Annotated in this window: 57 protein-coding genes and 1 rRNA gene (1 of these 58 running past the window's edge); 28 read left to right on the forward strand and 30 right to left on the reverse strand. The window is 42.1% G+C overall.

Annotation, left to right across the window (positions count from 1 at the left end; translation table 11 throughout):
• The 5 genes from rrf to AC25JC_RS08950 all read left to right on the forward strand — a co-directional run.
• Positions 1 to 74, forward strand: a 5S ribosomal RNA gene (rrf, locus tag AC25JC_RS08930); the annotation flags it as partial.
• Positions 75 to 303: 229 nt separating this feature from the next.
• On the forward strand, positions 304 to 855 hold the full coding sequence (locus tag AC25JC_RS08935) for a DUF4256 domain-containing protein (RefSeq protein ID WP_486923886.1): 552 nt from the start codon (positions 304 to 306) through the stop codon (positions 853 to 855).
• A 407-nt stretch (positions 856 to 1,262) separates the two neighbouring features.
• Positions 1,263 to 2,612, forward strand: a complete 1,350-nt coding sequence (locus AC25JC_RS08940; protein WP_486923887.1) for an aromatic acid/H+ symport family MFS transporter — start codon at positions 1,263 to 1,265, stop codon at positions 2,610 to 2,612.
• A gap of 159 nt (positions 2,613 to 2,771) precedes the next feature.
• Positions 2,772 to 3,506, forward strand: coding sequence for a group I intron-associated PD-(D/E)XK endonuclease (locus AC25JC_RS08945; protein ID WP_180024683.1), 735 nt, complete (start codon positions 2,772 to 2,774; stop codon positions 3,504 to 3,506).
• A gap of 84 nt (positions 3,507 to 3,590) precedes the next feature.
• On the forward strand, positions 3,591 to 3,902 hold the full coding sequence (locus AC25JC_RS08950; RefSeq protein ID WP_486923888.1) for an ankyrin repeat domain-containing protein: 312 nt from the start codon (positions 3,591 to 3,593) through the stop codon (positions 3,900 to 3,902).
• A gap of 68 nt (positions 3,903 to 3,970) precedes the next feature.
• On the opposite strand, the gene AC25JC_RS08955 is transcribed toward AC25JC_RS08950, so the two are convergent.
• Entirely contained in the window at positions 3,971 to 4,570 is a 600-nt protein-coding gene (locus AC25JC_RS08955; RefSeq protein ID WP_486923889.1) for a type 1 glutamine amidotransferase domain-containing protein, read from the reverse strand.
• A 444-nt stretch (positions 4,571 to 5,014) separates the two neighbouring features.
• Between AC25JC_RS08955 and AC25JC_RS08960 the strand changes: the two genes are divergently transcribed.
• Positions 5,015 to 6,190, forward strand: a complete 1,176-nt coding sequence (locus AC25JC_RS08960; protein WP_486923890.1) for a PQQ-dependent sugar dehydrogenase — start codon at positions 5,015 to 5,017, stop codon at positions 6,188 to 6,190.
• Positions 6,191 to 6,282: 92 nt separating this feature from the next.
• Here the strand turns inward: AC25JC_RS08960 and AC25JC_RS08965 are convergent, their stop codons facing one another.
• Complete coding sequence (locus AC25JC_RS08965; RefSeq protein WP_486923891.1) at positions 6,283 to 7,323, reverse strand: TauD/TfdA family dioxygenase; 1,041 nt, start codon at positions 7,321 to 7,323, stop codon at positions 6,283 to 6,285.
• Between the two features lie 259 nt (positions 7,324 to 7,582).
• Here AC25JC_RS08965 and AC25JC_RS08970 point away from each other — a divergent pair, with 259 nt between their 5' ends.
• The 4 genes from AC25JC_RS08970 (at position 7,583) to AC25JC_RS08985 (ending at position 11,799) form a co-directional block, all read left to right on the forward strand.
• The gene (locus tag AC25JC_RS08970) at positions 7,583 to 7,759 is read left to right on the forward strand and encodes a hypothetical protein (protein WP_171263829.1); all 177 of its coding nucleotides are present in this window, start codon (positions 7,583 to 7,585) and stop codon (positions 7,757 to 7,759) included.
• Positions 7,760 to 7,893: 134 nt separating this feature from the next.
• Positions 7,894 to 8,190 carry a tautomerase family protein gene (locus tag AC25JC_RS08975; protein ID WP_486923941.1) on the forward strand — a complete coding sequence of 99 codons (297 nt, stop codon included), beginning with the start codon at positions 7,894 to 7,896 and terminating at the stop codon, positions 8,188 to 8,190.
• A 489-nt stretch (positions 8,191 to 8,679) separates the two neighbouring features.
• Entirely contained in the window at positions 8,680 to 9,969 is a 1,290-nt protein-coding gene (locus AC25JC_RS08980) for a glutamate carboxypeptidase (protein ID WP_486923892.1), read from the forward strand.
• Between the two features lie 537 nt (positions 9,970 to 10,506).
• Positions 10,507 to 11,799: a glutamate carboxypeptidase gene (locus AC25JC_RS08985; RefSeq protein ID WP_486923893.1), complete on the forward strand. Its 1,293-nt coding sequence runs from the start codon at positions 10,507 to 10,509 to the stop codon at positions 11,797 to 11,799.
• Positions 11,800 to 12,084: 285 nt separating this feature from the next.
• Here the strand turns inward: AC25JC_RS08985 and AC25JC_RS08990 are convergent, their stop codons facing one another.
• The 5 genes from AC25JC_RS08990 to ribF form a co-directional block, all read right to left on the reverse strand.
• Positions 12,085 to 12,627, reverse strand: coding sequence for an NADPH-dependent FMN reductase (locus AC25JC_RS08990; RefSeq protein ID WP_180024676.1), 543 nt, complete (start codon positions 12,625 to 12,627; stop codon positions 12,085 to 12,087).
• A 145-nt stretch (positions 12,628 to 12,772) separates the two neighbouring features.
• Positions 12,773 to 13,255, reverse strand: a complete 483-nt coding sequence (locus AC25JC_RS08995) for an FKBP-type peptidyl-prolyl cis-trans isomerase (protein ID WP_078190656.1) — start codon at positions 13,253 to 13,255, stop codon at positions 12,773 to 12,775.
• Positions 13,248 to 13,787 (reverse strand): signal peptidase II, encoded by a 540-nt coding sequence (gene lspA, locus AC25JC_RS09000; RefSeq protein ID WP_078190655.1) that lies wholly within the window; start codon positions 13,785 to 13,787, stop codon positions 13,248 to 13,250. The genes AC25JC_RS08995 and lspA overlap by 8 nt, the downstream gene beginning before the upstream one ends.
• A complete protein-coding gene (gene ileS, locus AC25JC_RS09005) occupies positions 13,780 to 16,626 on the reverse strand; it encodes an isoleucine--tRNA ligase (RefSeq protein ID WP_486923894.1) in 2,847 nt (948 codons plus the stop codon). Before ileS ends, lspA begins: the two co-directional genes overlap by 8 nt.
• 64 nt (positions 16,627 to 16,690) lie before the next feature.
• Positions 16,691 to 17,692, reverse strand: coding sequence for a riboflavin biosynthesis protein RibF (ribF, locus tag AC25JC_RS09010; RefSeq protein ID WP_249680327.1), 1,002 nt, complete (start codon positions 17,690 to 17,692; stop codon positions 16,691 to 16,693).
• A gap of 207 nt (positions 17,693 to 17,899) precedes the next feature.
• On the opposite strand from ribF, the gene AC25JC_RS09015 reads away from it, so the two are divergent.
• From AC25JC_RS09015 to AC25JC_RS09025, 3 genes are all read left to right on the forward strand, one after another.
• The gene (locus AC25JC_RS09015) at positions 17,900 to 19,048 is read left to right on the forward strand and encodes a TDT family transporter (RefSeq protein WP_486923895.1); all 1,149 of its coding nucleotides are present in this window, start codon (positions 17,900 to 17,902) and stop codon (positions 19,046 to 19,048) included.
• Between the two features lie 259 nt (positions 19,049 to 19,307).
• Complete coding sequence (locus tag AC25JC_RS09020; protein ID WP_078193281.1) at positions 19,308 to 20,384, forward strand: aromatic ring-hydroxylating oxygenase subunit alpha; 1,077 nt, start codon at positions 19,308 to 19,310, stop codon at positions 20,382 to 20,384.
• 118 nt (positions 20,385 to 20,502) lie between these two features.
• Positions 20,503 to 21,069: a 5'-methylthioadenosine/S-adenosylhomocysteine nucleosidase family protein gene (locus AC25JC_RS09025; protein WP_078190650.1), complete on the forward strand. Its 567-nt coding sequence runs from the start codon at positions 20,503 to 20,505 to the stop codon at positions 21,067 to 21,069.
• Positions 21,070 to 21,138: 69 nt separating this feature from the next.
• Here AC25JC_RS09025 and AC25JC_RS09030 read toward each other — a convergent pair whose 3' ends face one another.
• The 14 genes from AC25JC_RS09030 to ubiG all read right to left on the reverse strand — a co-directional run bounded on the left by AC25JC_RS09030 (position 21,139) and on the right by ubiG (position 33,292).
• Positions 21,139 to 21,759, reverse strand: coding sequence for a TetR/AcrR family transcriptional regulator (locus AC25JC_RS09030; RefSeq protein WP_078190649.1), 621 nt, complete (start codon positions 21,757 to 21,759; stop codon positions 21,139 to 21,141).
• Positions 21,760 to 22,106: 347 nt separating this feature from the next.
• Positions 22,107 to 22,913, reverse strand: a complete 807-nt coding sequence (locus AC25JC_RS09035) for an ABC transporter ATP-binding protein (RefSeq protein WP_486923896.1) — start codon at positions 22,911 to 22,913, stop codon at positions 22,107 to 22,109.
• Positions 22,914 to 22,923: 10 nt separating this feature from the next.
• Positions 22,924 to 23,739 (reverse strand): aliphatic sulfonate ABC transporter permease SsuC, encoded by an 816-nt coding sequence (ssuC, locus tag AC25JC_RS09040; protein ID WP_078190647.1) that lies wholly within the window; start codon positions 23,737 to 23,739, stop codon positions 22,924 to 22,926.
• Positions 23,739 to 24,914, reverse strand: a complete 1,176-nt coding sequence (gene ssuD / locus AC25JC_RS09045) for an FMNH2-dependent alkanesulfonate monooxygenase (RefSeq protein WP_486923897.1) — start codon at positions 24,912 to 24,914, stop codon at positions 23,739 to 23,741. Before ssuD ends, ssuC begins: the two co-directional genes overlap by 1 nt.
• 33 nt (positions 24,915 to 24,947) lie before the next feature.
• Positions 24,948 to 25,937 (reverse strand): aliphatic sulfonate ABC transporter substrate-binding protein, encoded by a 990-nt coding sequence (locus tag AC25JC_RS09050; RefSeq protein ID WP_486923898.1) that lies wholly within the window; start codon positions 25,935 to 25,937, stop codon positions 24,948 to 24,950.
• 26 nt (positions 25,938 to 25,963) lie between these two features.
• Positions 25,964 to 26,926 (reverse strand): sulfonate ABC transporter substrate-binding protein, encoded by a 963-nt coding sequence (locus AC25JC_RS09055; protein WP_180024668.1) that lies wholly within the window; start codon positions 26,924 to 26,926, stop codon positions 25,964 to 25,966.
• 338 nt (positions 26,927 to 27,264) lie between these two features.
• Complete coding sequence (argA, locus tag AC25JC_RS09060) at positions 27,265 to 28,617, reverse strand: amino-acid N-acetyltransferase (protein ID WP_486923899.1); 1,353 nt, start codon at positions 28,615 to 28,617, stop codon at positions 27,265 to 27,267.
• A 131-nt stretch (positions 28,618 to 28,748) separates the two neighbouring features.
• Entirely contained in the window at positions 28,749 to 29,159 is a 411-nt protein-coding gene (locus AC25JC_RS09065; protein ID WP_180116181.1) for an RcnB family protein, read from the reverse strand.
• A 241-nt stretch (positions 29,160 to 29,400) separates the two neighbouring features.
• Positions 29,401 to 29,811, reverse strand: a complete 411-nt coding sequence (locus AC25JC_RS09070; RefSeq protein WP_180022986.1) for an RcnB family protein — start codon at positions 29,809 to 29,811, stop codon at positions 29,401 to 29,403.
• Between the two features lie 310 nt (positions 29,812 to 30,121).
• Positions 30,122 to 30,277 carry a hypothetical protein gene (locus AC25JC_RS09075; RefSeq protein WP_486923900.1) on the reverse strand — a complete coding sequence of 52 codons (156 nt, stop codon included), beginning with the start codon at positions 30,275 to 30,277 and terminating at the stop codon, positions 30,122 to 30,124.
• 232 nt (positions 30,278 to 30,509) lie between these two features.
• The gene (locus AC25JC_RS09080) at positions 30,510 to 30,929 is read right to left on the reverse strand and encodes a hypothetical protein (protein WP_180121132.1); all 420 of its coding nucleotides are present in this window, start codon (positions 30,927 to 30,929) and stop codon (positions 30,510 to 30,512) included.
• 168 nt (positions 30,930 to 31,097) lie between these two features.
• Positions 31,098 to 31,847, reverse strand: coding sequence for a YciK family oxidoreductase (locus AC25JC_RS09085; RefSeq protein WP_078190639.1), 750 nt, complete (start codon positions 31,845 to 31,847; stop codon positions 31,098 to 31,100).
• A gap of 36 nt (positions 31,848 to 31,883) precedes the next feature.
• Entirely contained in the window at positions 31,884 to 32,582 is a 699-nt protein-coding gene (locus AC25JC_RS09090) for an HAD family hydrolase (RefSeq protein ID WP_078193272.1), read from the reverse strand.
• Positions 32,582 to 33,292: a bifunctional 2-polyprenyl-6-hydroxyphenol methylase/3-demethylubiquinol 3-O-methyltransferase UbiG gene (gene ubiG, locus AC25JC_RS09095; RefSeq protein ID WP_078190637.1), complete on the reverse strand. Its 711-nt coding sequence runs from the start codon at positions 33,290 to 33,292 to the stop codon at positions 32,582 to 32,584. The genes AC25JC_RS09090 and ubiG overlap by 1 nt, the downstream gene beginning before the upstream one ends.
• A 182-nt stretch (positions 33,293 to 33,474) precedes the next feature.
• Between ubiG and AC25JC_RS09100 the strand changes: the two genes are divergently transcribed.
• The gene (locus AC25JC_RS09100; protein WP_111885097.1) at positions 33,475 to 34,092 is read left to right on the forward strand and encodes a thiol:disulfide interchange protein DsbA/DsbL; all 618 of its coding nucleotides are present in this window, start codon (positions 33,475 to 33,477) and stop codon (positions 34,090 to 34,092) included.
• A 60-nt stretch (positions 34,093 to 34,152) separates the two neighbouring features.
• Here AC25JC_RS09100 and AC25JC_RS09105 read toward each other — a convergent pair whose 3' ends face one another.
• A complete protein-coding gene (locus AC25JC_RS09105) occupies positions 34,153 to 34,830 on the reverse strand; it encodes a TetR family transcriptional regulator (protein WP_486923901.1) in 678 nt (225 codons plus the stop codon).
• A 176-nt stretch (positions 34,831 to 35,006) separates the two neighbouring features.
• Between AC25JC_RS09105 and rph the strand changes: the two genes are divergently transcribed.
• Positions 35,007 to 35,723: a ribonuclease PH gene (rph, locus tag AC25JC_RS09110; protein ID WP_111885099.1), complete on the forward strand. Its 717-nt coding sequence runs from the start codon at positions 35,007 to 35,009 to the stop codon at positions 35,721 to 35,723.
• Between the two features lie 150 nt (positions 35,724 to 35,873).
• The gene (locus AC25JC_RS09115) at positions 35,874 to 36,119 is read left to right on the forward strand and encodes a hypothetical protein (protein ID WP_180116178.1); all 246 of its coding nucleotides are present in this window, start codon (positions 35,874 to 35,876) and stop codon (positions 36,117 to 36,119) included.
• A 72-nt stretch (positions 36,120 to 36,191) separates the two neighbouring features.
• Here the strand turns inward: AC25JC_RS09115 and nadC are convergent, their stop codons facing one another.
• Positions 36,192 to 37,037 (reverse strand): carboxylating nicotinate-nucleotide diphosphorylase, encoded by an 846-nt coding sequence (nadC, locus tag AC25JC_RS09120; RefSeq protein WP_180073339.1) that lies wholly within the window; start codon positions 37,035 to 37,037, stop codon positions 36,192 to 36,194.
• Between the two features lie 198 nt (positions 37,038 to 37,235).
• Here nadC and ampD point away from each other — a divergent pair, with 198 nt between their 5' ends.
• Both ampD and murJ read left to right on the forward strand, forming a co-directional pair.
• Positions 37,236 to 37,808, forward strand: a complete 573-nt coding sequence (ampD, locus tag AC25JC_RS09125; protein ID WP_180116176.1) for a 1,6-anhydro-N-acetylmuramyl-L-alanine amidase AmpD — start codon at positions 37,236 to 37,238, stop codon at positions 37,806 to 37,808.
• A gap of 86 nt (positions 37,809 to 37,894) precedes the next feature.
• Complete coding sequence (gene murJ / locus AC25JC_RS09130; RefSeq protein ID WP_180092649.1) at positions 37,895 to 39,436, forward strand: murein biosynthesis integral membrane protein MurJ; 1,542 nt, start codon at positions 37,895 to 37,897, stop codon at positions 39,434 to 39,436.
• A 163-nt stretch (positions 39,437 to 39,599) separates the two neighbouring features.
• Here murJ and AC25JC_RS09135 read toward each other — a convergent pair whose 3' ends face one another.
• Positions 39,600 to 39,758 (reverse strand): DUF1328 domain-containing protein, encoded by a 159-nt coding sequence (locus AC25JC_RS09135; RefSeq protein WP_005006601.1) that lies wholly within the window; start codon positions 39,756 to 39,758, stop codon positions 39,600 to 39,602.
• 167 nt (positions 39,759 to 39,925) lie between these two features.
• Between AC25JC_RS09135 and AC25JC_RS09140 the strand changes: the two genes are divergently transcribed.
• Positions 39,926 to 40,378 (forward strand): YcgN family cysteine cluster protein, encoded by a 453-nt coding sequence (locus AC25JC_RS09140; protein ID WP_180036044.1) that lies wholly within the window; start codon positions 39,926 to 39,928, stop codon positions 40,376 to 40,378.
• A 27-nt stretch (positions 40,379 to 40,405) separates the two neighbouring features.
• Here the strand turns inward: AC25JC_RS09140 and AC25JC_RS09145 are convergent, their stop codons facing one another.
• Complete coding sequence (locus AC25JC_RS09145; protein ID WP_486923902.1) at positions 40,406 to 40,882, reverse strand: 2-thiouracil desulfurase family protein; 477 nt, start codon at positions 40,880 to 40,882, stop codon at positions 40,406 to 40,408.
• Between the two features lie 20 nt (positions 40,883 to 40,902).
• The gene (locus tag AC25JC_RS09150) at positions 40,903 to 42,699 is read right to left on the reverse strand and encodes a sensor domain-containing protein (protein WP_486923903.1); all 1,797 of its coding nucleotides are present in this window, start codon (positions 42,697 to 42,699) and stop codon (positions 40,903 to 40,905) included.
• 252 nt (positions 42,700 to 42,951) lie between these two features.
• Here AC25JC_RS09150 and AC25JC_RS09155 point away from each other — a divergent pair, with 252 nt between their 5' ends.
• Complete coding sequence (locus AC25JC_RS09155; protein ID WP_111885104.1) at positions 42,952 to 44,223, forward strand: replication-associated recombination protein A; 1,272 nt, start codon at positions 42,952 to 42,954, stop codon at positions 44,221 to 44,223.
• Positions 44,224 to 44,559: 336 nt separating this feature from the next.
• Here the strand turns inward: AC25JC_RS09155 and purC are convergent, their stop codons facing one another.
• The 3 genes from purC to dapA are packed head-to-tail and all read right to left on the reverse strand — an operon-like array spanning position 44,560 to position 46,836.
• Positions 44,560 to 45,279: a phosphoribosylaminoimidazolesuccinocarboxamide synthase gene (gene purC / locus AC25JC_RS09160; protein WP_078190626.1), complete on the reverse strand. Its 720-nt coding sequence runs from the start codon at positions 45,277 to 45,279 to the stop codon at positions 44,560 to 44,562.
• Positions 45,280 to 45,315: 36 nt separating this feature from the next.
• Positions 45,316 to 45,921 (reverse strand): lipoprotein-34 precursor (NlpB), encoded by a 606-nt coding sequence (locus AC25JC_RS09165; RefSeq protein ID WP_078193263.1) that lies wholly within the window; start codon positions 45,919 to 45,921, stop codon positions 45,316 to 45,318.
• Between the two features lie 15 nt (positions 45,922 to 45,936).
• Positions 45,937 to 46,836: a 4-hydroxy-tetrahydrodipicolinate synthase gene (gene dapA / locus AC25JC_RS09170; protein ID WP_078193262.1), complete on the reverse strand. Its 900-nt coding sequence runs from the start codon at positions 46,834 to 46,836 to the stop codon at positions 45,937 to 45,939.
• Positions 46,837 to 47,559: 723 nt separating this feature from the next.
• On the opposite strand from dapA, the gene mhpT reads away from it, so the two are divergent.
• The 5 genes from mhpT (at position 47,560) to ppk1 (ending at position 53,337) form a co-directional block, all read left to right on the forward strand.
• Positions 47,560 to 48,771, forward strand: a complete 1,212-nt coding sequence (gene mhpT / locus AC25JC_RS09175; RefSeq protein ID WP_078193261.1) for a 3-(3-hydroxy-phenyl)propionate transporter MhpT — start codon at positions 47,560 to 47,562, stop codon at positions 48,769 to 48,771.
• A gap of 151 nt (positions 48,772 to 48,922) precedes the next feature.
• Positions 48,923 to 49,312, forward strand: coding sequence for a hypothetical protein (locus AC25JC_RS09180; RefSeq protein WP_180130532.1), 390 nt, complete (start codon positions 48,923 to 48,925; stop codon positions 49,310 to 49,312).
• Positions 49,313 to 49,382: 70 nt separating this feature from the next.
• A complete protein-coding gene (pncA, locus tag AC25JC_RS09185; protein WP_486923904.1) occupies positions 49,383 to 50,033 on the forward strand; it encodes a bifunctional nicotinamidase/pyrazinamidase in 651 nt (216 codons plus the stop codon).
• Positions 50,034 to 50,106: 73 nt separating this feature from the next.
• Entirely contained in the window at positions 50,107 to 51,072 is a 966-nt protein-coding gene (locus tag AC25JC_RS09190) for a bile acid:sodium symporter family protein (RefSeq protein WP_486923905.1), read from the forward strand.
• Positions 51,073 to 51,273: 201 nt separating this feature from the next.
• The gene (ppk1, locus tag AC25JC_RS09195) at positions 51,274 to 53,337 is read left to right on the forward strand and encodes a polyphosphate kinase 1 (RefSeq protein ID WP_486923906.1); all 2,064 of its coding nucleotides are present in this window, start codon (positions 51,274 to 51,276) and stop codon (positions 53,335 to 53,337) included.
• 50 nt (positions 53,338 to 53,387) lie between these two features.
• Here the strand turns inward: ppk1 and AC25JC_RS09200 are convergent, their stop codons facing one another.
• Positions 53,388 to 54,644 (reverse strand): hypothetical protein, encoded by a 1,257-nt coding sequence (locus AC25JC_RS09200; RefSeq protein WP_078190618.1) that lies wholly within the window; start codon positions 54,642 to 54,644, stop codon positions 53,388 to 53,390.
• Positions 54,645 to 54,721: 77 nt separating this feature from the next.
• Here AC25JC_RS09200 and serB point away from each other — a divergent pair, with 77 nt between their 5' ends.
• From serB to AC25JC_RS09215, 3 genes are all read left to right on the forward strand, one after another.
• Positions 54,722 to 55,942 (forward strand): phosphoserine phosphatase SerB, encoded by a 1,221-nt coding sequence (gene serB / locus AC25JC_RS09205; RefSeq protein ID WP_078193257.1) that lies wholly within the window; start codon positions 54,722 to 54,724, stop codon positions 55,940 to 55,942.
• A gap of 414 nt (positions 55,943 to 56,356) precedes the next feature.
• The gene (aciT, locus tag AC25JC_RS09210; protein ID WP_078193317.1) at positions 56,357 to 56,689 is read left to right on the forward strand and encodes an AciT family ciprofloxacin tolerance protein; all 333 of its coding nucleotides are present in this window, start codon (positions 56,357 to 56,359) and stop codon (positions 56,687 to 56,689) included.
• 156 nt (positions 56,690 to 56,845) lie between these two features.
• On the forward strand, position 56,846 holds a 1-nt sliver of the coding sequence (locus tag AC25JC_RS09215; protein WP_078190615.1) for an SCP2 sterol-binding domain-containing protein. It continues 479 nt past the right edge of the window; only 1 of the gene's 480 nt is visible here; its start codon straddles the right edge of the window (only 1 of its three bases is visible, at position 56,846); its stop codon lies beyond the right edge, outside the window.

Consider the following 56,846-nt stretch of genomic DNA (forward strand, 5'->3'; position numbering starts at 1 on the left):
GAACTCAGAAGTGAAACCTCTTAGCGCTGATGGTAGTGTGGGGTTACCCATGTGAGAGTAAGTCATCGCCAGCTCATTATTCGAAACACCCCCTGATATCTCAGGGGGTGTTTTTTTATGCGGGGAAAAAGGGAAAGTTATCAAAATAGAAAAATAATAAGAGAAGCAAATTCAAAAAATAGGAAAACGAGAGATATTTAAAAAGAAGAAAGCTAAACAGCGCAAAAAATTTACATCAAGGTAAGCCTATATTCTTTATAGTGAAGTTCAGTCTCCAATGTATAAAAAGAATAGGATGTACATATGCTCCAAAATCTCGATGAAGTCTCTATTTTAGAGATATTGCAGCAACGCTTTGAGGAAAACATGCAGCGTCATCCAGAATTGCTTTGGGATGATGTAAAAAAACAATTGATTGCACAGCCCTCAAAACTAAAAATTTTAATCCAAATGGAAAATACAGGCGGTGAGCCAGATATTGTGACGCTGAATCGGCAATCTCATGACCTGATATTTTATGATTGCAGCTTAGAGTCGCCAAAGCTTAGACGAAGCTTATGTTATGACCTTGATGCCTTGGAGAACCGGAAGGATCATCCTCCCAAAAATAACGTTATAGATATGGTGCGAGACATCGGTGCTCAGCTGCTGACAGAAGAGGACTATCGTGCGTTACAGCAAGTTTTTCATTTCGATTTAAAGACTTCGAGTTGGATCGTAACGCCAGCGGATATTCGGCAAAAGGGCGGGGCACTGTTTTGTGATCGACGTTATGATCATGTATTTAGCTATCATAATAGCGCGCAGTCATATTATGCGTCTCGTGGATTTCGCTGTAAGCTAGTGATTGCTTAATCTCAGTGCTATCAAGGTATTTAAAACAATCAAGAGCGTTAAAGTGAGCTTTTCTAAAGATGTAATTGCGTTTGTTTTTTAGACATTTAAAATTTTTCTAAACTAAAGATAGAAATAAATGATGGTGTGTCGTTCTGAAGTTTAATGAAAGAATAGAAGAATTAGACCTAAAAACTAGGATATTATGATTTAAAAAAATCAGTTAAATAATCATATATTGATAATGTTTAATAATTAAACTAAAACATGAAAAATAACACAATTAACATGCACTTATAAGCAATTCGATTTATTAAACATACGTCTAATATCCCTAGAAATTACTGTTCCGTATATTCCGTGGCTGTTGAATTTTACTTAAAAATTCAATGAATGTTATGGACAAGTACTCATGGGAGATGAGAACGATGACAACGGAAAAAATAGACATAAATTCTGTAGTCGATAAGGCTAAATTTACCCCGTTCCACTTCAATGTAGTGGCTTGGTGCTTATTGATTATTTTATTTGATGGCTACGATTTAGCGATTAATGGCGTGGTTTTACCATTATTGATGCAAGACTGGGGCTTAAGTGCAATGCAAGCGGGGATGCTTGCCAGTACTGCGCTCGCAGGGATGATGTTTGGTGCCATGTTCTTTGGTTCTTTAGCAGATAAGATTGGCCGTAAAAAAGTCATCATGATCTGTATCGTTTTATTTAGTGGTTTGACCTTTGCTGGTGGTTTTGCGTCGAATCCAACAGAATTTGGTATTTTGCGTTTCTTGGCTGGTTTAGGGATTGGCGGTGTAATGCCTAACCTTGTGGCTTTAACGTCGGAATACGCGCCGCAGAAGATGCGTAGTACACTAGTAACGACGATGTTTAGTGGTTATGCAGTCGGTGGTGTGATGGCGGCACTTTTAGGTTCATGGTTCACCCCTGATTTTGGTTGGCAAATCATGTTCTTTATTGCGGGTATTCCACTGTTCCTTTTACCTGTCATTTGGAAATTTTTACCAGAATCTTTGGCATTTATGGTGAAAGAAAACAAACAGGAAAAAGCCCGCAGTATCGTGAAACGCTTAGCGCCTGAAGTGAAAGTGACTGAAAACACATTGTTCACTTTACCGCAAGAAAATGTACCTGAAGCTGCTAACGTGGTGAGTTTGTTCCGCCGTGGTCGTGCCGTAAATACATTGCTGTTTTGGGTGGCGTTCTTTACGTGCCTATTGACCATGTATGCGCTAAGCAGCTGGTTACCAAAACTGATGATGGCAGCCGGTTATTCTATGGATAACAGCTTAATGTTCATGATGGTCATGAACGTGGGCGCAGTTGTGGGTATTGTGGGCGGTGGTATTTTGGCTGACCGTTTCCATTTAAAACCTGTGTTGATGGTTTTGGGTATGATGGGCGCGATTGTGATGAGCTTGATGGGCTTCCAGTCTAATCAGTTCTTGCTATACATCTTGGTGTTCTTGGCAGGTGCTGCATCTATTGGTTCGCAAATGCTGCTGTACAGCTATGTGGCGCAGTATTACCCACTTGCTGTACGTTCGACGGGTATTGGTTGGTCTTCTGCGATCGGTCGTATGGGCGCGATTGTAGGGCCGATCTTGATTGGTGGTTTGCTCGGTATGAACTTACCTGCGCATTTCAACTTTATGGCGGTAGGTTTACCTGTACTGATTACTGCGATCGCGGTTGCATTGATCACGCATGAAAATGACAGTGATAAAATTGATGTTAAAGAGGCATCTACAGCCAAAGCTTAAGTTGTGATTCTTTAAAAAGAAAAGCCTCCGTAAGGGGGCTTTTTTTTGGTTATTTAAAATGCTAATAAAATAATTATTTTATATTTTCTAATATTCTATATTTATAAGTTTTTAAAAAAGATATAAAAACTTAACTATGACTATTTTATGGGGGGAGAGATGGAGTTTATTGAGCAAATTAAAGAAGTAATGAAGGAATCGCGAAAAGAAATGCATGTTGATCAAATAGCAGAAGCAATCGTAGCGAAATATCCTCATACTCAGCAGCATCTAGATGTTTTATCTAAGAAAATCTCTTCGATACTTTCAAAGGATATTGACAAATATAAAACAAAATCAGAGTTCACAAAACCAAAAAATTCTAAAGGTGCTCCAAGACGGGGAATTTACAGATTAAAAATCAAAAAAGTTGTACCTGATATTGTTCCACCGCCACCTACTGTTAATGCACTGTATACGGGCAAGGCTGGTGAATTTGCAGTGATGGCTGAATTATTATTTTTTGGATTTAATACATCATATATGGCTGTTGATGATGGTATTGATCTTGTCGCAGCAAAAGATAATAAATACTTTCATATACAGGTTAAAACAGCCAATATATCTGAATCAAATAATCAGTATAGATTCACGATAAATCAGAGATCTTATGATTCAAAGGATGCATCATCTACTTTCTATATTTTTGTATTACGATCATGTAATGGTCCATCTTATGTAAATAATTATATTATTCTTCCAAATAGTGATATCAGTCGATTACTGGAATCTGGAACTATTACACAAGCGGCTAAATTATCCATTCGTATTGAACGCGATAAAAATGGAAAATATTTATTAAATTCAAAGGAAACTGTGAATTACGCTTTAAATAGATTTGATAAAATTCGTTAAATAAACTGATTTATATGACCAATTCTGCCATGGTCATTAATTGACAAGCGATATTTATAGAAATTACAAATAGGTATTATGATCATGCAATTTAATTCTATCTCCCCAATCCCTGAAGATGATGAAGAACTGCATCTGCCTGAACTGGTGTACTGGGCATCTTTAGGTGAACTCGCAGAAGTCGAAAAATCATTGGCAAATGGCACAGACGTAAACTCTGCCGATGACGAAGGCTATAGCGCACTGCATGCAGCCGCAGAAAATGGCTATTTAGACGTAGTGACGCTGTTGGTAGGCAAAGGTGCAAATGTACAGCATAAGACCCAATACACAGCATTAGAGCTTGCAGAAATGGCAGGCAATGATGATGTAGTGGCATACTTAAAAAATTTGTAAGCCATACATCTTATAAAGTAGATTCATAAAATACCCGCATGCAATATGCGGGTATTTTCATTTTAGAATTATTGTTGCTGTTGCTGTTGCTGTTGCTGTTGCTGTTGCTGTTGCTGTTGCTGTTGCTGTTGCTCAAGCTCCTGCTGAATCGCTTGATTAAACGCAGGCAAGTCATCTGGACAACGAGAAGTAATGAGCACCCAACCGCCCGTATTACAGCGGTGCACCTGCTCATCGACCCAATGTGCACCCGCATTTTCCAAATCCAAACGAATACTTTTATAAGACGTCAGAGTTTTATCACGAATTCGTTCAGCATTAATCAGCGCCCAAGGACCATGACAAATTGCAGCAATAGGTTTTTGATGGTCAGCAAAGTTTTGAATAAGTCGCAGTGCATCTTCATCGATCCGTAGATGATCTGCATTGACAGTTCCGCCTGGAATTACTAACACATCATAGTCTTCAGCATTTACGTTGCTCAATTGGGCATTGGGTTGAACTTCAGCTTCGACCTTTTTGTCGGCTTTTACTGTTTGGACAACCGCATGTTTAATAGCGGCATGAATGGCTTCAATTCCCTTTTCATTTAAATAATTTAATGGTTGGATCAGCTCGTCATGTTCAACACCGACATTTGACGTTATCACTAAAGCTTTTAAAGTCATGATTGACTCCTTGCAATGAGGATTGTCTACCACGCTAGCAACTTGACGGATTTGGGTATGTAATAATTTCGCAGGAAACTGTAAGAAGTTTTGACAGAGATGTTATGCGAAAGTTCTAGATTAGAGCGAACTTTTAAAAATCAGCTAGAAAAAGAAAACCCCAACATCCTGTTGGGGTTTTCTTCGTATTTCGTATTTTAGATACAACTCCATGTCATATCTCACGTCCTGATGCAGAAACTTATTCTTATTGTTTTGGTGTTTCGGAAACTTCCTGTTTCCTGATAACTGTAGATTAGGCCTGTTTGAATAAATTGAATAGCAGCAATTTTCTGCATGCCATGTAAGCCAAAACGTACAAAATTATTCTGTTACCTTTCCAAAGAAAAATCATCTGATTAATTGATTAGAATCAAATGATTATAAAAGGGAAGGGAACAGTAAATGAAACAATGCTTACAATATTTTCGAACGCCTAGCCTCATCGTTGGCATCCTGATGACAGCCGCATGCCATGCGGAAAACACCACAACTACAGCACAAGATCAAACACCAAGCCAAGCTCAAAAAACGGCACAAATCCAGCAAGAACAGCGCTTTAAAATACAAAAAATCGCTCAATTTAATGAGCCTTGGGCCATTCAGTCGCTCACAGATGGACGCTTATTGCTGACAGAAAGAAAAGGTCAACTGATCATCTTTTATCCGCAAAACCAGCAAAAAATACAGGTGAAAAACCTTCCTAAAGTTGCCTATGGTGGACAAGGTGGATTAGGTGATATTGCACTTGATCCACAATTTGAAAAAAATCATCAGATATATCTGAGCTATGCAGAAGCAGGACAGGGCGGTTATGGCGCTGTCATCGAAAAAGCCACATTAAACCTCAATGAAGCTGCACCAAGTTTAAAACAGCGAAAAATCATTTGGAGGCAAATTCCAAAAGTAGAAGGTCAAGGCCATTATTCACACCGAATGCAGTTTGGTACAGATGGAAAATTATGGGTGAGTTCGGGCGAACGTCAGAAGTTTGATCCTGCACAAGATCTGCAGTCAAATTTGGGTAAAGTACTGCGCGTAAATAGTGATGGAACACCTGCTATAGATAATCCATTTCAGACCCAAGGCGAAGTTGCCAAGCAAGTGTGGAGCTTCGGGCACCGTAACCCTTTAGGCATGGCATTTGATGCAAAACAGCAGCTTTGGGTGGCTGAGATGGGCCCGAAAGGCGGTGATGAGTTAAATCTTGTGCAGCGTGGGAAAAACTATGGCTATCCGCATGTGTCGAATGGCGATCATTATGATGATCAGCCGATTCCTGATCATCATACTCGGCCTGAATTTGAAGCGCCTGCCATCAGTTGGACACCGGTGATTTCACCGTCAAGTTTGATGTTTTACCAAGGGCAAAAGTTCCCGTTGTGGAAAAATAAAGCGCTGATTGGTGGCTTATCTTCAGAAGCGATTGTGATTGTTGATACAGAGCTTAAACCTGTCCAAGAAATACAACGAATTGCCATGCCACAGCGTATTCGAGGACTCATTGAAGCCAAAGACGGCAGTATTTGGGGCATTGAAGATGGAGAAAAGGCATGGTTATTCAAAATTGAGCCGAAATAGTGGCTAAAAAATAAACAAAAAATTCAAAAAATAAAAAAAAGCCCCTACGGGGCTTCTCACATACAGGCCTACACGAATTTTAAATCTGTTAGCTAAGCCGCATAGTGCTCATCGGCATTAAATGCATTGGCTTGAATTTGAATCAATTTACGATTTCCCTGTTCTCCATTCATCCGCCAATGCGCAATTTTAATATTATCGACGATCGCAACATCACCTTTATGCCACTGTAAAAGCAGGGCATCTTTATACATCGCATCAAAAAATTGCTGCTTTTCGGCATCGTTCCATTCAATTTGTTGACCTTCTGGCGTGTAAATTTCCCATATTAGTTGCATGCCGTCAGCCGTTGAATCGATTTCAATCTCCCCGCGATTTTCAAAGCAATTTTTGGCCGCCTGATGGGCAAATGAATTGGTATTATTGGCAAAAGCCCACGGCTGAATCACATGCTTTTTCGTATCGGGGTGATGAATCACCAGTGGCGAACGCTGCAAGGTCAGTTTGGCTTTTTTATCTTGTCGAATCTCTAAACTAAACGGGCTCTTTTTCAGCAATAATCGGTCAAATAGTCCCACCTCACGTGCCGAAACATAAGAAAAATGGTTCCATGCGCCGAGATATTTTTCCTGTAAATGTTTCGGAAAATTCTCCCAAATTTGCTCTAAGTTATTGAACCCAGTTTCTGCCAAATACGTCGAAGGTTCCTGACAGAATAAGGCGATATAACGCGAGCGTTCTGAGCGCACGCCACCTTCAACATGCGGGCCTTGTACCGAGTTTTCGACTGGACCCAATTGCACTGTGTTGCGGTCGATATAACGACGGTAGTCACCTGCGCCGAGCAATTTCTCGCTGTATTTTCGCATCCAAGATGCAACCCAGCTGGGCATATTGGGGTTAAATGCATTCCATGGGGTAAACTGGAAATATTGTTCAATCAGTTGGTTAAATTGTTCGGGTTGCTCGATGTTAAAACCACGAAACAGTAAGATGCCATTTTCATGGATTTGTTGTAAAAGCTCTTGTCGATGCGCGCCAATATATTGTGCAAGATCTTGCGGGCTATTGTGTTCTGGAGCGGCATGAAAAATGCGGGTAAAACTATTCAGTTGTTGCTGTTGCAATTGCATAGGTCATTCTCTAATTTTTTAATTCAATTTTTATTGTTGTCGCCTAATCCCTAAGCGCTGACAGTTCGAGCTGCTGAACTCGCAGCCGTTATTCTGTCTAAATTCTCTGCCGATTATAAGTACAGTTTTACTGTTGCGATGTAAGTATTGTTGATAAATTGCGATTTTTCGACGAATAGAGTGCGATCGTTGAATGAATGACGACATGAAAAAAGCCCTCGACATCCTATCGAGGGCTTTTTAGATTCATTCTAAAGATATGACTCCTGTCATACCGATCAGCGTTCCTGCTGCATGTGCATTATTTATTTTTATTGCAAGACATCCTGTCTCTGTATGTTCTTACTATAGGCGCGTTGCTGTTGAGGCTACAGGCGTAAATACTGCAAGTGCTGTAGGTAAATGCCTACAGCAGAACGTCGCTAAATCCTGCTAGTGTAGTGATCTAAATAACAACAATGAGTTTCGCGCATGCCTGCAACACAAATCGATATACGGATGCAATACAGCATAGAACAAGAACAACAGCTGATAAATACTGTTTTTGACGCCTTACAATAGAGTTTTCAACTGCTTCGATATGACCGCAATATACGTTTGCAAGTGCATGCGCCACATCGGTTTCAGGTATGTGATCATTTGACGCAGCCTGAGCGCTTTACACATATCACCATTGATTGTTTTGCGGGACGAACCGTAGCAACCAAGTGTAAGTTATATCAAATGCTCGTGCAGAATTTGGTGGAATTTGGCATTCCGGCCGACCATATCATCATTACCTTATGTGAAAGCCCCCAAGAAAACTGGGGGATTCGAGGTGGTCAAGCCGCTTGTGATGTTGATTTAGGTTTTCAGGTGGATGTTTAGTCTGTGCAAATACATGGATTGTTGCTTTCACGGAGCCTAAACGAAAAAAGCCCCGACATCATGTCGGGGCTTTTTCGGATTCATTCTAGCGGTATAACTCCTGTCCTACCGTAAGCTTCCTGCTCATTGTCTTATCATTGTTGTTTTATGTTCAGTGACATCCTGTCGCTGTATGACCTTAATATAAAAGTAATCCAATAACGTGAATAGTGTCTATTATCTGCATCTAATGTAAGCCAAAACGTACAACACCTAAATTATCATTCTGTCCGTCGCGTCAATGTATTGCACAGCATCTAGGCTCTAGACCACTAGATCTATGCATCCAAATTGATCTAAACCGCTTTTAAAACAGCAGGAAGCTAGTTTTGAAGTGACAAAAAGCTTTATCAGCGGTGTTACATATTTTTGCGATTAATTGGTTGAATGGTGAACTAATTTATCAGACATTAAAAATTCATAATGAAAAATATACAGGGAATAAGATCGATGCTAAGAATACTTACACAACAACGGACGACATCAAAACTTCAGCTCGCATTAGGCTGCGTCATTGCGCTTAGTGCTTCAGCAAGTTGGGCAGCATCTCCACAAGAGATTAAGCAAATTGCGGAAAGTCAAAAGCAAAGTTATTTAGAGACCTTGAAAACCTTGGTCAATATTGAATCCGGCAGTAAAGATATTGAGGGTTTGAATCAAATTGCTAAGGTGGTCGCAGAGCAATTAAAAGCCACAGGGGCTGAGGTGAACGTGATTCAGCCCAAAGACATCATGAAACTCGATGGTGCGCCAGATCAGACAGGGCCGATTGTAAAAGCGGTACTGAAAGGCAAAGGTAAAACGAACATTATGTTGTTGGCACATAATGATACGGTGTATCAAAAGGGCCAATTACAAGGTCAACCGTTTCGTATAGATGGTAATAAAGCCTATGGTTTAGGTATTTTGGACGACAAGCAAGGTGTTGCTGCAGTGATTCATGTCTTGGATATGCTGAAACAGCTGAAGTACCAAGATTACGGCACCATTACGGTGTTAATTAATTCAGATGAAGAAATCAGTTCACCCGGCTCGCGCCAATTGATTATGGATACAGCTCAAAATCAGGACGTTGTCCTCTCCTTTGAAACCGGTGGTTTAGAGGGAAGTTTGATGTTAGCCACTAGTGGGATTGGTGCGGCTTATTTAGATATTAAAGGGCGGGGTTCGCATGCGGGGGTAAAACCTGAAGCAGGGGTCAATGCCTTGACAGAACTGGCTTTTCAGATTCAACAATTAGAAAATCTATCCAATCCGAAAACGGGTTTAAAGCTGAATTGGACTGTTGCGACGGCTGGAAAAACCCGAAATGTGATTCCTGACCATGCGACAGCGCAGGCAGATGCTCGTTCCTTAAAACCACAAGATTTTGCTGAGTTGGAAAAAACCTTGAAGCAAAAAGTCAAAACCAAAAAATTGGCGGAAAGTCAGGTCGAGGTCAAATTTGAAGTCCGTCGACCACCTTTAGAAGCCAGTCCACAAGCCAAAAAATTGGCCGCGAGAGCCCAGCAGATTTACACAAACGAATTAAAGCTGCCGATGAAAGTTGAAACGACCGCTTGGGGTGGTGGTACTGATGCCGCTTTTGCTGGGGTTAGTTCGAGAGCCGCGATCATTGAGGGACTAGGCATGTCAGGTGATGGATTACATTCAGATAAAGCTGAATATATTTTGACAGATTCTATCGTACCGCGTTTGTACTTGGTGACGCGTTTAATTGTGGAGAGTTCTAAAAAGTAATCGTATCCGATTGGGTGAGATCTAATGAGCCATTGCCCTGAGTTTGGTTGTGGCTCATGTTAGAGCTATTCTTATGTAGCATTTGAAATGAAAAAAGCCCCGACATCCTGTCGGGGCTTTTTCGGATTCATTCTAGCGGTATAACTCCTGTCCTACCGTTAAGCTTCCTGCTCATTGTCTTATCATTGTTGTTTTATGTTCAGTGACATCCTGTCGCTGTATGACCTTAATATAAAAGTAATCCAATAACGTGAATAGTGTCTATTATCTGCATCTGATGTAAGCCAAAACGTACAACACCTAAATTATCATTCTGTCCGTCGCGTCAATGTATTGCACAGCATTAAGGCTATCGACCGATAGAACTATTGACCCAAATCGATCTAAACCTGTTTTAAAACAGCGGGAAGCTGGTTTTCATGAGATTAAAATCTTCATCAGCGGTGTTACATATTTTTGCGATTAATTTGTTGAATGGTGAACTAATTTATCAGACATTAAAAATTCATAATGAAAAATATACAGGGAATAAGATCGATGCTAAGAACACTTACACAACAACGGACGACATCAAAACTTCAGCTCGCATTAGGCTGCGTCATTGCGCTTAGTGCTTCAGCAAGTTGGGCAGCATCTCCACAAGAGATTATGCAAATTGCGGAAAGTCAAAAGCAAAGTTATTTAGAGACCTTGAAAACCTTGGTCAATATTGAATCCGGCAGTAAGGATCTTGAAGGCCTGAATCAAATGGCCAAAGTGGTGGCAGATCAGTTGAAGAATGTCGGTGCTGAAGTGAGTGTGATCGAAAGTACAGATATTTATCGCATGGACGATACACCTGAGAAAATGGGACCAATAGTTAAAGGGGTATTGAAAGGTCAAGGTAAAAGTAAAATCATGATGATCGCGCATATGGATACGGTTTATGAACGGGGAATGCTTAAAAACCAACCGTTTAAAATTGACGGTAATCAGGTCTATGGCTTAGGTATCATTGATGATAAACAAGGGGTAGCTGCAATTTTGCATGTTTTGAATACCCTTAAAAAATTGAATTATAAAGACTATGGCACGATCACTGTTTTGATGAATTCAGATGAGGAAATCAGCTCACCTGCCTCACGTAAGTTGATTACAGAAACAGCACAAGCTCAGGATGTGGTGTTGTCTTTTGAAGGGGGCGGTAAAGATGGTAACTTACGTCTGGCAACCAGTGGCATTGGCGCAGCCTATTTAGAAATTAAAGGAAAATCTTCACATGCCGGTGTGAAACCTGAGGCAGGGGTGAATGCACTCACTGAGCTCTCTCACCAAATCGCACAAATGCAAAATCTATCTGATCCTAACACTGGGTTAAAGCTGAATTGGACTGTGGCGGAAGCGGGTAAAACACGCAATGTCATTCCAGAACATGCTGCTGCACAGGCGGATGTCAGAGCACTACGTGTCCAAGACTTTGAGGCCGTGGAAAAAACGTTAAATGAGAAAATCAAAAATAAAAAGTTATCAGATAGCCAAGTCAGTGTGAAATTTGAAGTCCGCCGTCCACCGTTGGCTGTAAATGATGCCTCTAAAAAGTTGGCTGAAAAAGCGCAAGACATCTATAAAAATGAGTTAAACATTCCATTGACTGTTTCTTTGACTCCAACAGGAGGCGGTACTGATGCTGCTTTTGCTGGAGTAAAGTCGAAAGCTGCTGTAATTGAGGGAATGGGATTATCAGGAGATGGGGCTCACTCAAGCAATGCTGAATATATTTTAAAAGACAGTATTATTCCGCGTTTGTATTTGGCAACACGATTAATTGTGGATGTGTCGAAAGCAAGATAATATTCTATATCGCAATGATTAGAAGGAGCCTACCTAGGTGGGCTTCATTATGATTAAGCATACAGAACGAAATGAAAAAGCCCCAACGTCCTGTTGGGGCTTTTTCGTATATTGCTAAGATTCAACTCCTGTCAAATCAATCGCTTCCTGCATGTTCCATTCTTTTTATTCTAGAAACTTCCTGTCTCTGTATGGTTTAACTATAAATAAGGTGCTTCAATTAGCATAGTGGTCAAGGACGCCATCTGCTGTAAGCATTTTCTTACATCGAACGCATGACATGAGTTAAGCACTGACATACTGCACCAATTTATCAAACACAGATTTAAGAGCTTTGTTATCAAACTCATTACCTTCAAAGGTTTCAGCACGGTTACGTGCGAAAATATCGCGAATCTCAACCACAGCATTCGAGTCAATCAACCCTAACTGTGTTGCCACCTGACGAATCTGATCGATCGAACGTGAACCATTGGTGCCACCATAGCTAACGTATGCCGCAGGTTTTCCGGCCCATTCTTTACCGAGGTAATCCAATGCATTTTTGAGCGCAGGGCTGTAGCCGTGGTTATATTCAGGGCTAATGAAAATAAATGCGTCACCTTGTGCGATTTTATCTGCCCATGCTTGTTGTTTGGGTTGGTCATAAATTCCTGTTAATGGCGGATGTGCGCCTGCAAAAATTGGCAGATCCCATTCTTTTAAATCGACAATTTCAGTTTCTACGGTACTGTAGTCATAGCTTTCGATTTCTGAAAGTAGCCAGTTCGCAATCTTAATTGCCGTACGGCCTTCGCGGACACTGCCGACAATAATATGAAGTTTCATCGTATTTCCCGTCTTGTTTTAAAGTCTTGCATTAAATTAATATGAAAACGGTCCGTTGCATATACAGAAAATGTATCGAGTCGATTGATAGTTATAAAAATAGTGATAAAAAAAGCTCCCGAAGGAGCTTTTTATTTGCTGAAACTTAGATCAGTTTTACGCCTTGTTGACCGGCAGGGGTCACTTTGAAAATTTCAACTTCAAAGGTGATATTTTTACCAGCTAGAGGATGGTTGAAATCCACTTCGGTAATGTCTTCACCGACGGTTTTGATCACCCCATACAGACTTTGTTTGGCTTTATCTTCAAACTCAATCATATGGCCTTCAACAGGACGTTGCTCAAATTTGACAGTATCAAACTTTTGTACGTTTTCTGGGTTCCATGGACCAAAAGCATCTTCAGGAGGAAGGCTTACGGTACGGCGGTCACCTGCACGTAAACCGAATAAAGCTTTCTCAAAACCCGGTAATAAGCTGCCATCACCCATGACAAGGCTGACAGGTTCAGCACGGCTACGGGTATTGTCAATTTCTACGCCATTTTCAATAGCAACAGAAAAGTGAAGGTCTACTTTAGAGCCTTCTTCAATACGAGTTTCCTCGTTAGGATTGATAAAATCAGTCATTTTGCGCTTCCGCACGTTGAATTCGGTGTTTTTCTAAGAAAAACGTATCGATAAGAAGCAGAATCGTGCCTAAAGTAATGGCACTGTCTGCAATATTAAATGCAGGAAAGTGACTGTTGTTGTAATACACGTGAATGAAATCCACCACATAGCCTAAAGATACGCGGTCAATTAAGTTACCGATTGCGCCGCCTAAAATTAGGGCAATGGCAATCGGAAGGACTTTCACGTTTTTTGGCATACGCATGAGCCAAAATACAAAAATGACAGACACAAGTCCTGCGAGTGAAGTAAAGAAATAACGTTGCCATCCACCGGCATCGGACAAGAAACTAAAGGCAGCGCCATAGTTATGTAGTAATGTCCAATTTAAAAAGGGCATGACAGGTACAGGATCTGCGTAGTTCAGATGTGTACTTGCAATCCATTTGGTCCATTGATCCAAAATAATGGCAACAATGGATAAGCCCACCCACACTAAATTGTGTGGGTAGAATTGAAAGAAGCCCTTTTTTTCTTGTGGATTAGGCATATTTTCTCTCTTCGCCTTGACCTGTAGGAAGGTTAATAATACAACGAGAACAAAGACCTGGATGTTCATGATGTGTATTCACATCTGGCAGGACATGCCAGCAGCGTGCACATTTTTCACCATCAGCAGCAGAGACTTTGACATTTAAACCATCAAGGTCAGAGGCTTCACCTTGCGCTGCATCAAATTCATTGACAATCACTTGAGAAGTGATGAGGACAAAACGCAGTTCTTCACCGAATTTGTCTAAAACAGCTTTCAGCTCAGCATTGGCCCAAAGTTCAACTTTGGCAGACAAGTTTGAACCCACAGTTTTTGCAGTACGTGCAGCTTCAATAAACTTGTTCACTGCAGATTTGACAGTGATTAAGGTTTGCCATTCAGCTTCAGTCACCAGATTCGCTGTAGAGGCTACAGGAATGTCATACCACTCCGCAGTAAATACATATTTCTCAGATTGCTCTGGAATTAGCGGCCAAGCTTCTTGTGCGGTGAAACTCAAGATTGGAGACATCCAACGGACAAAGGCTTGAACCAAGTGATACAACGCAGTTTGTGCAGAATGACGCGCCGCAGAGTCGGCTTTGGTGGTGTACTGACGGTCTTTGATGATGTCGAGGTAGAAACCACCCAAGTCATTAATACAGAAGTTGGTCAATGCGCTGGTCACGATATGGAAGTTCATATCTTCATAGGCTTGCTGAATGGTTTTCTGTACTTCCGCAGCACGTTGCAAGATGTATTGATCAAGCGCGATCAATTGATCAACAGGCAAAGCATCCGTCGATGGTTTGAAGCCATTCAAGTTAGCCAACAAGAAACGCAATGTGTTACGGATACGGCGGTAACCATCTGATGCACGGCTAAAGATTTCTTTACCCGCAGTCATTTCATAACGGTAGTCTGCAGACGCGATCCAGAAACGTAGGCCATCTGCACCCATGTCTTTGATGATGTCTTGTGGAGTGATCACGTTACCGATCGACTTCGACATTTTGCGGCCTTTTTCGTCAACAACGAAGCCATGAGTCAATAAGCCTTTGTAAGGTGCGCGGTTATTAATCGCCATAGACGTCAACAATGAAGACTGGAACCAGCCACGATGTTGGTCAGAACCTTCAAGGTACAAGTCAGCAGGGTCTTGCAATTCTTCACGTTCACGCAATACTGCAAAGTGTGTTGTTCCAGAGTCAAACCAAACGTCTAGAGTGTCACGAACTGCATTGTATTGCTCTGCATCTGCACCGATAAACTCAGACGCATCACGGTTATACCAACCATCAATACCTTCTTGTTCAATCAGCTTCGCCACTTCTTCGATCAGCTCAGGCGTACGCGGGTGAAGTTCGTTGGTGTCTTTATGCACGAAGAATGGAATTGGCACGCCCCATGTACGTTGACGTGAGATACACCAATCTGGACGACCTTCAATCATCGACTGGATACGGTTTTTACCCCAATCCGGTACGAAGCTGATGTCATTTTCAATCGCGTTCAATGCACCTTGGCGTAAACCTTTTGCATCCATGCTGATGAACCATTGCGGTGTTGCACGGAAGATAATCGGTGTTTTATGGCGCCAGCAATGTGGATAGCTATGTTTGATCACCACATGTGCCCAAAGTTTGCCTGCTTCGGTTAAAGCAGCAATGATTTTTGGATTGGCTTTGTAGATGTGTTCGCCTGCAAAAATTGGCGCAGTTGGTAAATATACACCGTTGCCGCCGACAGGATTGTCAACTTTTAGGTTGTACTGTAAGCCAACTTTATAGTCGTCCACACCATGGCCTGGCGCGGTATGTACAGCACCTGTACCACTGCCGTCTGTGACATGCTCACCTAAGATTACTGGTACTTGGCGTTCAGCAATTAACGGATGTTGTAGTACTAGGTTTTCAAGTTTTGCACCAGCAAACTCAGCAATCACTTCAACTGCGTTAAAGCCATAACGCTGCGTTGCAGATTCAACCAATGATTTTGCAAGGATGAAGTTTTGCGCTGCTTTGTCTTCGCCAGTTGCTTTCACCAATTGGTATTCAAGCTCAGCATGTAGAGCAACCGCTTGGTTGGCAGGCATAGTCCAAGGCGTGGTTGTCCAGATTACGATATCTGTAGAATCGCTAACTGTAACACCTAGGCGTGCAGATAAATCAGCCAAATCAACAACGCTAAAACCAACGTCAATCGCATCTGATTTTTTGTCTTCGTATTCCACTTCAGCTTCAGCTAAGGCAGAACCACAGTCCAAACACCAGTTGACTGGTTTAAGACCCGGCTCAATATGGCCTGCTTTGGCAATTGCACCTAGTGAGCGCACGATGTCGGCTTCTTGTTTGAAGTTCATGGTGAGGTAAGGGTTATCCCAATCACCAAATACGCCCATACGCACGAAGTCTTTTTTCTGTAATTCGACTTGGGTGTAAGCATATTCACGGCACGCTTTACGGAAAGTTGATGCATCTACTTTTACGCCGACTTTACCGACTTTTTCTTCAACTTTCAGTTCGATTGGAAGACCATGACAGTCCCAACCTGGTACATACGGCGCGTCAAAACCGTCCATTACACGGCTTTTGATGATGATGTCTTTGAGGACTTTATTCACCGCATGGCCTAAGTGAATTTGGCCATTTGCGTATGGAGGGCCGTCATGAAGCACATATTTTTTCTTGCCAATACGCGATGCACGAATCTGCTGATAAATGTTGTCGGCATACCACTCTTCTAACCATTTCGCTTCACGTACTGCGAGATTTGCTTTCATCGCAAATTCAGTACCTGGGAGGTTTAGCGTGGCTTTATAATCCACTGCATTTTCAGGAGTTTGCTTATCGCTCATGCAAGTTGTCTTCCAAATTTATCAGCCCGTTGACTGACGCGTTTTACAATAAATAATCGGGGGTTTAAAAGGGGAAATGAGGGTGCTGACCTCGAAACTCAAGGAGCTTTTCGACGTCGTCATCAATTCCCGCTTTCAATGCTTCAAGCGAAGGGTAGTCCTTTTCGCCATGTAAAAAGTTCAAGAACGTCACCCGCATTAACAGGCCATACAGATTAGCAGAAACATCAGGAAAATGTACTTCTAATCGCCATTCAGGATGTTCCTGTTTAATCGCGGGACGCGTACCAACATGCCCTGCACCAAACAGGGCAGAGGGTGCATAACCTGCAACCCCTAATTTGTCAGTATTTTCGTTTTTTACTTTATCTGTTAAAGATTCGGTTTCACAAATGACATCGACTGCATAAATGCCATTTAAACAAGGTTTATGACGGTTTAAACGCACATTAATGGTAGGAAAATTAATCGTGCGACCGATTTGATCGCCATATTGCACACGACCTGTGATGCTATAAGGACGACCTAAAAGCTTTGCGGCATGGGCAAGGTCGCCTGCTTGTAATGTCTGACGAACCAGTGTTGAACTGACACGTTCGCCATCGACTTCGACATTTTGCAGGGCTGTAACTTGGAAGCCGTATTGGCGTAAAAATTCGCTATTGCCTTGACGGTTTTTGCCAAAGTGATGATCTTCGCCCAAAACTAAACTTTGTGTATTGAGTTTATTTTTTAAAATATCGGCAAATTCTTCAGCGCTGAGATTACGAAAGGCATTGTCAAATTTCGCCACCACAATATAGTCGACGCCCAGTTCAGTTAAATATTCGACTTTTTCACGTAGTGAACTGATTCGAGGTGGAGCGTCATAAGCTTTAAAGAATTCAAGTGGTTGTGGCTCAAAAATCATCACAGCTGTTTTTAAGTTTTGTTGCTGTGCTATGTCTTTGAGCTGGCTGACCATCGCTTGATGACCCAAATGTACGCCATCAAAATTGCCAATGGTCACGGCAGTTTTGGGGAGTTCTAAGTGGGGCGCTAAAGCATTTAGACGGAGCAGCTTCATGGGCGAATCAATTGTTGAAAATGTTTGAGGGTATATATTGCCATAATCTTCTGCGTTCGTCTTGTTGTTGTGTTTTTACTCAAGTTTTTTTATGCAGAGATGAACTTTTTATCAATAAAATAAATTATAAAAATAAATATTAATCAATTTTTCTTATTTAATGGTGTGCTTAAACTATAGACATTCCATTTTGATGAGCATCATGCGATGAAAATGCCATTTTATCAACTCCAGCATAAACAAGACTTGATTCGTCATTTCACCCCAAACTGGTTTACGGTGGTGATGGGCACAGGTGTGGTGGCCCTCATTTTACCATCTATAGCGTTGGCGCCGCAGTGGATGTGGTCCTTTGGAGCAGCGCTGTGGCAGATCAGTATCGTGTTGTTCATATTGTTTAGTGGGATGTATCTCAGCCGATGGATCTTATACCCACAAGAAGCCAAGCAGATTTTCCAGCATCCGGTGATGAGTTTATTTCTTGGGGCGATCCCCATGGCACTGGCAACCCTGATCAATGGCGCATTGAAATTTGGCACCACGCTGTACACTGAGTTTTTGGGCGTGAGCATCATCACATGGGCTGAATATTTATGGTATGTCGATGTGTTGATGGCAATTGCGATTGCATGGTGTGTTCCATTTCTGATGTTTAGTCGTCAGCAACATGCGCTGCAAGGCATGACTGCAGTATGGTTATTGCCGATAGTGGCTTGCGAGGTGGCTGCCAGTTCAGGCGGTTTATTGTTGGCGCATTTACCTGCACAGGCCCATGCTGTCCATATTTTGCTGGGGAGTTATTTGCTTTGGGGGATCTCAGTATTTCCAGCATTTGCCATCTTAAGCATCTTGTTGCTGCGTCTGGCTTTACATCAATTGCCAAGCAAGGAGATGGCAATCAGCAGTTGGTTGGCCTTAGGACCGATTGGGACAGGGGCTTTAGCGCTGTTACTTTTGGGAGAGCAAGCCCCACGTATTTTGACAGCAGTAGATTTGGCTGATTTGGGACAAGTATTACTTCAAGGTGGCGTGTTCGCAGCCCTTGTTCTACTCGGATTTGGTGTATGGTGGTTTGGAATCGCTATACTCATCACACTAAAACATTTACGAGATTTACCCTTTAATCTCGGGTGGTGGGCGATGACGTTTCCATTCGGCGTTTTTAATTTGGCGGTCATCAATTTGGCGAAACAAACGCAGTTACACGCTATTGAACAGTTCAGTACTTTTTTTGCAGTATTGCTCTTTACGCTTTGGATATTGGTAATGCTGAAAACCATACAAGGGTTTTATCGCGGCACCTTATTTTTTTCTCCGTGTTTAAAAGCGTATTGTGATGCTCTGCGCGCATCTTAATTGATGTCGGGTGAATGTAAATCCGTTGAAGAAAAATATAGCGCGTTGGCTTTGACGGATTTCAGCAAACAAATATAGAGCTTGTGCAAGCGTGTGATGCAGTTACGTTATTTTGCTATCCAAGCAAAACATTCATGTATAAAATTTGCGCGTATTTTCGAGAGATCAACAGGCTTCGAGATATAAACTTGCTTGTAGTGTAGGTGCTAGAGTAAGGATTATGGATTAAAACAAAAAAGATAAAAATAAGGATCGAATTATGTGTAATCAAACCAGTTTTTGGGATGATGCCAAAGGATTATTAGAAGAATGGTACGTCGCTTGTACCTCTAAAGAACTCAAAAAAGATCAGCCTTTTTCAGCCACCCTGTATGGTAAAAAAATTGTTCTGTTCCGACAAAAAGATGGAACAGCTGCTGCATTGCTCGATCAATGTGTACATCGTGGCGTGCCTTTGTCTCAGGGTAAAATGACTGATGGCTGCGTGACGTGTCCATATCATGGCTGGTCGTATCAGGGTGATGGCCATGTGGCGCATATTCCCAGTGTCAATGGGCAGTTTTTTCCAGAAAAACCGCATCCCTTTAAACAGCGTAGTTTTGATGTGTGTGAGCAAGATGGGGTGGTATGGATTTATCTCGGTGAAAAGCCAAAACAAGAACGCCCAGAAATATTTAAATTACCATTTTATGATCAAGCTGGTTGGGTCAGCTACTACATGGTCGGCAGTTATGATGGCGAGATGGGCGCTGTTGCACAGAATATTATGGATGTGACTCATACCATATTTGTGCATGAAGGCTGGTTTCGTTCAGAGTCGGGAAAAGCCGTGGATGCCACCATAGATGTGGGGCCGCGCAAAGTAGTCGTTGACTACCATGACCATGATGCAGATGTCGGCATGATGCCATGGCTGACCAATCCGCATGGTGCAGAACAAGTCCACCGCGACAGTTTTATCGCGCCGAATATTACCTTGGTGGAATACCATTGGGGAGAGCCATCGGGCATGGTGTTTAATAGTCTGATTAGCCCTGTGGGGCCGTATGAGTCAAGGGTTTATACCTGTGTTAGTTATAAATTTCCGATTCCAAAATTGCTGTCTAAGGCATTGATGCCGGCTGTGAATGCCTATACTTGGGTGGTCAACAAACAAGACATTAAAATTTTGTCAGCGCGAAGAGCGGGCATCGAGCATATGCCAATGACCCATTCACATAGTGTGAGAGGGGATATGGCACATATTGCCTTAGAGAAGATTTTAGATGCCTTACGTCACGACCAACAATTGGCACCATCTTTTATTGGCAAACGTCCGATGCAATTTCAAATTTGATAGCAGTTGAATCTGCTTGAGGAGTTTATTTTTCTGAGCAATGTGATTTTTGAAGCTGATTTTTTCTGCGCACGTGCAAATGTATGCTATATGAAGGCATCAATTTGAGGAGACCGCTATGCGTCAGCAAATCGCTTTAATTATGGCACTGCCGAGTGAATCTAAAGGCTTGTTTGAAGCCGCAGGCATTGAAGTACATTACAGTGGTATTGGTAAAGTCAATGCCGCATTTAAAGCCTTTGATGTGATTCAAAAAACCGGATGTCATACTTTGCTGAATTTGGGCACTGCGGGAAGTTCACATTTTGATGCACATGCTTTGGTTGAAGTAGCTCAATTTGTACAACGGGATATGGATGTATCGCCTTTGGGTTTTGATGTAGGGGTGACCCCGATGGATACCGATCATCCTGCTGAAATTCAGCCAGAGAGCATGTTTAGTCATTTACCTAAAGGAATTTGTGGTACAGGCGACAGCTTTGAAACTGGGCTGCCGAAAGTACCGTGTAATCTTGTCGATATGGAAGGCTACGCAATCGCTAAAGTATGTAAAAAACTGGGTGTTCGCTTTGTGTCGGTAAAATATATTACCGATGGTGCGAATGACACAGCACATCTGGATTGGGAAGAAAATTTATTATTCGGCGCAAAGAAATTATTGGAATTATATCAAACAGTAAAATAAGGCATTTAGCTAATTTCGGTCGGCGACCATAGAATGCTATGGTCGTATGCCAATTCGACCCAATTCAATTTACTTTTCTGGGCGTGGAATTACACCGTAAAGCATCATATGAACGGTATGTTGAATAATCCGTTGTTGCATACTGCGATTACGTAAGGTTTTTCCAGTGACCATTTCCATTTGGGTTGCAAAGTCAGCATAGTTTTGCGTGATTGCCCAAATGTTCAGAATTAAAAGTTCTGGATCAATATCTTTTGAAATTTTGCCTTGTTCTTGCCAGTTGCTAATGACTTTGGCTTTGCGTTTCACTAATTTTTTTAGTGGACCTTTTAAAATTTCAAGAATGTGTGGTGCGCCCTGAATGACTTCAAGTGCGAACAAACGTGAGGCTTTCGGTTGGGTACGAGATACTTCAATTTTCTGCAATAGATAATTGGTGATCGCTTCTTCAGGCTCAAGGTCTGCTTCCAACATTTGTAGCGGAGCAAGCCACTTTTGTAGAACCGTTGTCAGAACTTCAACATAAAGCGCTTCTTTATTTTCATAGTAATAGAAAATATTCGATTTATGCATTTCTGCAATCTGTGCGATCTCATCCAAGCTGGCGCCATTGAAGCCATACAGGGAAAAGACATCCAGTGCTGCATTAAGCAACTGGTGGCGTTTCTGGGTACTCTTTTTTTGTTCCATTAGCTCTTTTAAGAAAATGAAAAGGGAATATTGAATTGTACGGCAAATCAACAGATTTGTGCACAATCATCGTTTTTAATTTTATGAATTTTGGCAGTTTATTCTGTTCAACGGTCAAATAAATACGACGAATGCCATAATATTTCAAATAATCATTTTAGGGTGAAATTTAAATAAATCATTATTTTTAGTCATGAATTTATATGATTTATCGTAATTTTTGTGATGTATTTGTCAACAGGCGATAAATCTCCCCTCCATGCTAAATATGGTTTTGTTGCGATATTGTTCTTGAATAGGACAGGAAGTCACACGGTTTAAGTGATGATTTCCTGCACAAGTACAGCTTAAGTGGCCAACACTGCTTGTAAGACTTGTTGTTCAAGTTCAGTAAATTCAATGCCTTTTTTTCGTGGGCGGGTCAAATCGACACGAAATTCTTTGGCAATATGGCCTTTATCCAGCAAGATAATTCGGTCTGCTAACTGCACGGCTTCACTTACATCATGCGTGACCAAAATCGCGGTAAAACCTTGTTCAGTCCAGAGTTTTTCAATCAAATTCTGCATATCTAAACGTGTTAAGGCATCGAGCGCACCCAGTGGTTCATCTAGCAGCAAAATGCGTGGTTTATGTGACAAAGCACGTGCCAGTGCAGTACGTTGACGTTGCCCCCCTGATAGCTGTGTTGGCCAAAGCCCCGCTTTGTCTTTTAAACCAACTTTCTCGAGGAGTGCTGTGGCATTGGCATGTTGGTCTTTGCTTAAACCGAGTTGCACATTTTTCTCAATGCTACGCCAAGGCAGGAGGCGAGGGTCTTGGAACATCACACGAATATCATCACTGGTGATGCCTTCACGAATATGACGAGCAGACTTAAATTTAATTTCGCCATAACTCGGTTTTTCTAAGTCGGCGATGAGGCGAAGCAGGGTACTTTTACCACAGCCACTACGACCGACAATCGCCAAGAATTCACCGGGTTGAATATGCAGGTCAAGGTCTTCAAGGACTTTAACATCGCCATAAAATTTGTGTAGTTGTTCGATCAGGATCTCTGCGCCCAACACCGCATGGGGGTTGATATCCTCGACAGAAGAACGCTGAGGTTGGGTTGAGTCGTCTGCATGACGGCTTATACTTAAATCGGTCATCATATGCTCCTTATTTTTGGTAACCCGAGTGCCAACGGAGTAAATATTTTTCTAAGGCAACAGCCAGTACATCGGCTAATTTACCGAGTAGGGCATACAATAAAATCCCGACCAAGACGATGTCGGTTTGCAGGAACTCGCGTGCGTTCATGGTCATATAACCGATGCCGGCTTGTGCAGAAATGGTTTCTGCCACAATCAACAAAACCCAAACGAGACCGAGTGAAAAACGCAGACCAACCAAAATAGACGGCATCGCCCCCGGTAGAATGATTTCTTTATATAGTTGCCAGCCACTCAAACCGTAGCTTTTGCCCATTTCAATCAGTTGAGGGTCTACAGAACGAATACCATGATAGGTATTGATATAAATGGGAAAGAATACGCCAATAGCGACTAAAAAAAGCTTGGCCGATTCATCGATCCCAAACCATAAAATCACCAATGGAATCAGGGCAAGAGCAGGAATGTTACGGATCATTTGCAGCGTGGTATCGAGTAGCGTCGATGCTGTTTTGGATGAACCATTCAGCAGCCCTAAAAAAAGACCTAATCCACCCCCAACTAAAAGCCCAACCAAAGCACGACCCGCACTGATTTGAACATGCTTCCACAGTTCACCACTGATCAGTAAGTTCCAAAAGGCTACCACTACCGCACTTGGCGCAGGCAAAATACGACTTTCTAACAGCCCTGTAACAGAGGCAATTTGCCATACAATAATTAATGCAATAGGAAACAACCAAGGCAGCAAACGCTGCCCGAGTTGTGTTCCACGTGAAACCTTCGGTGCTTTGAAGGTTTCAACAGAAACAGTTTTGGACATTAGGCCGGCTCCTGAATCTTTCCAGCTTTTTTATTTTCATCTGGGGTGTAGTTGTTCGCGACGATCTCACCAAACGGGCCTGTTAAGTTAGGTTGAACCAATTTCTGACGCGTTTCCAATGGCAGTAGTGGGAACACCAATTCTGCGAAACGGATCGACTCTTCAAGGTGTGGGTAACCAGAGAAAATAAAGGTATTAATCCCGAGATCGGCATATTCTTGGATACGTGCGGCTACCGTTTCAGGATCACCAACGAGTGCCGTACCTGCACCACCACGAACCAATCCAACACCTGCCCATAAGTTTGGCGATACTTCTAATTTGCTACGGTCGCCATTGTGCAGTTCAGCCATACGGCGTTGACCAACAGAGTCCATGGTTTTGAACTTGGCTTGCGCCGCTGCAATGGTGGCATCGTCGACATATTGGATCAGCTCTTCTGCTGCTTTCCATGCCTCTTCATTGGTTTCGCGCACAATGACATGTAAACGAATGCCATAATTCAGTTCACGTCCTTTGGCTTTGGCTTTTTCACGCACCACTGCAATTTTTTCTTTTACCGCAGCAGGTGGCTCACCCCAAGTTAAATAGGTGTCAACTTGATCCGTTGCCAGTTCAACAGCTGCCTCTGAAGAACCGCCAAACCATAGTGGTGGATACGGTTTTTGTACCGGTGGATAAAGTAATTTTGCGTCGTCCACACTCAGGCGTTCGCCATGGAAGGCATAGTTTTCACCAGTATGTGAACGGGTTAAAATTTCACGCCAAATCGTGGTGTATTCTGCTGCAGTTTGGTAACGCGTCGCATGATCTTCATAGACACCATCACCCTTGAGTTCTTGCTCATCGCCGCCTGTGACTAAGTTGAGTAAGATTCGACCGCCAGATAAACGGTCAAAAGTTGCAGCCATACGTGCAGTCAGTGCAGGCGTTGTCACCCCTGGACGTAGCGCGACTAGAAATTTTAAATTTTTAGTGGCATCAATCAAGCTTGCAGCTGTAAGCCATGGATCTTCACATGAACGACCTGTTGGAATCAGAACGCCTTCATAGCCAAGATTATCCACCGCTACTGCAATTTGCTTCATGTAGGCATGATCGACTTGGCGTGCACCTTTACTTGTTCCTAAGTAGCGACTGTCACCGTGGGTAGGGATAAACCAGAAAATTTTCATGTTCAGTTCCTTGTATTTTTGATGGCTCGGGTATCAATGTGATGAAGGTGTCCAAACTTGCTTTTGGACTTGAATGTTGTTTGGAATCAGTTGGACTTGTTTAAATAAGTCCGCAATATTTTGCTGTGCTTGTATGACCTCGGGTGTCAGCGAGCGCACAGGAGATGGTTTAGATCGGCGTGAAAAGGCTTGCGCAGCAATATTCTTTTGTAGCCCTGTGCTGTTTTTATAAATCTCTAAAGCTACATTTTGGTTCTTCACAATCCACTGATCGGAAGCGTCTAAGGCCTTTAAAAATTTAGCTGGGGCATCAGGGTGCGCTTGAACGACTTTTGGATTTGCCACATAAAATGAATAGGTCTTTGGAAAATCATCAGATTGAATCAGCACTTTAGCCTGAGCATCCAACTCCGCTGCAGATAAAAACGGGTCCCAAATGGCCCATGCATCAATTGATTTTTTATCAAATGCGGCACGTGCATCTGCTAGTGGAATCCAAATTGGTTGGATATCGCTCCAAGTCAAACCGGCTTTTTCTAAAGTTTTGGCTAATAACTCATGCGCACTCGAGCCTTTTTGTACAGCAACGCGTTTGCCACGTAATTCTTGAATGGTTTTGATTGAGCTATCCGCTGGAATCACGACAGCAAGCGACTGTTCAGGCACCACTTCATAGCCAATATAATTCAGGTCTTTATTGGCAGCTTGGGCAAAAATAGGCGGGGTGTTGCCGACATAGCCATAATCCACCGCACCGACCGCAAGGGCTTCTAACATTTGTGGGCCAGCAGGGAATTCCTTCCACTCAATGTGAGCACCGGGAAATTGTTGTTCAAAGAGCTTTTGTTCACGGGCAACCAGTAAATTTAAGGCTGATTTTTGGAAACCGATAACCAAGGTTTTTACGGCTGTTTCAGCTGGTTTTTCACCATCCTGCTGTGCTGTTTCTTGTTTTTGGCAGGCACTGAGTCCAAGGGCCAAAGTGGCTAAAGTCAGTATGGAAAATGTTCTTAGAATACGCATGGCATCGCCCTTATGCTGTCGTCGGCTTATTTGATAATGGCCGACTCAATATTTAATTTATTTGGAATTAATTTTTCGTTATAAAACGCATCAGCGACTTGCTGCTGCTCTTGCGCCACTTGTGCAGTAATCGGCGTCACTTGATTGCCTAAGCGAGAAATTGATGTTTTAAGTACATCTAGACCTAAGCCGGTTTTGCCTTCGAGTAACTTGGCCGCTTCATCTTGATTTTTTGAGACCCATTGCGTGGTCAAATTCAACTCATTCACCACAGCTTGCAGGACTTTTGGATTTTCCTGAGCAAATTTGCGATCGGCCAAATAGAACTGGTAGTTCTTCACCAAGTTTTCGCCATTGGCAATGGTGCGAGCATTAAGTTGATGCTCAGCGGCAGAAAGGAACGGGTCCCAAATTACCCATGCATCGACTGCACCTTTTTCAAAGGCAGCTCGTGCATCGGCAGGCGGTAAATACACGACATTGATGTCGCTAAATTTAAGCTGATTGGCTTCCAACAACTTGAGCAACAGGTAATGCACGTTTGAGCCTTTGTTTAAGGCCACACGTTTACCTTTTAAGTCCTGAATACTGTGAATAGCCGAATCTTTTTGCACAATTAAAGCTTCAGCTTTTGGAACAGCAGGTTGGTTGGCAATGTAAACCAAATCGGTTTGAGCGGCTTGAGCAAAGATAGGCGGTGCTTCACCGACTTCACCAAATGACACGCTGCCTACATTGAGACCTTCTAGCAGCTGTGGGCCAGCAGGAAATTCCACCCATTTGATATTTACACCTTGGCTTTTTAAGGCTGTTTCTAAGGTTCCGCGTTCTTTTAAAATTGGCAATAAGCCATATTTTTGGAAACCAATATTTAAGGTGACATTTTCTTCAGCCTCTTTTTTGCCACAGCCCGACATCATCATGGCACCCACAACCGCTGTAGACAGTACAAGTGTTTTTGTCCAGAGTTTTGCTTTGTGAGTACGCATGTGTTGCTCCTATAAAGGTCTAAATGTGCAGAACTGTTGATTTATGAACACATAAGCTAAAGATTTTTCTTTTTCGAAAAAAATAAGAAAACTTAAATTTAAAATCAGGAAAAAAGATAAATAAAAATCAGCAAAACTTATGAGAAATTATGATTTTATAAAAACATATAATGTGTCGAAGTATTATTTTAAGTTATTGAAGTTATTTTATTTATTTGGGTTATTTAAATGGTAGATATGGTTATTCTATGGCTTGCAAAGTGATTTGAGGGGATAGCCAAGGGATTAGGCATAACCTTATGCAAAATAATGCTATTCAGCGCATAAAAAAAGCCACTTTAAAGTGACTTTTTACAAACCAATGAGTTTCTTTGGTAGTTATATAAGGCCTGACGGGCATTTGGTAAGTCATCGACGCTGACTTGTTCAAAACCTTGTTCAAGGAACCAATGCGCTGTCCGGGTGGTCAAAATAAACAATTGTTCAATACCTAAATCTCGCGCTTTTTCTTCTAAATAATGCAAAATTTGGCTACCACGATTTGATTTTCGATACCCCGGATGCACAGCCACACACGCGATTTCAGCAGAACGTTTTTCATCCCCTGTGACAGGAATCGGGTACAACGCAGCACAAGCCAAAATCGTACCGTCACGTTCAATCACTGCAAATTGTCCAATTTCATTTTCCAAACGCTCGCGTGAGCGATAAACCAAGATGCCTTCTTGTTCGAGAGGGCGTAAGAGATTGATTAAGCCACCCACATCTTGAATATCGGCAGTACGCACTTCTTCATAATGCGCATCCGTGATCATGGTGCCAGAACCGTCACGCGTGAACAGTTCTTCGATCAATGCGCCATCATAGGCATATGAAATAAGATGAACACGGTGTACGCCTTGTAAAGAAGCATCTTTAGCAACGCTTAAATGCAGGGCAATATCGGGATTAGAATCTTGATATTGCAAAATATGCTGATCAAGTTGATGAGGTGTAATTTCGCGTTGTAGCTGCCCATGTTCATTGTGCAAACCGTGTTGTTTGCCCAAGAAAATTAACTTATCCGCTTTTAAACTGATCGCAGTTTTGGTCGCAACTTCTTCAGCCAATAAATTAAACACTTCACCTGTAGTGGAATAACCTGTCGGCCCAAGCACCACAATGTTTTGGCTCTCTAAATGACGTTGAATCGCATCAATATCGACGGAACGAACTTCACCAGACAGTTGAAAATCGATACCGTCACGAATGCCATACGGTTTTGCCGTGACCAAATTACCTGAGACCACATCAATACGCGCGCCGTACATCGGTGAGTTGGCTAAACCCATAGATAGGAGGGCTTCAATTTGCAGACGAATGGAGCCAACAGCATTCATCACTGCAGGTAAGGATTCGCGAGTGGTAATGCGACGATGATGATGAAATGGTGTCTGGATGCCGCTGCTTTGTAAATTATGATTGATTTGCGGACGGGCACCATGCACCAAAATTAGATGAATACCAAGCGAGTGTAATAAGGCAATATCGTGAATAATGTGTTGAAAATTTTCATGTTGCAGCGCTTCACCATCAAACATGATGACAAAGGTTTTGTTGCGATGCGCATTAATATAGGGTGCAGAATGACGGAACCAATGCACATACTGTAAGGTTGTGCTGGAAGATGGTTCAGTGATATTCGTTTGCATGCCTATGCCTGTTTATTCGCTCTGGTATGGATGATTCTAAACAAAAACATATGACAGCGGAAAGCAAATATAAAAAAACACCTGAACAGTGTTCAGGTGTTGGGAAAGGGATTTAAGAGATCGTCGAATGATTAGCCATTCTTAATGCGAATGATGCGATCGGTACGATCATTGACTAGCACGTAGTCACCATTGATTTTGTACCATTGTTGATAACGACCGGTGTTCGGTAAGCGGCGCGCTTCACGATCACTCACTTTGTAGCGGCTTGAATCGAAATAACGAGGAAAGCTTTGACCAACACGCCAATCGCGGCTTGGATTTACACGACGAAAGTCATTACGGTCGTAGCGATTATTGTCATAACGGTTGTTATTATTCCAATTGCTCGGACGGTGATCTTTGTTCCAACGGTTGTCTTGATGTTGGTATGACGGATGGTAACGGCGGTCATCTTGACGATGGTCTGGCGCAGCAATGGCTGCTGTTGTTGCCATCAAAGCCGATACGGAAAGAACTAAACTCGATACGATTTTGTTCATGGGACACCTCTATACATTTCTAATCTGTTTTTTGATGATTCAAAATTAGCGAGAAAGTTCAGAGAAAGCGTGGGGGCAATATAGTTGAATTGTGAAATGTATGGAGGAAATTTGAAGGTGTGTAAATGATCTGAACGCTAGGCAGCATCAGCTTTTGCGGTTAAACATTAAAAAAACCTCATAAAAAAAGCCCAGAGTTGATCTGGGCTTTAAAATATGGCGAAATTAAATTCAAAACGGCTTACATACCTAAAATTTTCAGAATACTGTTACTATCTGAGTTGACCAATATGTAGTCATTATTGATTTTATACCATTGCTGATTACGCGATGGTTTAGGTAAGTTATGGTCTTTATAATCGACTTTATAACCATTACCACGATAATGCTGTGGCATCACATAGCCCGTTTGCCATTTATGTTGTTGCAAACGTTTGACTCCACGTTGTTCACGCATACGGCGTCGATCTTCAAGATCGTCATCGTCCTGATAACCACGGTAATCACGATCTTTTTTCATTTGACCATATGCATTGCCGCGTGGGCCATCAAAGCCACGTTCATCGTTCTTGAAGTGAGGCGCTGCAGACGTGATGCTGCTTGCTATTAAAGCACTGAAAGAAATAGCCAAAATTGGCAAAATCTTTTTCATGTTCAACCCTCATGAGTAATTTATCTTCAATATCACTACTGTACGCATTAAATGCAGAGAAACTGTGAAGAAAGATGAATATTTCTTTAAATAAAACGAAGAGATTGCGGATATTATGCGATAAATTTGGCGCCGAGAACAATCTTTCCATCTTGAAAGCGATGGTCCGATAATGCGTGCTTTTTATCCTTGCAATGCAGTCTTGATCAAATTTGAGGTCTATTGTAAGCACGATCAAAAACGCCCATCAAGTCTTGATGGGCAAATAGGGTAGAGATACTGGAATGAAAACGGTGGGTAACTTCGGGTTTTAGTACCACTGCTCGTTTAGGCATTGGAGTGAATAAATTGCTAGAGCCACAGATTCAGCTTGCTCGGCATCATCCATTGCAGAGATCAAATTTTCAGTCAGTTGTAAGTTTTCAATTGAACGAATGGTTTCAATTTTGCGTTTTTGATCAGCCATTTGGGTCTCCTTGCCGTCGGTCTATGTCATGGCAAGCAGTCTATGCTTTTATATTTAATTTGAAAAACCGAATATTATTATAAAAATAATTTAAAAATACGATCAACGGCAAATTGGGTAATGAAGCTGTCTATTGATCAAAGCTTATTGAATTTCAAATGCTAATCTAAGAGTTTAAAAAAAGGGCATCAAATGGCCCTTTTTAGTTCTAAATGTGTCACTTGGAACGTAATTAGTATGCGTATTTCAGGTCGGTATAATCCGTTAATGATTTTTGAATATGAGCTTGAATAAATTCATTAATATCTTCAGGTGTCATTGCTGCACCTTGTTTGGTAATCACATGCTCAAACGGTGCTTGATCTTGCGCAATGATGCGATAAACAAAGTTAGTGATCACTTGATAGCCTGCTTCTTGCTTTTGAATGCAAGTGACATAGAAATAGGCATGCTCAAAGTTTAAGTCAGTATGCGAAAAAATAAATTGTTCAAATAATTTTGCATTTTGACCGACATCTAAGCCCTTTAAATCGTCCACGATACTCGGGTCGAATTTCATGCCATATTTTGCTGAAATCGGTTGACCATCGACCAGTAGGTTAACCATGCCATCCTCAGTTGGAGTCACTGTAATATTGCTAAAGTCAGACATGTATCAATCCAATGTTTTTAAAGAATGCCCCAAGTATCGGCAAATTTGCTAAAAACTCAAGTCGACTTTCGCGTGGACACCGCGAAATCAGTCGGTTAATGATGTTTTGTAGGCATTCAATACATAGAAAAGGAAGCTCGCGCTTCCTTTTTTAAATTGGCTTTCAGCTTATTCATCTTGGGCATCTATGCTGGCACCGGTTAAATGCAAGCTGTCGTCACCCATTAAATATAAATATGCAGGCATGATGCTTTCAGGCGTAGGCAAAGTTTTTGGATCTTCGTCTGGATACGCCTTTGCACGCATGGCAGTACGTGTCGCACCGGGATTAATGCAGTTAAAACGAATATTGGGGTGTTCATTTTCTTTGGCGAACAATGTACTCACGGCTTCAATGGCAATTTTTGAGACCGAGTACGCGCCCCAACGTTCACGGGCTTCACGTCCCACACCCGAACTGGCAAAGACCACTGAGGCATGCTCAGATTTTTGCAGTAATGGCATTAGCTCTTGAGTCAGTACAAAAGGCGCACGAAGGTTCACCGCCATAACATCATCCCAAACATCCACAGGATAATGTTCTAGTTCAGTTCGCTCACCCAAAATCCCGGCATTATGCAAAATGCCGTCTAGGCGACCAAATTGCTTTTCTAAGGTGTCGACCAATAGCTCATAATCACGAGGAGAGGCACTAGACAGTTGTAGCGGTAAAATCGCCGGTTGGGGGGCACCCAATCCTTCAATTTCATCGTAAATCACTTCTAGTTTATTCAGTGTGCGTCCATGTAAAACCACGGTTGCGCCATGCAAGGCATAGCTGAGGGCAGCCGCACGGCCAATACCATCGCCCGCACCTGTAATCAGGATAATGCGATCTTTGAGCAGATCGGGGCGAGGTTGATATTCTGAATATTTCATCCGTACCTCCTCGTTTTATTGTGTTGTGTTCTATCGTTATAAAGTCGCTGTGTTTAGCGTTTTCGGTTTGATGACCAAATCATGAATGACTTCATGCAATTCAGCAACAGTCTTCACTATACAATCTGCATGCCAAGCTGTTAAGTCATCTTTGTGTTGTAAAGGTAAATAGCCATAAGCCGCAAGAATTGTGTACATCTGCGCATTACGACCGGCATCGATATCACGTGGATGATCACCGACATAGATACAGTCTTGAGCATCTAGATGAATGTGCTTGGCTGCTAAATACATCGGCTCTGGGTCTGGCTTGGTTTTACTGACATCGTCTGGGCAAACCAATACCGAGCAGCGTTCAGTTAAATTCAACGCTTTGAGCAACGCTTCACTGAGTGAACGCGGCTTATTGGTGACAATGCCCCACGGAATTTGATGTTGTTCTAACTCTGCGAGTAGTGGATACATGCCTTCAAATAGGTCTGTATCGACGGCTATATCAGCACCATACAGATCTAAAAAGCGTTGACGATGTGCCAGAAAGACAGGATCTTCAACGTCTAACTCTGGATAGACCAGTTTGACCATCGCACGCGCGCCTTCAGATACTTGTACACGAATATCTTCTGCACTGACCACCGCAATGCCTTTGTCACGGCACATGTCTTGAATAATACGAATAAAATCAGCCGCGGTATCAATCAGTGTACCGTCAAGATCAAAGAGTACAGCTTTCATTAGGCTTCTTTCACCGTATGAACCATGTAGTTCACATCCACATTGGGTGCGAGCCAATAGCGTTTGGTGATCGGGTTATAATGTAAACCTGTCATATCTTTGAGTTTTAACTCGGCTTGACGAATATCATGAGCTAATTCTGAAGGTTTAATAAACTTTGAATAATCATGAGTGCCTTTCGCCAACATACGTAAAACATATTCCGCACCAATAATCGCAAACAAATACGCTTTAGGATTACGGTTAATGGTCGAGAAGAATACATGACCACCCGGTTTTACCAGTTTTTGACACGCTAAAATAATTGATGCTGGATCAGGTACATGTTCGAGCATTTCCATACAGGTAACGACGTCATATTGACCTGCTTGTTCTTCTGCCAATTGCTCTACAGGCACTTGGCGATATTCAATATTTTGCACATTTTCTTGTTCGGCATGTAGGCGTGCAACATTTAATGGCGCTTCGCCCATGTCGATACCTAATACTTGCGCGCCACGACGTGCCATGCTTTCAGCTAAAATACCGCCGCCACAGCCTACATCTAATACTTTCTTGCCAGTGATGCCATTTGAATGCTCATCAATCCAGTTCAAACGCAGGGGATTAATCATGTGCAAAGGGCGGAACTCAGAATGCTGATCCCACCATATGGCTGCGAAAGCTTCAAATTTGGCAATTTCTTGTGGATCAACATTCAATTGCGACATCGGTTGCACCTCAATCAAGTCTTTATATTTTAGAAAAAAGTTTATGGGAGTTAGTGTAGCGCGTCCTGAAAAAAAAGCGATAAAAGCCTTAAAAAAGTTCACAGAATGAAAACGAAATCGACAGATTTGATTTATAGTGTTGCCATAAACTAATCATAATGATTTTGAGGACGATAAGTTCAATGAAAAAATTCCTTTTAGGCACGATTACAACAGCTATTTTGGCTTTTTCTGGCAGTGCGATGGCAGCGCAATTTGTCGCGGGGACTGATTACACAGTTATTCCAAAACCGATTAAAGTCGAACGTCCGGGTAAAATCGAAGTCCGTGAGTTCTTTTGGTATGGCTGCCCACATTGTTTTACATTAGAACCGCATATGCAAACGTGGTTAAAGCAATTGCCTAAAGATGTACGTTTTGTCCGTACACCTGCAGCAATGAATCCACTTTGGGAACAAGGCGCGCGTGCTTACTATGCATCGGAAGCACTGGGCGTTCGTCAAAAAGCACATTTACAATTGTTCCATGACATTCATGTGGGTCAAAAAAATATCTTAGAACAAGGCGCATTTGCGAAGTTCTACACCCGTTATGGTGTTCCTGAAGCGAAATTTAACAGCACATTTAAATCATTTGCTGTGTCTTCAAAAATTGCTCAAGCGAAAAGCTTAGCGGCTCAATATCAATTGAGTGGCGTGCCTGCGATTACCGTCAATGGTAAATACATCGTACAAGGTGAAGATGCACGTACTGTTGAAATCGTGAAATTCCTTGTTGATAAAGAACGCAAAGCGAAATAACAGATGTTTTGAAAAAGCCGCACTCGATGCGGCTTTTTTTATGACGGTACATTTTGCGTTTTAGGTCGATAAATTTTGCGGATCAGAGATTTGAGCCAAAGATCGATCCCAGTGCAAGATGCCACGAAATAAGAGCTGAACTTGGGTCTGAGCTTGGCGGCGAAATTGTTGTAGCGCATCCGTACGTTGTGGAAGCTCAACATGTCGATGTAAGTCAATCCACTGCATTGCCCAACTTAAGGCCAATTCAAACAAAATTTGTCCCAATACTTTGAGGTCTTGTTCGGATTGAATATGTTGAGTCGCTTCAACTTGAGCCAGTGCATGGGCCAAATCGGTACTGAGAAAATTAAACTCACGAGTAATGGCTTGTCTTAAGAATGCTGAACCACCCCAACGTTCAGCAATAAGAAACATCCATGCCTCAGGAAATTGCTCAACGGCATGAAATAAATAATCCAGACTTTGTCGTGTGCGTGCATCTGGTGCTTGAAAGCATTGCTGACTCAGTTGATTGAGGACATTGCGAAGGTGCAGGGCCATTTGGTCGACTAGTTCCAAACCGAGTTCGTCCATGTCTTGAAAATGGCGATAAAACGCAGCAGGAACCAAGCCGACATGACGGGAAATTTCGCGTAAGCTCAGACTGCTAAAAGAACGGCCTGTGGTACTCAATGCAAGCGCTGCATCAAGGATAGCTTTACGACTTTGTTGCTTACGTTCTTCCCGTATCGACATGCAATTCGTCCTGAATTTTGCGTGGCTTCAGTCTAACAAATTTCCTGATGTCGTACGATGGGCCTATCAAAACTTGGATGAATGGATTTTGTAAATGCGCACGAATGCGTCCCGAATCTGGCTGTACCTTCTGTTATAATGTACCGCAATCAATTTTGTCAGATTAAGGACTCATCATGCGTATCGACCAACGAGCATTAGATCAATTACGTGAAGTAAAAATTACCCGTAACTACACACGTTATGCGGAAGGTTCTGTATTGGTTGAATTTGGTCATACAAAAGTTCTTTGTACTGCAAGTGTAGACAACTCAGTGCCACGTTTCCTTAAAGGGAAAGGTCAAGGCTGGGTAACTGCGGAATACGGCATGCTTCCACGTTCTACACATACCCGTAGTGACCGTGAAGCAGCACGTGGTAAACAAAGTGGTCGTACACAAGAAATCCAACGTTTGATCGGTCGTAGCTTACGTGCCATGGTTGATTTGAAAAAATTGGGTGAAAATACAATTAGCATCGACTGTGATGTGATTCAAGCAGATGGCGGTACACGCACAGCATCAATCACAGGTGCAGCTGTTGCTTTGGTCGATGCGATGAATGTCTTGCTTGAAAATAAAAAAATCAAACAAGATCCGCTTAAAGGCTTAGTTGCAGCTGTTTCTGTAGGTATGTATCAAGATGAAGCATTACTTGATCTTTGCTATGAAGAAGATTCAAACTGCCAAACTGACTTAAATGTGGTCATGACACAAGCAGGTGAGTTCATTGAACTTCAAGGCACAGCTGAAGACAAACCATTTACGCGTGCACAGTGTAATGAAATGCTTGAATTGGCTGAAAAAGGCATTCAAGAGTTAATTAAGAAACAACAAGAAGCTTTGGGTTGGTAAGTTGTTTGATTCAGTTTAAACTGAATAAAGAACGCATCTTCGGATGCGTTTTTTTATGCGCTGAATATAGAAAATCCAACAAGAATCGGCTATTCAGTAGCGTGCCTTTGACTCAAATTAATAGAATCAGGATGCTTTGAAGGACTAAAAATGAAAAATTGGATGATGTATTGTTCTTTATTCACCGTATTTTTGATCAGTGGTTGTGATTTTTTGGGAAATCAGGTTCAAGAGCGAGAAGGTGGTCGTTTTTCTGAACAAAGTGAAAACTCAAAAGATCAGGACGATGATCAAGATGAGCGCGAGCAGCATGAAGACGATGCGGAGCATGAAAAGGACTCCGAGCATGAAGATGAAGCTCGACGAAGTTCAAAACAACAGCAAGATGATGATTAAGTCATGCTAGAGGTTAAGCAGAAAAAAGGGTGCGACAGCACCCTTTATTTATGTTTAGAGTAAGCCTAGAGCTTAGGCATTAAAGCGCATCGATAAATCAATCGCTGTGACATCTTTGGTAAGCACACCCATCGAAATATAATCGACCCCTGTCGTTGCCACTTCACGTAAATTTGCAATAGTGATATTGCCTGAGGCTTCAAGTTTGCAGCGACCATTCACATGTTTGACGGCATCAATCATTTGTTGCTGACTAAAGTTATCCAACATCACAATATCCGCACCTGCTTCCAACGCTTGGTTGAGTTCGTCCCAAGTTTCTACTTCCACTTCAACGGGTTTACCCGGAGCAATGGTATGCGCTTTAGCAATAGCTTGGCTAATGCCACCTGCTGCCATGATGTGATTTTCTTTAATTAAAAACGCATCAAATAAACCTAAGCGATGGTTTTGACCACCTCCGACAGCAACTGCATATTTTTGTGCAATACGTAGGCCTGGTAAGGTTTTACGGGTATCGAGTAAACGAGTATTCAAACCTTCAAGCTGCTGGACATAGGCAGCAGTTTTAGTCGCTACTGCAGATAATGTTTGTATAAAATTTAAGGCTGGACGCTCAACCGTGAGTAAACTACGCGCAGAACCTGCGAGTTTTAAAAAGGCTTCGCCTGCGGCAACACGGTCACCATCATGTTTCAACCAAGTGACTTGGACAGCGGCATCGTAAGCCTGAATGAGTGCATTAACCCAAGGCTGACCCGCCAAGATCATCTCTTCACGGCTGATAATCGTTGCAGTGGCTTGTTCATCTTCTGGAGTTAACAGGGCTGTAATATCGCCTTCGCCAATATCTTCTTGTAGTGCGTGTTGAATATTGATTTGGATTGATTGTTCAAGCAAAGATTGCGATATGCTCATAAGAAGTTCCGTATCTTTTTAACCCAGGAAAATGTGCGCGTTATATTAGCATTGTTCCTTAAAAATGAGCGATTTTTAACTCCTTTCACAGACTTGAATTGAGATTTCAATGTGAAAGTTTTAGCATTAAAACTTTCAAGTAGGGCTCGGCGTTTTGATCTGCAGCATTGCAGGCCGGCTTAGACACAGGATTTTTTTATGTCACAAGCAATAACATTTCAGGTGCAGGATGGGCAATTGCTAGGTGCGCGTCAAATTCCATCACCGAATTTTAACCAGCGTCCTGAAGATACCGAAATTCAGCTTGTCGTCATTCATAATATTAGTTTGCCACCTTCTCAGTTCGGCGGTGGTTATATCGAACAATTTTTCCAAAATCAGTTGGATTGGTCGAAACATCCTTATTTTCAAACTATTGAAGGGATGCAAGTATCGACACATTTATTGATCCTGCGCACAGGCGAAGTTCTACAGTTTGTCAATTTTAATGATCGAGCTTGGCATGCAGGTCGCTCAACCTATTTAGCACAAAAAGAATGTAATGATTATTCGATAGGCATCGAACTCGAAGGAAGTGATGATTTACCTTTTGAAGCTGCACAATATGCCGTGCTGACCGAGGTCGTGGCGTGTTTACAACAGGCTTATCCTAAAATTCAACAACATATCGCCGGACACTCAGATATTGCACCGGGACGTAAAACAGATCCAGGTCCATTTTTTGAGTGGAACGCTTTTCGTCAACAGCTGCATCATTTTAAAAACAAATAAACAATACATACTGCGTTTAATAAACCAATGAAATTCCTTGACGAGTTTCATTACAATAGGCGCACTTTCAAAAGTGAGAAATACCGATGGCGCTTTGGCGTTCGACAGTCATTGTCAGTGCAATGACTATGTTGTCCCGTGTATTGGGACTGGTACGGGATATTGTCCTGTTAAATGTATTTGGTGCAGGTAAAGACTTCGATACCTTCGTGGTTGCCTTTCGTATTCCTAACTTTTTTAGGCGCTTATTCGCAGAAGGGGCATTTTCACAAGCCTTTATTCCTGTATTGACTGAATATAAAACCAGTCGAACCCATGCCGAAGTCCAGATTCTGATTAGCCGTGTTTTTGGCTGTTTAGGTCTGGTGATGACTAGTTTGACGTTCATCGCGATGGTGGCGGCACCCGCGATTATTTATATCTATGCACCGGGTTTCCATGGTGATGCAGACAAGTTTGCGTTAGCTACCGATATGTTCCGCCTAACGATTCCTTACTTACTGTTTATGTCCCTAACGGCATTTGCCAGCAGTATTTTGAACAGTTATGGCTCATTCAGTACACCTGCGTTCGCTCCAGTGTTACTCAATGTCGCGATGATTGCCGGTGCGCTGTGGTTAACCCCTTATATGGCTGAGCCAATTATGGCTTTGGGTTGGTCTGTTGTCGCAGCAGGATTCTTGCAATTGGCGATTCAGATTCCAGAGCTGTGGCGTAAAAAATTACTGATTCCACCCAAAGTAGACTTCAAACACGAAGGTGTTGATCGGATCATGAAGTTGATGCTGCCAGCACTGTTTGGTGTCTCAGTGACGCAGATCAACCTACTGTTGAACACCATTTGGGCGTCTTTTATGCAAGATGGTTCAGTATCATGGCTATATAGTGCTGAACGTATGACCGAGCTACCTTTAGGTTTGATTGGGGTAGCTATTGGTACCGTGATTTTACCGTCATTGTCTGCACGCCATGCTGAACAAGATCAGGACAAATTCCGCCGTATGATTGATTGGGCAGCTAAGGTCATTATCTTGGTGGGTGTGCCTGCCAGTATTGCGCTTTTCATGCTCTCTACACCTATTATTCAGGCCTTATTTGAACGTGGTCAATTTAGCTTTGAAGATACACAGATGACCGCATTGGCATTGCAATGTATGAGTGCCGGTGTGATTTCATTCATGCTCATTAAAGTGTTTGCACCAGGGTTTTATGCGCAACAAGATACCAAAACTCCAGTACGTGTAGGTTTAATGGCGGTCGCAGCCAATGCCATTCTTAATGTGGTGTTTATTGGATTCTTTAAACTGATTGATTGGCATGCTGAGCATATGGCCTTGGCATTGGCATCCTCTGGTTCCGCATTAGTAAATGCAGGGATGCTGTATTTTTATTTACATAAGCGCAATATTTTCCGTTTTGGTGCGCATTGGAAAAAGTTGGTGATTCAGTTTGCGATAGCCAATGCTGTGATGATTGCTGCTCTGTGGTATGGCTTAACATGGTACAACGGTGATGTATCTGCGTGGATGCGTGTCGCGGAAGTGATCATCTTATGTGTGATTGGTGTTGCTGCTTATGGTATCGCCTTAATTGCAACAGGCTTTAGACCACGTCATTTAAAACCATAAAGCTAAAACCACACAACGTAGTAAGTTTACGTGGATGTAAAAAAATAAGAGCACATAGGCTCTTATTTTTTTCATTGACACTCAAGATGATAAAAACGTACGTTTCTTATCCATGAGTCTAAGAGGGGTAATTTGTAGTTTAAAACGACATACAATCCGTCGCCTAAACTTTTCCTCGAGAGAGGAAACCAACAATTGCAAGTATGACTGCAATAACCAAAAGAATAACAGCAAAGTCTTTGGATAAGCCTGCCACACCACCAAAACCTAGCAGACTAGCAATCAATGCAATTACAGCGAAAATAATAGCCCAGCGGAACATAGTTTTATCTCCATGTGATTTTTTATTCTGTATGCCCATTATAAGAGGCTAAAAAAACCTACTATGTAGTCTTTTGTTTATTTAATGTTCAATATTCGGTAACTTAAACAAAGAATTAATGTGCAGGTTCAGTTAATATGCCTGCCACCTTTGTTGCGAGCGAGAAGATGACCGATACTCTACGCCCACATTTTTGGAAAAAGCATGCTTTGACTGAACTCACCCATTTGGAGTGGGAGTCACTCTGTGATGGTTGCGGGCTTTGCTGTTTAATTAAGCTTGAAGATGAAGATACTCATGAGGTTGCCTACACCAAAGTGGCATGCAAACTTTTAGATTGTGAAAAGGCATCTTGCTCCGATTATCCAAATCGTCAATCACATGTTCCAGACTGTATACAGCTGACGCCACATCAGATTCACCAATTTCATTGGCTACCACCGAGCTGTGCTTATCGTAGAATTTCTGAGGGTAAAGATTTACCACGTTGGCATCATCTAGTGACGGGAAATCGTGACAGTATTTTGAAGGCAAGAAAGTCTGCCGCAGGGCGTTGCATCAGTGAAGAAGACGTCAACCCTGACGATATTGAAGATTATATTGTACGTTGGGTACGCTAAAGGACACAGATACGCTCTATCTTGAATCTAGAGTTGATCTTGTATCATAGCCAGAATGTCTTGTTCTGACAGAACCTGAAAACCGTGCTGTTTGAGGAGTGCTGTGGTTACTCCATAGCCTTCAATTTTCGTACGGGTAAAGCTGCCGTCATAAATATAATGGCTGCCGCAAGACGGGCTGCGATCTTTCAAGACAACAACATCAACTTTGTGTAATTGGGCCAATTCTAACATTCGTTGAGCACCTGCAATAAATTCAGCACTAACGTCTGTCCCCAAAACATCTTTAACTTGAGCTGTACCATTGAGCACATCAGTGGCTTGACCATTTTGAATTTCTGCAGGAAAACGTGGACAGCTCAGGCCGCCCATCATTTCTGGGCAGGCCGTAATGACTTGGTGAGTCTGCATCAGTTGGCAAATCGCTTGTTGTGTATTCGATTTGGCATCATAACGAACGGGTTGGCCTGCCAGACAGGCACTGACTAAATACTTCAGTGTCATCGTGTCTTGCTCCACAAGTTTTAGTGACTCAAAAGTTCCATCGCATGGTCATAACTGAGCGGGCGATAAAAGTAAAAACCTTGTCCAGTATGACAATTACATTCTTTTAATGTATCGACCTGTTCCGGTTTCTCTATACCTTCGACTAGTATATTCAGGGAAACACTCGCACCAATTTGGGTAATCGCTTTGACAATGGCAAGTGCTGAACAGTCGGTATGCATGCGTTCCACAAAATTACGGTCTATCTTAATACAGTCGACAGGGTAATTACTCAAACGTGTTAATGATGAATGACCTGTACCAAAATCATCTAAAGAAATGTGTATGCCATGCTCTTTTAATAAATGGAGAGCGCGAATCACATAATTTGAGCCACGTTCTGACAGGCTTTGCTCGGTAATTTCGACCTCAATAATATCTGGTGATATACCAAACTGCTTTAAGCGATTCAGTAGTTTTTCCGCATAATCATCACGTAAAAATTCGACAGGTGCAGCATTTATTGAAATCGGTAGCGGTTGCAGTCCAAGTTCAATCCATTTTTGAATATCTTGAAAGATTTTAATTTGCATTGTTTCACTAATGCGTGAAGCCAATTCATAATCTTGAAATGCAGCAAAAATTTGAGAAGGTAATTGTAATTGTTGGTCTTTATCATACCAACGTAACAAGGCTTCAAAGCCGATAACTTGACTGTCAGAAAGACGAACTTTGGGCTGATAAAACGGAATAATTTGATTGGACTTAATCAAGCTGCGTGCAAGCGTTAATTGGCGAGTAGTATTTTCAAGGGTTTTGAACATAGTATGGTTGAACATTCGTACACCACCACGACCACTGCTTTTTAAATCATTTAGCGCAATATCAGCACATTTAAGTAAATTGGAGGTATTTTGTGCATCGCGAGGGTAGATCGCACAGCCAATACTCATACCAATATTGATACTTTGCCCATTATAGAAAATGGGCATGTCCATTTGCTGACAGGCGATGCTGGCAAAATTCTGTAATTGTTGTTGCGATTTTAAATTTGGAATAGAAATGGCAAATTCATCGCCACCTAAACGTGAAACTACAATATTTGTATCAAAACATTGCTGAAAACGCTGCCCAAGGGTATGCAGTAAATGGTCTCCTGCACTATGACCTAAGGTGTCGTTAATATGCTTAAAATAATCTAGATCGATTAATAACAAACCCAGTTGTTGCTGATGTTCTCGCGCCACTTTTAATTGGCTTTTAAATACTCGACTAAACGCACGGCGGTTTAATAAACCTGTTAAATCATCTCGTTCAATGATGCGTTGAAGTTTATTTTCTGCCAGTCGCTGTATCGTAATATCACGTGATACACAGAGGATTTCTTTGACTTGGCCATATTCGTTGAATACTGGGCTGAGCATATTATCCCAATAAGCCAAGGGTTTATCTGCTACTTGGCTCATGCCGACAAAGCGAGATATTTTGCCATCTTTGGCTTCGGCAAAAGCATTCAAACACGCGTCACGGACTTCTTCAGGCAGTAATTTATGCCAAGACATACCAAACTCAGTTTCATTTGGAGATACACCCAGAGCTAAACATCCCGCGCGGTTCATATGCAGAACTTGACCGTCTAGACTTAATAATTTTATACAGTCGACACTAGCATCTAACATTTGATTACGACTATTCAGTTTTTCTCGTAATTCAGCGCATTGATTATGTTGTAATTGTATATTCTTGGCTTGGGGCATTTTTTGAAATAAATTTATAGGTAGATCAATGCCTTGTTGAACTTGAACGATTCGCTTTTGCTTTGTTGATTGCTTCATACAATCTGTCCAATTGGGTCAGGCAAGTCTAAAATGGGATATCTTGCCGATGATACTTTAATTTGATCAATAAGGGCTAGGATGTCTTGTTACATTATAGTTAACATTCGCCTAAGCTTTTTTACATGCAAGATACTTAAATAACGACATTAAACCACCCTCCTAAATTGAATACCGAATAAAGCAAAGATTCTGCCAAGGCAGTGTTAGAATAGAAAAAACGTCCCCAATTGCCGGAAACGAAATAATAAGATGTCAGACAGCCAAATTCCTCTTCCTGAACGCATGCGTCCTCATGATTTATCTCAAATTATTGGACAAGATCACCTTTTAGGTGAAGATGCACCGTTACGCCAGATGATTGACCAAGGGCATTTGCCATCGATTATTTTTTGGGGACCTCCGGGTGTAGGTAAAACCACAATTGCATTGTTGTTAGCGCAGGCCGTTGACCGACCATTTATTAGTTTATCTGCGCTCAATACTGGGGTGAAAGAGTTACGTGAAATCATCGCCGATGGTGGAGATTTATTGACACCTGTGGTGTTTATTGATGAAATTCATCGCTTTAATAAGTCACAACAAGATGCCTTACTGAATGCAGTTGAAAAGGGCAAAATTACCCTGATTGGTGCAACCACAGAAAACCCTTCATTTGAAGTTAATAATGCCTTATTGTCGCGTTGTCAGGTGTATACCTTAAATGCTCTGGATAATGACGCAATTCAGCGCTTATTAGATCAAGCCATTCAGCAAGATTCGTTTTTAAAAGAGCGTTATATTCAAATCGAAGAATATGAAGCTTTATTTCAATTTGCCGCAGGTGATGCTCGTAAAGCATTAAATCTTTTAGATTTAATCGCCAGTACGTTTGAGCCAGACTTAGAAAATATCATTAACAATGCGGTGGTAGTCAAAGTTGCGCAGCAAAATATTGCACGCTATGACAAATCGGGCGAACAGCATTATGATCTAGTTTCGGCTTTTATTAAGTCGATTCGAGGCAGTGATCCAGATGCCGCTTTGTATTGGATGGCTCGAATGCTCAAAGGTGGTGAAGATCCTGTTTTTATTGCCCGTCGTATGTTGATTGCGGCATCTGAAGATATTGGCAACTCAAATCCAAATGCTTTACTGTTGGCTGGAGAATGTTTCCGATCTGTGCAGGCAATTGGTATGCCTGAATGTCGAATCATTTTGGGGCAATGTGCGGTGTATTTGGCAACCAGTGCTAAAAGTAACAGTACTTATTTGGCCATCAACAAAGCCTTAGATTTGGCAGAAAAAACCTCGAATCTACCCGTGCCATTGCATTTGAGAAATGCACCAACCAAATTGATGAAAGAGCAAGGCTATGGCGTGGACTATTTATATCCACATAATTATCCTGAACATTTTGTCATGCAGGATTATATGCCGCCTGAACTGAAAGGCACTAAGCTGTATGAGTCTGCACGTAATAAACGTGAAGTTGAAGGTGAGCGTTTGCAGCAACGACGTTGGATGCAACAACAGCAACAATGATTTGAATGATCATAATGCTAAGGCGCTTCGGCGCCCTTTTTTATGTCTATTTCATGCAAAAAAAAGCCCAACTCAAGGCGAGCTGGGCTGAAAAAATAGGATGTCTTTGGGGGAGATACATCCTAGAGGGTAGATGGAAAATCTGGTCGGCATACACATTGGAGAAGTATAGATCCTGGTGCTGCCTGATATGTAGCTATCTTAGTGTGAACGTGGGTAAATGTGAAACAGAGGATTTTTATGGTTAACATTTGTTTTTTCGATCATGGATTAATCGAGTAATATTTCATTAAAAAACCGAGCTAAAGAGCTCGGTTTTTATAATCGATGGACGATTTAGATATCAGAAAGGTCGATACCTAAACGTGCAGCAACTTCTTCATAAGCTTCAACTACACCGCCTAAACCTTGACGGAAACGGTCTTTGTCGAGTTTTTTCTTAGTGTCTTTGTCCCATAGACGGCAGCCGTCTGGAGAGAATTCGTCACCCAGTACGATACGGTCGTGGAACACACCAAATTCAAGTTTAAAGTCAACAAGCAGCATGTTGCCTGCATCGAATAGACCTTTAAGTACTTCGTTTACTTTGTAAGTCAATTCTTTCATTTGAGCGAGTTGTTCTGCAGTCGCCCAACCTAATGCAATCGCTTGTGATTCATTCACCATTGGGTCGCCTAACGCATCGTCTTTGAAGAACAATTCGAAAGTTGGCGGAGTAAGTTCTTTACCTTCTTCAACGCCTAAACGACGGCAAAGTGAACCTGCTGCATAGTTACGGATTACGCACTCTACAGGAACCATAGTCAATTTTTTCACTAAAACTTCAGTTGGAGAAAGAAGTTTTTCGAAATGAGTTTCGATACCAGCCGCAGCCAATTTTTCCATGATAAAGGCGTTAAAACGGTTGTTCACCTTACCTTTGCGATCCAGTTGTTCAATTTTTTCACCGTTGAATGCAGAAGCATCGTCACGGAAAACTAGGATGAGGTGGTCAGAACTATCTGTTTCATAAACAGATTTCGCTTTACCAGTATAGAGCAAGGTTTGTTTTAACATGAGGGAACCTTTTTCGAGAAAAAATGCCTAGTACGACTAGGCTGGCCAATTTTGGTAAATCTGAGCTAACAGATCTGCAGCTTTTTCTTTGTCTGCAAAACTGTTATCGGCATTGAACACAGCGATGTTATTGCTTGAACCTACAGAAGAAAGTCTTAAGACATAGGTCTGCTGATCGACCTTGACGGTTACTTCGTAACGGTTTTTGCTCTGACCAACAATGGTATGGTTAAGGCTGCTGAGGGTAGCAAGTGTGTATTGCCAAATTGTAGCAGAATTTCCTTCAACTTTGATCAGTGGATTTTGATTTCCATCCACCAATAGTTGAGGGCGGCTAATATTTGTACTGTCTGTTGAGGAATCTGCAACGACATTATTTTTTTCCGCGGCTGGACGCGGAAGGGCATAGCGATTGCCACGCTTATTTTCAAGCTTTGGTGCATGCTCAATTGCTAGCGGGTCAACTGATGGAGCAGGATACAAAGGCGTTGCAGGACGAACCATTGACCCTTCAGGGTATTTCAGCGGTTCAACATCTGTGGTTTGTTTATAGTCCAGTGTGCCATTATTAAAGGCAAGTGAACTACAACCGGCTAATGTAAATACTGAAAGTGCCAGGCTAAGTCCTAAACGTAATTGCATGATGTTTGCTCTTCTTTATTTGATAACGCCCGCAGTGATGAGTGCTTCACGAAGCGGAGTACGATATTGTTCTGCAAGGGGTGTTAATGGTAAGCGAATGCCTGTTTCAATCAGGTTCATCTCATGAAGTGCCCATTTCACAGGAATTGGGTTCGATTCGCAAAATAAAATTTGATGTAAATTTGCAACAGTATTGTTTTGTTGCTCGGCTTGGACTGCGTCACCCGCCAAAGCGCTTGCACACACTTCGCTCATTTCTTTTGGCGCCACGTTCGCAGTAACCGAAATGTTGCCTTTAGCACCTAAACCCATTAACTGATAAGCCGTTGCATCATCACCTGAGTACACCACCATATCTTTGCCTTTAAGGCCTTCAATGAGTTCTTGACCACGAGGAACATCGCCAGTGGCGTCTTTAATGCCCACGATTTGTGGAATATCAGCAAGACGGATCACGGTGTCATTGTGCATGTCTACACCAGTACGGCCAGGTACATTGTACAAAATTTGAGGTAAATCAACAGCTTCAGCAATCGCTTTGTAGTGTTGATACAGGCCTTCTTGGGTAGGTTTGTTATAGTATGGTGTAACTAATAATGCCGCATCTGCACCTAATTCTTTGGCTTCTTTGGTGAGTTCAATTGCTTCGTGGGTTGAGTTTGCACCTGTGCCGGCAATAATTGGAATGCGTTTGTTCGCCACACGGATGATTTCTTTGATCACCTGAGTGTGTTCGGCCATGCTCAAGGTAGAAGCTTCACCTGTAGTCCCTACAGCAACAATACTATTGGTGCCTTGCTTTATATGCCACTCAACCAGCTTCTCGAGGCTCTTCCAATCTACGCTGCCATCTTCAAACATTGGGGTGACGATTGCGACAATTGAACCTTGAATGGTCTGAGCTTGCTGAGTCATTTTGAAAAGCTATCCTATTTGTCCATCCGACAAGATGAAATATTGATTTCTGGATGGTTTCGAATTTTGATTTGTAGCATGTTCATTGGGCTATACCCAAATTGAATAATGCTTACGCAAATTATGACTGATCAAACGCATAAGAACAATATGCTTTGGTCAAAGCCATAAAATTCTTTATACAAATCAAACTTAAAACAATCAAGTGTAAAATAGCGGTTTTTTTGCAGCCTGAAAATTGTTCAGCAAGGGCTGAATCTTGAAAATGTGTTATTCAATCGAGAGGGTTGGCATGGTTGATGGGATTGATTAAATCATCAGCAAAAGGTTGATCTATGTGTATTCCGTGCTTTTTAATCAGAATTTAAGATTAAATAACAATGACTAAAGATTTAAAAACTATATCAATTCGCTCGGGTTTTATTACAAATGATTGTTAAAAACTTGGGTAATAATCTTTTTTATATCTAATAGAAATAGGCATGTTTTTATGAGTGTTTAAAAAGATCGCTTGATTTGACTGTTCATTGCACGATTCATATTTTTTTATTTTAAATTTTTAATTGTTTTTACGACTTTGTGACTTAAAGCACAAAAACTATTACACCATGCACGTAATCCAATTTTGGACGAAAGGCTTCAACTTATTGGTAGTTATATCCTTTATAAGGCTCAGCGATGATGCGACTTAATTTGAACGCTGATGACAACAAGGATTCTCCAATGGAAAAGTCAGATAATAAGCATGCTATTGTCACGGTAGCAATCTGCTTCCTTATTGCCGTAATCGAAGGTCTGGATATTCAGGCTGCAGGTATTGCAGCAGCAGGGATTCGTGAATATTTCGGGCTGGATAGCTCGCAGCTAGGGGTGTTTTTTAGTGCCGGTATTTTAGGATTATTACCTGGTGCTTTGTTGGGTGGTCGGATTGCAGACCGAATGGGCCGTAAAAAAGTATTAATTTGGTCTACGGGGATGTTCGCCATCTTTACCTTATGTACGGTATGGGTAAATAGCTTCCATAGCTTACTCGCTGTACGTTTTCTTGCAGGTGCAGGTTTAGGTGCAGCAATGCCAATTTTAATTACCTTGGCATCTGAAGCGGTAACGCCACAAAATCGTGGTCGTGCAGTCGGTTTGATGTACTGTGGTATGCCTGTGGGTGCGGCAATCTTGTCATTAGTTGCAATGACGGACTTCGGTGCAAACTGGAAAAATATTTTCTATTTAGGCGGTTTATTACCGATTGTTGTGATTCCATTGATGATTTGGTTCCTGCCCGAATCGCGTGAATTCTTGAAAGCCAAAGATCAAGCGGTTCAAGCGACCGCCAATGGCGAAGTGCAACAAGGTGCTTTCAAAAACCTCTTTAACACAGAAAACCGTTTACGTACTTTCTCAATTTGGGTGAGCTACTTCTTCACCTTGATGGTGGTGTACATCATGTTGAGCTGGTTACCGTCGTTGTTCACCGAACTCGGTTTCACTCGTAAAGATGGTGCAACTGCGCAGTTCTACTTCATGGTGAGTGCAACCATTGGTACGATCATTTTAGGTATGTTGACTGATCGTTGGAAGAAAGCTTATGTGATCATTTTGATGTACGGCGGTATTTTGGCAGGTCTATTTGCGCTGAATGGTGCAGGTTCATTGACTCAAATGTACATGGCGTCAGCTTTAGTCGGTGCATTCGTGATTGGTTGTCAAGGTGTATTGTATGCCTTCGGTGGTATCGTGTATCCGACACAGTTACGTGGTACGGGTGTTGGTGTAGCTTCAGCCGTTGGTCGTGTCGGTGCAATGTTAGGCCCTGCAATTGCGGGTCAGTTATTGGCAGCAGGTTTTGGTGCTGCAGGGGTGATTACCGCGGCAATTCCATGTATCGCAATCTCTGCAATATTTATGTTGTTATTGGTACGTCGTATTCCATCATAAGGAACATGCCATATCAAAAAAAGCCCGCATATTGCGGGCTTTTTTATGGCGACAATAGAAGTCGCACTAATGCTTTAAGCCAAGATAAATAAACGTATTTGATGTAAAAATACAGCAGAATGAGAAAATAAAAAATCAACGTAGAGGGACTATGTCAGCAAGAAAACTGGTCGCAATTTTTAAAGTTGATCAACGTGAATTTAGTTTGTATCTACATCAGCACGAATTTATTTTGGAACTCAAACCTGTATTTCAAAGAAATCGCCAACAACCGAGAAAAAATGCGTGGTTGGCCTTTGCCGATGAACCTACCCTAGAAGATGTTGCTGAAAATATTAATGCGTTTGAGGTCATGCAACAGACACGCAGCCATTTATTAAAATATATCTTTCAACATCAACCGCGATATTTTTATTTTCATGCTTCGACTCGGCGAAAAGCCCGTATTTACCCACGATTTGCACAGCGGCTGGTTGAGCATTTGCCCAAGTATCGGTATTGTCAGGAAGGACAGTCATTTTATTTTTACGCACAGGACTGAATACTCAGGTTTTTAAAATATGAGCGAATCAGTAGAGTCGCCGATAATGCATGACAACGGATGGAGAGATATGCAAAAAAATACAGCGCTGATTGTGGTCGATGTACAAAATGGTTTTACCCCGGGTGGTCAGTTGGCTGTTGCCAATGCCGATCAAATTATTCCAGGGATTAATCAACTGGGACAATACTTTACGAATATTGTGCTGACTCAAGATTGGCATCCAGCCGACCATATTTCTTTTGCTGAAAATCATCCTGAGCATGTACCTTATGACAGCATAGAGCTGAATTATGGAACGCAAGTATTGTGGCCGACGCATTGTGTACAAGGCACACAGGATGCCGAATTGCATCCTGATTTAAATTTACCAACGGCGCAGCTAATTATTCGTAAAGGTTTTCATCAGCATATCGACAGCTATTCTGCTTTTATGGAAGCAGATCAGAAAACTTCAACAGGTTTGGCGGGCTATTTGCGCGAACGTGGTATTGATACAGTCTTTGTGGTGGGCATTGCCACGGATTTCTGTGTTGCATGGACGGCAATGGATGCACGTAAGCTTGGTTTTGAAACTTTTGTGATTGCTGATTTGACCAAAGGGATCGATTTACAGGGTTCTTTACAGCATGCATGGCAAGACATGTTGGCGAATGGGGTGAAGCGTATTTACCTGAAAGATATTGTGCAGCAGTATGCACAGGCATTATCTTTGGCATGACCCAGTGGGCTCAGTTGAGAAAAGGCACAAGGGTGTGCCTTTTTTTGTCCCTGTATTTAAATGGAAGATGCCTATGTCGGCTTTCTTAAAATTCACTCAATTTGTGCAGAAAACATTTGCGATTTGGGTGGTGCTGTTTGCAGCGCTCGCCATGTTTTTTCCCGATGTATTTGTTTGGTTAAAAGCATATATCCCATGGATGCTAGGCATCATTATGTTGGGTATGGGCATGACCATGACACTGCAAGATTTTAAAAGTGTATTGCAAAGCCCTAAAGCTGTGATGATCGGGGTTTTGGCACAGTTTATTGTGATGCCGGGATTGGCTTTTTTCTTGTGTAAATTATTACAACTGCCGACAGAGATCGCGATCGGGGTCATTCTTGTCGGTTGCTGTCCGGGTGGAACGGCTTCTAATGTCATCACCTATATTGCAAAAGGTAATACCGCATTATCTGTTGCCTGTACCTCTGTTTCGACATTACTCGCACCGGTTTTAACCCCTGCGATTTTCTATTTGTTAGCAAGCCAATGGATCGAAATTAATGCGGCATCGATGTTGGTTTCAATTTTACAAGTGGTTTTATTTCCGATCATTGTGGGGTTAATGATTCGAACTGTATTTAAGCACCGAGTGGATGCCTATATACAGGTCATGCCATTGGTTTCTGTTGTGGCAATTGTGGCGATTGTGGCGGCAATCATTGCGGGTAGCCGAACACAGATTTTGCAATCAGGTTTACTGATTCTTGGGGTAGTTGCCTTACATAATGGCTTGGGCTATCTATTGGGTTTTTGGGCCAGCCGAATATTTAAATTGCCCTATGCAGACTGTAAAGCAGTATCAATTGAAGTCGGGATGCAAAACTCAGGTTTGGGTGTGGCATTGGCGGCGACCCATTTTGCTGCTTCACCTTTGACCGCTGTGCCGAGTGCGATTTTTAGTTTGTGGCACAATATCTCGGGTCCTGCACTGGCAACCTATTGGGCAGCACGGACGAGTGAGCCCAAAGCATCGGAACAAGGCAAGCCTGCATAAAAAACAATTCAGTAAAAAAGAGGGTAATCTCCCTCTTTTTTTATGTCGAAAATAAATTTTACGATTTGATGAACAGTGTTTTAGGGAATTGCATGCTTTTTTAATTGATTAATGCTATTTGTAACATAAGTGTCATCTCCGCTGCCTAACATGCCGGCAACCACTTTAGATATAGACTGTTTCAAACAGCATTGAGAGGGTATGCAACATTTTCAGCATTCATCAGAGACCTATTATAATCGTGAATTGTCGCTTTTAGATTTTAATCGGCGGGTCTTGGCTCAGGCACTCGATTCAAGTTTACCGTTACTTGAACGCTTGAATTTTCTCATCATTTTTTCACGCAATTTAGATGAATTCTTTGAAATTCGCATTGCGGGGCTAATGAAACAACGAGATTTGAATGCAATTGCACGGACGCCAGATGCCATTCCGACTGAAGTGGTCTTAGATGAACTTTCCCAAGTGATTCATGACACGGTTGCACAGCAATACCAAACCCTCAATCATGCTGTATTGCCTGCACTACAAAGTGAAGGCATTCGTTTTATTCAATTTAAAGATATTTTAGAAAAACATCGGGCGTGGATTAGCCATTATTTTAGTAAAGAAGTTCAACCGGTCTTAACGCCGATTAGCTTAGATCCATCACATCCGTTTCCGCGCTTGGTCAATAAAAGCCTCAACTTCATTGTGAGCCTAGAAGGCAAAGATGCATTTGGTCGTGCCATTGAAATGGCGATTGTGCCTGCACCACGTTCCTTGCCGCGTTTAATTAAAATGCCTGCCGAGGTTGAAGGCAGTACAGAAACACAAATTTTTCTGACGGCCATCATCCAGCAACACATTAATGATTTATTCCCGGGGATGAAAGCGACGGGCTGTTATGCCTTTCGAGTGACACGCAATGCAGATTTGGTTCTGGCTGAAGATGTGGATGACTTGGCTGTGGCCTTAAAAGATGAATTATCTTCACGCCGATTTGGTCGAGCAGTCCGCTTAGAAATTGAAGATGATTGTCCGCAAAGCATTATTGATTATTTGTTAGATGAATTTGATTTGAGTGAGCAGGAGCTCTATCGCATTGACGGCCCGATCAATTTATCGCGTCTCAGTACTAGTTTTAATCGATCTGAACTGAAATATCCGGTCTATACGCCGATTATTCCTAAAGTTTTTCGTAAACAAACTGCGATTTTTGATGTATTAAAAACACAAGATGTCTTGTTACATCATCCGTTTGACTCCTTTCAACCGGTTATTAACCTATTACGTGAAGCTGCAAAAGACCCTCAGGTTTTAGCCATTAAGCAGACGCTTTATCGCAGTGGGCCAGATTCGGACATCGTACAAGTTTTGGCGGAGGCGGCTCGCAACGGTAAGGAAGTAACCGCAGTTATAGAACTTCGGGCGCGGTTTGATGAAGAATCCAATATTACCGTGGCCAACTTATTGCAAGAAGCGGGCGCTGTCGTGGTGTATGGCATTGTGGGCTATAAAACCCATGCCAAGATGATTTTGATTGTACGCCGTGAAAATAATCAGCTGTTACGCTACGCCCATTTGGGAACAGGTAACTACCACGCAGGCAATGCGCGGATGTATACCGATTATGGCCTGATGACGACGCATCCCGATATTTGCGAAGATGTGCATCGTATGTTTCAGGAATTGACCGGTATGGGCAAGATGGCGAAGCTGAAAGCCTTACTGCATGCACCATTTACTCTGCATACTGAATTACTGAAACTGATTGAACAGGAAATTGTTGCCGCACAAGCGGGAAAATACGCACGAATTATTGTGAAGGTTAATGCACTCACGGAACCGCAACTGATTGCTGCTTTGTATCGTGCATCGCAAGCAGGGGTGCGTGTAGATTTAATTATCCGTTCGATTTGTTGTTTGATTCCTCAGGTTAAAGGGATGTCTGAGAATATTCATGTGAGATCTATCGTCGGGCGCTTCTTAGAGCATACTCGAGTGTATTATTTTGAGCATGCAGGCGAAAAACGATTGTACTGTGCCAGTGCCGATTGGATGGGACGTAACTTATTTTCACGGGTCGAAACCTGTTTTCCCATTTTAGAAAGCCGTTTGAAAAAACGCATTATGAAAGATGGTTTACTTAACTATTTGGACGATAATCAAAATGCATGGGAAATGCAGTCGAGTGGGCAATGGGAGAAAGTCGTGGTTGAAGCAGGTACCGAACCGCATAATGCGCAAAAATATTTGATTGCACAGAAAATTTCGACCGTTTAAGACAAAAAAAATCCCGACTCAAGTCGGGATTTTTGATTGCGCTAAAACCTTTACGAGGCTTTTGACTGTTTGGATTTTAAAATTTCAGTTCTGAAGTTTTGAGCCAATTCAGCGGCATCACTGTCCATCCCATTGAGCATAAATGCATGACGAGTGAGCACATTGGTCGGATTTGGCAAACTGACCAATTGGAAATGATCTGAAATCTCTTTGAGCAAAGTTGTCGGCACATGAATGGCACTTTCTTTAGCAACCAATTGTTGGACTAAACGTTCAGCCGCTTGCACAGAAGACAATTGCATGGCTTCGACAGAGCTTGAAATCGCGCTACGGGTTTGTAAAACGAAACGTTTTTCTTCACGGTAGCGTTTATATAAAACATCTGAAAGCAATTGGAATACTGAGCTGATCATGGTGAGGCAACGCAGCGCATCTGGAGTGTCAGCGGTCATGCTGATGGTTGCACCATGTTCATCAAACTTATGTACCGTACTGATGTCAGAACTGTTCAATTTATAATGTTGAACACAGAGTTCTGTGGTTTTATTCAAGAAAATTTGGCAGAGATTAAAATACGGCACAGACACGGTTTTGTTGACGCTATCGAGAAGCTGTTTCGGATCATAAAATTGAATATTTAATGCCAAGCTGTTGCTGTCGAGAACCACTGGTTTCATATCTTTATGCTGTTTTGCTTTGGCTTGCGCATTTTGCTGCGCTTGAGCAATCGCCACAGCGGCATTATGTTTTTCTTGTTCTAAGGCCTGCGCTAGCGTTTGAATTTCGTGTTTTAGACGTGATTCATTGTTGATTCGCGCTAAATATTCAGTACGACTTGGACGTGCAATTGCGCGATACGCCAACCATAACAAGCCATGCAAGAATAATGAAAATAGAATCGCAGCCCATTGCGTACGTAAGATTTCACCAATACTTGGTTTAATTAAGGTGATTTCAACCGTTCCGACTTTCTTTTCGTTTTGCAGCGCATCTCGAACAAAGATTTCACCGTCACGGGTTTTGGTCAAACCGCCTGTGGCCAAAACTTGATTATTGGCATTTAAGATGCGGATGGAAGCCACGCTCGGGTTGGTTGCATAGCGGTCAGCAAGTAAAGCTAATGATACGGTATTGGCCGGCTCAAGCTCAGATAGGCTGTCTGTAACCAATTGACTGGTCATCAGTTGTCCCTGACTGGCACGGTTTTCATTCAGTTGGTGGGTTGTTGCCAATACCAATAAAAAGGTATGCAAAGCAAAACAAACTACTAATAGGCTAGCAAATAGCCCTTGTCTAGGCGCATTCAACGTAAACTTCCAAGGCAATTCTATTCAATTTAGATTATGATTCTTACATTAGTTGTAGCTCAGACCCGAGTCAATTCATGCGAGAAATCATTCTTATATCACTTTTAGGACCTGACCAACCTAATCAATTTACACGATTAATGCAGGTTTTGTCCGCACATTCCTTACAGATTTTAGATGTCGGACAAGCAGTCATCCACAATCAGCTGACTTTAGGTATTGTTGTTTCGTCGGAAGACCAGACTGCGACAGCATTAGCCATGAAGGAAATGTTGATTTTAGCACATGATATTGGCTTAACTGTGCGCTTTAAACCAATCTCTACAACAGAATATCAACAATGGGTAAATGAGGGAGGCCGCACACGCTATATCGTTACGGCACTTGCGCCAGAATTACAGGCGTCTCATTTACAGGCAGTTACAAATATTGTGTCGAGCCAAGGCTTCAATATTGAAACTGTGACTCGTTTATCTGGCCGTCCAGAGTTAGATGGATCAAGTGAAGGTCCGCGCCGTGCCTGCGTTCAATTTGGTCTAAAAGGCCAGATGTTGGATGCTACTGCAATGCGTGCAGCATGTTTACGTCTATCTACCGAACTTGGGGTAGATGTTGCCGTTCAAGAGGACAATGCTTACCGTCGTAATCGTCGTTTGGTCTGCTTTGATATGGACTCGACGCTGATTGAGCAAGAAGTGATTGACGAATTGGCGATTGAAGCAGGTGTCGGCGCTCAAGTGGCTGAAATCACTGAACGTGCTATGCAAGGTGAACTCGATTTCCAACAAAGTTTCCGTGCACGTGTGGCACTGCTCAAAGGTATGGATGCTTCGGTATTACCTAAAATTGCAGAACGTCTGACTGTCACAGAAGGTGCGGAACGTCTGATTTCAACGCTGAAATCATTGGGTTATCGCACGGCTATTTTGTCAGGTGGTTTTCAGTATTTTGCTGAATATCTACAAGCAAAACTGGGTATCGATGAAGTCCATGCCAATGTACTGGACGTCCAAGATGGCGCGGTAACCGGTGAAGTGAAAGGCCATATTGTGGATGGTGCGCGCAAAGCCTTCTTATTGACTCAAATCGCTGAAGAAATGGGGATTTCATTAGAACAAGCCATTGCTGTCGGTGATGGTGCGAATGACTTGCCAATGTTGTCTTTAGCCGGCTTAGGCGTTGCCTTCCGTGCGAAACCTTTGGTGCGTCAAAATGCCAATCAAGCCATTTCAAGCGTGGGTCTAGATGGTGTTCTTTACCTGCTTGGTGTGCATGATAAAGATTTAAATCGTGCTTAAAACCATTTAAGGCACAGTCAAAAACGTAGCCAAAAGGCTGCGTTTTTTTATGCCAAGAATTCCGCTCATCCGATGAAAGGTAGAAGAAAATTGTCGATAAAAACAACGATTAACAGCATTCGAAAAATTATTTTTTTTAGCCTAAAACCAGCTGTTTTTTTTGTAATGACACTCGAAACGAGATGTCATCATTGTTCTAGAAATTCTTTAAAAAGAAAAAATGTAATGACAAAATAATGTTGCGACAAGGTGTGTCGCATGAACAAAAAACGAGACTTTTTTTATGCAAAAAACTCAGCATAATGCTTGCAAGAGATTGAGATCGACCAAATCTATTTACTGAAGATACAGTAGTGAGACGGCTCAGCATCCTGTAAGACAAGAGATGTCAGTTGTCAAATGACGGAGGTTTTTATGTTAACAGCGAATTTAGCAACAATCGTTGGCCTGAGCTTGGTATCGGCGGCTGTGATTGCTGTTTTCTTCTCGCCTTATCGTCGCTGGTTAAGTTTTATGCTGGCGGGGATGCTGGTGTGGGGACTCATTGAAGTAATTCGATTTGGTACACAAACCATGTTTGAATTATCAGTGACTTATAGTTATTTAACGGCATTAATGACCGCAATGGTAGTATTCACTTTAGTATTGTTACGTGAAGACCGTCGTGCAGAGCGCGCGATGGCAAAGCGCCAATGTATAGAGCACACGCCTGTATATGATGAAGAACAGCAATGTTCGAGCCGATAAGTGCCAGAACAAAATTTCAATGAAAATGCGCCTGAGGGCGCATTTTTTTATGAACGTATTAGTCCGATTTGAGATACAAAGCCTTACTTCTCAAAAGCCAAGTTATGGTAGGATGAAACCAGTCAATTTTCCAACAATTACAATAGGCTTTAAGTCA

The sequence above is a fragment of the Acinetobacter sp. P37 genome (assembly GCF_057480965.1).

What these genes read in the sequence shown, in the direction of transcription:
- AC25JC_RS08935 (WP_486923886.1), top strand. Translation starts at nt 304, where the DNA reads ATGCTCCAAAATCTCGATGAAGTCTCTATTTTAGAGATATTGCAGCAA.
- AC25JC_RS08940 (WP_486923887.1), top strand. Translation starts at nt 1,263, where the DNA reads ATGACAACGGAAAAAATAGACATAAATTCTGTAGTCGATAAGGCTAAA.
- AC25JC_RS08945 (WP_180024683.1), top strand. Translation starts at nt 2,772, where the DNA reads ATGGAGTTTATTGAGCAAATTAAAGAAGTAATGAAGGAATCGCGAAAA.
- AC25JC_RS08950 (WP_486923888.1), top strand. Translation starts at nt 3,591, where the DNA reads ATGCAATTTAATTCTATCTCCCCAATCCCTGAAGATGATGAAGAACTG.
- AC25JC_RS08955 (WP_486923889.1), bottom strand. Translation starts at nt 4,570, where the DNA reads ATGACTTTAAAAGCTTTAGTGATAACGTCAAATGTCGGTGTTGAACAT.
- AC25JC_RS08960 (WP_486923890.1), top strand. Translation starts at nt 5,015, where the DNA reads ATGAAACAATGCTTACAATATTTTCGAACGCCTAGCCTCATCGTTGGC.
- AC25JC_RS08965 (WP_486923891.1), bottom strand. Translation starts at nt 7,323, where the DNA reads ATGCAATTGCAACAGCAACAACTGAATAGTTTTACCCGCATTTTTCAT.
- AC25JC_RS08970 (WP_171263829.1), top strand. Translation starts at nt 7,583, where the DNA reads ATGACTCCTGTCATACCGATCAGCGTTCCTGCTGCATGTGCATTATTT.
- AC25JC_RS08980 (WP_486923892.1), top strand. Translation starts at nt 8,680, where the DNA reads ATGCTAAGAATACTTACACAACAACGGACGACATCAAAACTTCAGCTC.
- AC25JC_RS08985 (WP_486923893.1), top strand. Translation starts at nt 10,507, where the DNA reads ATGCTAAGAACACTTACACAACAACGGACGACATCAAAACTTCAGCTC.
- AC25JC_RS08990 (WP_180024676.1), bottom strand. Translation starts at nt 12,627, where the DNA reads ATGAAACTTCATATTATTGTCGGCAGTGTCCGCGAAGGCCGTACGGCA.
- AC25JC_RS08995 (WP_078190656.1), bottom strand. Translation starts at nt 13,255, where the DNA reads ATGACTGATTTTATCAATCCTAACGAGGAAACTCGTATTGAAGAAGGC.
- lspA (WP_078190655.1), bottom strand. Translation starts at nt 13,787, where the DNA reads ATGCCTAATCCACAAGAAAAAAAGGGCTTCTTTCAATTCTACCCACAC.
- ileS (WP_486923894.1), bottom strand. Translation starts at nt 16,626, where the DNA reads ATGAGCGATAAGCAAACTCCTGAAAATGCAGTGGATTATAAAGCCACG.
- ribF (WP_249680327.1), bottom strand. Translation starts at nt 17,692, where the DNA reads ATGAAGCTGCTCCGTCTAAATGCTTTAGCGCCCCACTTAGAACTCCCC.
- AC25JC_RS09015 (WP_486923895.1), top strand. Translation starts at nt 17,900, where the DNA reads ATGAAAATGCCATTTTATCAACTCCAGCATAAACAAGACTTGATTCGT.
- AC25JC_RS09020 (WP_078193281.1), top strand. Translation starts at nt 19,308, where the DNA reads ATGTGTAATCAAACCAGTTTTTGGGATGATGCCAAAGGATTATTAGAA.
- AC25JC_RS09025 (WP_078190650.1), top strand. Translation starts at nt 20,503, where the DNA reads ATGCGTCAGCAAATCGCTTTAATTATGGCACTGCCGAGTGAATCTAAA.
- AC25JC_RS09030 (WP_078190649.1), bottom strand. Translation starts at nt 21,759, where the DNA reads ATGGAACAAAAAAAGAGTACCCAGAAACGCCACCAGTTGCTTAATGCA.
- AC25JC_RS09035 (WP_486923896.1), bottom strand. Translation starts at nt 22,913, where the DNA reads ATGACCGATTTAAGTATAAGCCGTCATGCAGACGACTCAACCCAACCT.
- ssuC (WP_078190647.1), bottom strand. Translation starts at nt 23,739, where the DNA reads ATGTCCAAAACTGTTTCTGTTGAAACCTTCAAAGCACCGAAGGTTTCA.
- ssuD (WP_486923897.1), bottom strand. Translation starts at nt 24,914, where the DNA reads ATGAAAATTTTCTGGTTTATCCCTACCCACGGTGACAGTCGCTACTTA.
- AC25JC_RS09050 (WP_486923898.1), bottom strand. Translation starts at nt 25,937, where the DNA reads ATGCGTATTCTAAGAACATTTTCCATACTGACTTTAGCCACTTTGGCC.
- AC25JC_RS09055 (WP_180024668.1), bottom strand. Translation starts at nt 26,926, where the DNA reads ATGCGTACTCACAAAGCAAAACTCTGGACAAAAACACTTGTACTGTCT.
- argA (WP_486923899.1), bottom strand. Translation starts at nt 28,617, where the DNA reads ATGCAAACGAATATCACTGAACCATCTTCCAGCACAACCTTACAGTAT.
- AC25JC_RS09065 (WP_180116181.1), bottom strand. Translation starts at nt 29,159, where the DNA reads ATGAACAAAATCGTATCGAGTTTAGTTCTTTCCGTATCGGCTTTGATG.
- AC25JC_RS09070 (WP_180022986.1), bottom strand. Translation starts at nt 29,811, where the DNA reads ATGAAAAAGATTTTGCCAATTTTGGCTATTTCTTTCAGTGCTTTAATA.
- AC25JC_RS09075 (WP_486923900.1), bottom strand. Translation starts at nt 30,277, where the DNA reads ATGGCTGATCAAAAACGCAAAATTGAAACCATTCGTTCAATTGAAAAC.
- AC25JC_RS09080 (WP_180121132.1), bottom strand. Translation starts at nt 30,929, where the DNA reads ATGTCTGACTTTAGCAATATTACAGTGACTCCAACTGAGGATGGCATG.
- AC25JC_RS09085 (WP_078190639.1), bottom strand. Translation starts at nt 31,847, where the DNA reads ATGAAATATTCAGAATATCAACCTCGCCCCGATCTGCTCAAAGATCGC.
- AC25JC_RS09090 (WP_078193272.1), bottom strand. Translation starts at nt 32,582, where the DNA reads ATGAAAGCTGTACTCTTTGATCTTGACGGTACACTGATTGATACCGCG.
- ubiG (WP_078190637.1), bottom strand. Translation starts at nt 33,292, where the DNA reads ATGTCGCAATTGAATGTTGATCCACAAGAAATTGCCAAATTTGAAGCT.
- AC25JC_RS09100 (WP_111885097.1), top strand. Translation starts at nt 33,475, where the DNA reads ATGAAAAAATTCCTTTTAGGCACGATTACAACAGCTATTTTGGCTTTT.
- AC25JC_RS09105 (WP_486923901.1), bottom strand. Translation starts at nt 34,830, where the DNA reads ATGTCGATACGGGAAGAACGTAAGCAACAAAGTCGTAAAGCTATCCTT.
- rph (WP_111885099.1), top strand. Translation starts at nt 35,007, where the DNA reads ATGCGTATCGACCAACGAGCATTAGATCAATTACGTGAAGTAAAAATT.
- AC25JC_RS09115 (WP_180116178.1), top strand. Translation starts at nt 35,874, where the DNA reads ATGAAAAATTGGATGATGTATTGTTCTTTATTCACCGTATTTTTGATC.
- nadC (WP_180073339.1), bottom strand. Translation starts at nt 37,037, where the DNA reads ATGAGCATATCGCAATCTTTGCTTGAACAATCAATCCAAATCAATATT.
- ampD (WP_180116176.1), top strand. Translation starts at nt 37,236, where the DNA reads ATGTCACAAGCAATAACATTTCAGGTGCAGGATGGGCAATTGCTAGGT.
- murJ (WP_180092649.1), top strand. Translation starts at nt 37,895, where the DNA reads ATGGCGCTTTGGCGTTCGACAGTCATTGTCAGTGCAATGACTATGTTG.
- AC25JC_RS09135 (WP_005006601.1), bottom strand. Translation starts at nt 39,758, where the DNA reads ATGTTCCGCTGGGCTATTATTTTCGCTGTAATTGCATTGATTGCTAGT.
- AC25JC_RS09140 (WP_180036044.1), top strand. Translation starts at nt 39,926, where the DNA reads ATGACCGATACTCTACGCCCACATTTTTGGAAAAAGCATGCTTTGACT.
- AC25JC_RS09145 (WP_486923902.1), bottom strand. Translation starts at nt 40,882, where the DNA reads ATGACACTGAAGTATTTAGTCAGTGCCTGTCTGGCAGGCCAACCCGTT.
- AC25JC_RS09150 (WP_486923903.1), bottom strand. Translation starts at nt 42,699, where the DNA reads ATGAAGCAATCAACAAAGCAAAAGCGAATCGTTCAAGTTCAACAAGGC.
- AC25JC_RS09155 (WP_111885104.1), top strand. Translation starts at nt 42,952, where the DNA reads ATGTCAGACAGCCAAATTCCTCTTCCTGAACGCATGCGTCCTCATGAT.
- purC (WP_078190626.1), bottom strand. Translation starts at nt 45,279, where the DNA reads ATGTTAAAACAAACCTTGCTCTATACTGGTAAAGCGAAATCTGTTTAT.
- AC25JC_RS09165 (WP_078193263.1), bottom strand. Translation starts at nt 45,921, where the DNA reads ATGCAATTACGTTTAGGACTTAGCCTGGCACTTTCAGTATTTACATTA.
- dapA (WP_078193262.1), bottom strand. Translation starts at nt 46,836, where the DNA reads ATGACTCAGCAAGCTCAGACCATTCAAGGTTCAATTGTCGCAATCGTC.
- mhpT (WP_078193261.1), top strand. Translation starts at nt 47,560, where the DNA reads ATGGAAAAGTCAGATAATAAGCATGCTATTGTCACGGTAGCAATCTGC.
- AC25JC_RS09180 (WP_180130532.1), top strand. Translation starts at nt 48,923, where the DNA reads ATGTCAGCAAGAAAACTGGTCGCAATTTTTAAAGTTGATCAACGTGAA.
- pncA (WP_486923904.1), top strand. Translation starts at nt 49,383, where the DNA reads ATGCAAAAAAATACAGCGCTGATTGTGGTCGATGTACAAAATGGTTTT.
- AC25JC_RS09190 (WP_486923905.1), top strand. Translation starts at nt 50,107, where the DNA reads ATGTCGGCTTTCTTAAAATTCACTCAATTTGTGCAGAAAACATTTGCG.
- ppk1 (WP_486923906.1), top strand. Translation starts at nt 51,274, where the DNA reads ATGCAACATTTTCAGCATTCATCAGAGACCTATTATAATCGTGAATTG.
- serB (WP_078193257.1), top strand. Translation starts at nt 54,722, where the DNA reads ATGCGAGAAATCATTCTTATATCACTTTTAGGACCTGACCAACCTAAT.
- aciT (WP_078193317.1), top strand. Translation starts at nt 56,357, where the DNA reads ATGTTAACAGCGAATTTAGCAACAATCGTTGGCCTGAGCTTGGTATCG.